Origin of the sequence: Streptomyces sp. col6 (assembly GCF_008042035.1) — a bacterium.
Taxonomy (GTDB): Bacteria; Actinomycetota; Actinomycetes; order Streptomycetales; family Streptomycetaceae; genus Streptomyces.
On sequence record NZ_RDBL01000006.1, the window covers coordinates 769,292 to 826,358 of the forward strand.

Below are 57,067 nucleotides of genomic sequence, written 5' to 3' on the forward strand. Positions count from 1 at the left end.
CCCCCCGTTACGCCCACCTCCTCGCCCCCGTCGTCACCGCGCTGGTCTGTGCCGCGCTCGCGTGGGGCACCGGGACGCGGCCCGAGCTGGCGGTCTGGCTGGTGCTCGCACCGGTCGGCGTGCTCCTCGCGAGCATCGACCACCGCGTCCACCGGCTCCCCGACGCACTGACGCTGCCGGGCGCCGGGGCCGCCGCCGTGCTCCTGGGCCTGGCGGCACTCCTGCCGGAACACGCGGGATCCTGGCTCTCCGCCCTGCTCGGCGGACTCGCCCTGGGCGGCTTCTACTTCCTGCTGTTCCTGATCAACCCGAACGGCATGAGCTTCGGCGACGTCAAACTCGCCCTCTCCCTGGGCACGGTCCTCGGCTGGTACGGCTGGGCCGTCGTCTTCGCCGGGGGCTTCGCGGGCTTCCTCTTCGGGGCGGTGTACGGGGTGGGGCTCGTCGCCCTGCGGCGCGCCGGGCGGAACGCGAGCATCCCGTTCGGCCCGTTCATGCTCGCCGGAACGCTCCTGGGCCTGCTGTTCGGCGGGCTGGGCGCCTGAGCGGCCCCGTCGGCGTAATCCGTTCGCGCCCGGTGACCGGCCCCTGACAGCATGGGCCCATGCCTGCCGCACCCGACGCCACCGCACCCCTGCCCGGAGAGTCCGCCCGGTTCGACGCCCTGGTCGCCGAGGCCGACAGTGTCTCCGTCGACGGCTGGGACTTCTCCTGGCTCGACGGACGGGCCACCGAGCAGCGGCCCTCCTGGGGGTACGCACGGGCCATGGGGGAGCGGATGGGGCGGGCGCGGGCCGCGCTGGACATCCAGACGGGCGGGGGCGAGGTGCTGGCCTCCGTGCCGGAGCTGCCGCCGCTGGCCGTGGCCACCGAGTCCTGGCCGCCGAACATCGCCCGCGCCACCGCGCTGCTGCACCCGCGCGGTGCCGTCGTCGTCGCGGACGAGGACGAGCCGCCGCTGCCCTTCGCCGACGCGGCGTTCGACCTGGTGGTCAGCCGGCATCCGGTGACCACCTGGTGGGACGAGATCGCCCGGGTGCTGGCCCCCGGCGGCACGTACTTCTCCCAGCAGGTGGGCCCCGCCAGCGTCTTCGAGCTCGTCGAGTACTTCCTCGGGCCGCAGCCGCCCGAGGTGCGCGGCGGGCGTGACCCGGAACGGGCGCGGGCGGACGCGGAGGCGGCCGGGCTCGACGTCGTGGACCTCCGGTTCGAGCGGCTGCGCACCGAGTTCCTCGACATCGGCGCCGTCGTCTACTTCCTGCGCAAGGTGATCTGGATGGTGCCCGGCTTCACCGTCGAGCGGTACCGGGACCAACTCGCCGCGCTCCACCACCGGCTGGAGACCGAGGGTCCGTTCGTCGCCCACACCACCCGGTTCCTGATCGAGGCACGCAAACCCGCGTGAGACCGACGCCCCCACCGGGCCCGAAGGATGGCACTCTGTTCGCTGAGCGCTCGGGGAAGGAGCAGGCCATGGTGGACCGCGGCACCGACGGGGAGTCCACCGGCCCGCGCCGGGGCGGCGCCGAGTGGCTCAAGGGGGCCAGGATCGTCGCCGTCCTCGGTATCTTCTACCGCCCCGAGGGCCGCATGGGTGAGCCGGAGGCCGTCTCGTTCGTGCTGGACGACGGCCAGTCGGTCCGTTTCACCTGTACGTCCGACGGCACCCTGCACGTGGGGGCCGGCACCTGGCCGCGGCTGCCCGACTGGTGTGTGCCCGCCGCCCAGTGGGAGTTCGCCGCCCTGGCCGGTCTGCCGCAGCCGCCCGAGGGCGGGTGGACGGTCCTCAGCACCGACGAGCGCCGGGACGAGCGGGGCGAGGTCCACGGGGCCGTGATCCGCTGCGAGGGCGGCCGGTTCGTGATCGTCGGCGGGGACACCGTGGGCGTCCGTTTCACCCGGGGGCACCGGGGCGCCGCCGCCGCGACCTGACGGACCACCACGAACCAACTACCGCCGCCTGCAAACGGGTTCCTGTTCCATACTCGTGCCCATGACCTCTGCGAGACGTACGGCCCCGTTCCGCGCCGGTGCGGCCATGATCCTGCTGGGCGCGGCCCTCACGGGCTGCGGCACGGTACTGGTGTACGGCGACGGTTCCGGCTCCCCGTCCTCCGCCGCCTCCCCGCAGGGCGACGAGGCCCGCGGCGACGCCGTCCCGCGCTACGCGGAGAACCACGCCTTCCAGTCCACCGCCGACCTGTCCGGGGCCGACCGGGTCCGGGGCGAGGCGGAGGTGGAGAAGGTGAAGCGGGGACTGGCCGCGCTCGCGGAGGGACGCAAGTCCACCGAGGCCGGTGTCTTCAAGGTGCTGCACGGCCTGGGATACCCGGACGGGACGGTCACCACCGGCTCCTTCGGGCCGCACCGCACCTCGTTCACCGTGTCCCTCGGCGGCCTGTGCGTGGAGGGGTCGCTGGACGGTGTGGTCAATGGACTCGTCCAGGCCGAGGCGCATGGCCTCTACATGGAGGGAACGGGCTGCGTGAAGCCGCAGGGCGGCCATTGACGAACGGAATGTGGACATCCTGTGGACGTCTCGGGCGTGTTTCCGTTGCCGGTCCGGTGCTCCTGGGTATCTCCGCAGGTCACAGCCTTGTGGAGCCGTCGCAGCAGTGTCCGGAGCGGAGCCCTTCACTCTCGGAGAGTAATTATTTCGCGCCGCGGCACCCACCATCACTTACGAAGGGTTATGGTGGAAACCCCCCCTCGGGCCGGTCCGTAACCCCCCCCACGGACCGGCCCGTTTTTTGTGTCCGGGGTGTTCCCGCCGGGCTTCAGCCCCGGCCGGCCCAGATGTTGGTGCCCTCGGTGTCGACCGCGAAGGTGTCGATCTCCTTCAGCTCGGCCGCCGACAGAGGGGGAGCCGCCAGGGCCGCGACGTTCTCCTCCAACTGGCCCACGCTCGACGCGCCGATCAGCGCCGACGTCATCCGGCTGTCGCGCAGCACCCACGTCAGGGCGAGCTGGGCGAGCGACTGGCCCCGGCGGCTCGCGATGTCGTTCAGCCCGTTCAGCCGGCGCACCACCTCCTGCGACAGCAGGCCCGGGTCGAGCGACTTGCCCTGCGTGGCCCGCGACCCCTCCGGGATGCCCTTCAGGTACTTCCCGGTCAGCAACCCCTGAGCCAGCGGCACGAAGGAGATGCAGCCCATCCCGGCCGCCTCCAGGGTGTCCAGCAGGCCGTCCTCCTCGGTCCAGCGGTTGATCATCGAGTAGCTCGGCTGGTGGATCAGGGCCGGCACCCCCATCTCGCGCAGCAGCCGCGCCGCCTCCGCGGTCTGCGCGGCGTTGTACGAGGACACCCCGACGTACAGCGCCTTGCCCTGCCGCACGGCGGAGGCCAGCGCCCCCATCGTCTCCTCCAGCGGAGTGTCCGGGTCGAAGCGGTGCGAGTAGAAGATGTCGACGTAGTCGAGGCCCATCCGCTTCAGCGAGGCGTCCAGCGACGACAGCAGGTACTTGCGCGAGCCCCACTCCCCGTACGGGCCGGGGTGCATCTCGTACCCCGCCTTGGTCGAGATCAGCAGCTCGTCCCGGTACGGGGCGAAGTCCTGCCGGAAGAGCTTGCCGAAGTTCAGCTCGGCCGAGCCGGGCGGCGGCCCGTAGTTGTTGGCCAGGTCGAAATGGGTCACGCCGAGGTCGAAGGCGCGCCGCAGGATGGCCCGCTGGGAGCCGAGGGAGCGGTCGTCGCCGAAGTTGTGCCAGAGGCCGAGCGAGACGGCCGGGAGCTTGAGGCCGCTGCGTCCGCTGCGCCGGTACTCCATGGAGTCGTAGCGCGAACCGGCGGCCTGGTAGGGGGAGGAGGAATCAGTCACGATTCTCTCCCTATCACGTACTTGTGACAGGCCGGGTTGGGTGGGTGCGGGGCCCGCGCAGTAATGTGGCCTGACGGGACTGCCATGACACGGCGGGGCGATCCGCCCCCTTCCAGTGCGGCGATCCGATCCCCAGGGGACGACCCCGGCCCCCTGGTGAAGGGGCCGGCGGGCCCGCACGGAACCGAGAGGTGGACTCAGTGAACTTGCGCGACCTGGTGTACGGGCTCTACGCGCGCCGGGTGGAGGCCCGCCTCGACCACTCCCAGGTGCCCAAGCACATCGGCGTCATCCTCGACGGGAACCGTCGGTGGGCCAAGGCGTCCGGCGGCACCGCCGCCGAAGGGCACCAGGCCGGAGCCGACAAGATCAAGGAGCTCCTCGGCTGGTGCAGCGAGACCGACGTCGAGGTCGTCACGCTGTGGCTCCTGTCCACCGACAACTTCGACCGCCCCGAGTCCGAGCTGACGCCCCTGCTCGGCATCATCGAGAACACCGTGCGCGGCCTGGCCGCGGACGGCCGCTGGCGCGTCCACCACGTCGGCACGCTCGACCTCCTGCCCGCCCACACCCAGACGGTCCTCAAGGAGGCCGAGCAGGCCACGGTCGGCATCGACGGGATACTCGTCAACGTCGCCGTCGGCTACGGCGGCCGGCAGGAGATCGCCGACGCCGTGCGCTCCCTGCTCCTGGACCACTCCGCCAAGGGCACCTCCTTCGAGGACCTCGCCGAGATCGTCTCCACCGACCTGATCTCCGAGCACCTCTACACCCGCGGCCAGCCCGACCCCGACCTCGTCATCCGCACCAGCGGCGAGCAGCGGCTGTCCGGCTTCATGCTCTGGCAGAGCGCGCATTCGGAGTACTACTTCTGCGAGGTCTTCTGGCCGGCCTTCCGCCGCGTCGACTTCCTCCGGGCGCTGCGCGACTACGCCGCCCGCCACCGCCGCTACGGGGGCTGAGGCGGCCGGGTGCGCGTGATCGCGCACCCCTTCCCCCGGAAGTGGGCCGGTCGGCATGGCCGGCCGTGTAAGAGGGCATATCCCTGACAGGTCGGCGTCCGGTCACCAACCAGGCGGACGCCGTGTCCAAGTGAGCGGCGTCGAGTCCGCTCGCCCGGGAGGCCCTTTGCACACGAAGGACCGTACGTACAGTGCGGCTGACGCGGAGGGCCGGCGCTCGGCCCGCGCAAGGTGGCCGGAGCCCGGTCCGTCCTCTCCCATTGGGATGCTCCGCGACGCCGTCGCACCCCAACCTCTTCCGAGGGGGTACGTCCTTCCGTGGTGACCAGCACTAAGCGCCGCATGCCCGACAGGCGCACCTATGTTCTCGACACCAGCGTCCTGCTGGCCGATCCGAACGCCATGGCCCGCTTCGACGAGCACGAAGTCGTGCTCCCGGTCGTCGTGGTCACGGAACTGGAGGCCAAACGGCACCATCCGGAGCTCGGGTACTTCGCCCGCCAGGCCCTGCGTCTGCTGGACGACTTCCGGGTCCGCTACGGCCGGCTGGACGCGCCGATCCCCCTGGGGGACCTCGGCGGGACGCTCCGCGTCGAACTCAACCACTCCGATCCCGGCGTTCTGCCCGCCGGCTACCGGCTGGGGGACAACGACTCACGCATCCTCGCGGTCGCGCGCAACCTCCAGGCCGAGGGGTACGACGTCACGGTCGTCTCCAAGGACCTGCCGCTGCGCATCAAGGCGTCCTCGGTGGGCCTCCTCGCCGAGGAGTACCGCGCGGAGCTGGCGATCACCGACTCCGGCTGGACGGGCATGGCCGAACTGCCCCTCGCCGCCGACCAGGTCGACCTGCTCTTCGCGGAGGAGCGGCTGTACGTCCCCGAGGCGGCGGACCTGCCCGTGCACACCGGCCTGGTCCTCCAGTCCGAACGGGGCAAGGCGCTCGGCCGGGTGACGCCCGAGGGCCAGGTGCGGCTCGTCCGCGGCGACCGGGAGGCCTTCGGCATCCACGGCCGCAGCGCCGAACAGCGCATCGCCCTGGACCTCCTGCTCGACCAGGAGGTCGGCATCGTCTCGCTGGGCGGCCGGGCCGGCACCGGCAAGTCGGCGCTGGCGCTCTGCGCGGGCCTCGAAGCGGTGCTGGAGAGAGGACAGCACAAGAAGGTGATGGTCTTCCGCCCGCTGTACGCGGTGGGCGGGCAGGAGCTCGGCTATCTCCCCGGCAGCGAGGCCGAGAAGATGAGCCCCTGGGCCCAGGCCGTCTTCGACACCCTCTCGGCCGTCTCCGGGCGCGAGGTCATCGAGGAGGTGCTGGGGCGCGGCATGCTGGAGATCCTGCCGCTCACCCACATCCGGGGCCGTTCCCTGCACGACGCCTTCGTGATCGTCGACGAGGCCCAGTCGCTCGAACGGAACGTCCTGCTGACCGTGTTGTCCAGGATCGGCACGAATTCCCGTGTCGTGCTCACCCATGACGTCGCCCAGCGGGACAACCTCAGGGTCGGCCGGTACGACGGAGTGGTCGCCGTCGTCGAGAAACTGAAGGGGCATCCGCTCTTCGCGCACGTCACACTGACCCGCTCCGAGCGTTCCCGCATCGCCGCCCTGGTGACCGAAATGCTGGAGGAAGGCCAGATCTGACACGGATTGGGAGACCGATGCCGCCCGGCGGGCCAAGCAGCCTAGCCGGGCGGCAGCGTGTTGCGGTGCCTTTTCCGTCATTCGGGTGCTCCAAACGAGGTGTGAGCTTTCACACGCAACGGAGAATTGCTTCCCGTGGTGCCGTTCCGGCAGAGTCTTGCTTCCGTCAGGCCCCGCATACGGCACACCGGCACCTCCAGAGGCGCCACGCACCACACAACTCAACAACCGCCGTCCGTATGCCGCCCGCGAGCACCACGCGGCGCTCCCTCCGGGGAGTCGCCCACCGGGCCCGTGCCTCCCGTGACCCAAGCAGTGGGGAGGCCAGTGTCAAGGGCACGATTGCGCTCGCGAGGTCACCTAAGCGGGCGATGCTGGAAGGACACCATGTGAGCCGGATCTCGGTCCGGGGGTTCGCCGTGGCATCTGCCACCGCGGTCACCACCGTTGGCGCCGTCGTAGGCGTTGCATCGGGCAGCACTCCCGCTGCCGACGACAACAACTTCGAGGCGACCGCAGCCGACACCACGCTGCTCGCAGACATCCCCGCGGGCCAGCAGGCCCAGGTGCAGACCGCTTCGCTGACGCAGCAGGCCGACGCCCAGGCGTCCGCCGCCGACGCCGCCGCGAAGAAGTCCGCGGAGGAGACGGCCCGCGTACAGGCCGCCAAGGACGCCAAGTCCAAGAAGCAGGCCGCCGAGGACAAGCTGGAGCGCGAGCGCCAGGCGAAGAAGGACAAGGAAGCCCAGGAGCGCGCCAGCCGCTCCCAGGTCCGGTCCACCGCCACGTTCGCCGCCCAGGGCTCGTACACGGTGGCCGAGGTCCAGGCCATCGCGCGCCAGATCGTGCCGGCCGACCAGTTCCAGTGCTTCAGCAACATCGTGAACGTCGAGTCGAGCTGGAACTACAAGGCGAGCAACCCCTCTTCGGGTGCCTACGGTCTTGTCCAGGCCCTGCCCGGCTCGAAGATGGCCTCGGCCGGCGCCGACTGGATGACCAACCCGGCCACCCAGATCAAGTGGGGCCTCAGCTACATGAACAGCTCGCGCTACGGCAGCCCGTGCGCGGCCTGGTCCTTCTGGCAGGCCAACCACTGGTACTAGAACCCACAGAGGTTCAGAGCTCAACCTCGTGAAGCCCCCCGCCGTCCTACGGTGAGGGGCTTCACGCGTGTACGGTCGTGCGGAACCGCTCCCGGGGGGCGGTGGGGAGAGCGGACGGGGGTAGAGGAACCGTTATGTCGAAACTGCCGGGGTGGCTCGGACAACTGGGTGCTGAACTGAGCAGGCTGAGTGAGCGCCTTGACGAACGGCGGGCGGAGTCGGAGGCCGACGACCCCCTGCCCGGGGACCCGCCCGGTCCGCAGCCGGCGGCCGCCGGGAAGGACGAGGCGGCCCTCGTCGACCAGGTGCCCGCCCCGCCCACGTACGCGCCCTCCGTGGCCGCGCGGCCCGATCCGGTCGCGGCGATCCCGTGGGGGATGCGGGTCGCGGCCGAGGCGGGCTGGCGGCTGCTGGTGCTCGCGGGGACCCTGTGGGTGCTGATGCGGGTCATCAGCGCGGTGCAACTGGTGGTGCTGGCCTTCGTGGCCGCACTGCTCGTCACCGCGCTGCTCCAGCCGACCGTCGCCCGCCTGCGGCGCCACGGACTGCCGAGGGGACTGGCCACGGCCGTCACCGCGGTCTCCGGCTTCGTCATCATGGGCCTGGTCGGCTGGTTCGTGGTGTGGCAGGTCATGGACAACATCGACACCCTCTCCGACAAGGTGACGAAGGGGATCGACGACCTCAAGAACTGGCTCCTGGACAGCCCGTTCCATGTGACCGACAAGCAGATCAACGACATCGCGAAGAACCTCAGCGACACCGTCGGCACCAACACCGAGGCGATCACCTCCGCCGGGCTCCAGGGCGTCACCGTGGTCGTGGAGTTCATGACCGGCGCGCTGCTGGCGATGTTCTCGACGCTCTTCCTGCTCTACGACGGCGCGCGCATCTGGCAGTGGGTGCTCAAGCTGGTGCCCGCGCAGGCGAGGCCCGGAGTCGCCGGAGCCGGTCCGCGCGCCTGGCGGACGCTGACCGCCTATGTGCGCGGCACGGTCATCGTCGCCCTGATCGACGCGATCTTCATCGGGCTGGGGATCTACTTCCTCAATGTGCCGATGGCGGTGCCGCTGGCCGTCTTCATCTTCCTGTTCGCCTTCATCCCGCTCGTCGGCGCGGTGGTCTCCGGGGCGCTGGCGGTGGTGGTCGCCCTGGTCACCGAGGGCGTGTTCACGGCGCTGATGGTGCTGGCCGTGGTCCTCGCGGTGCAGCAGATCGAGGGCCACGTCCTGCAGCCGTTCATCCTGGGCCGCGCGGTGCGGGTGCACCCGCTGGCCGTGGTGCTCTCGGTCGCCGCGGGCGGCATGATCGCCGGGATCGGCGGCGCGGTCGTGGCGGTGCCGCTGGTCGCCGTGACCAATACGGTGGTCGGCTATCTGCGCTCGTACGGCCAGGAGGAGTCGCGCCGGCACTCGCCGCCGCCCCACGGGTCGACCTCGCTGGACGCGGCGGCGACCCGGGCGCCCGGCGCGCCGCCCGAGAAGAGCGACGCGGAACCGGCGCCGGACGCCTCGTAGCCCGTACGCACGGAAGAAGGGCCCCTCGGACGGTCGGTCGTCCTCGGGGCCCTTCTCGTACTCAGGGTACGGCGCCTACTCGGCGAGTACCGCCTCGGCGTCGAGGGTCACACCCACCGCCTGGATCACCGAGGCGATCTTGACGGCTTCCTGGATGGTCTCGCGGTCCACGCCGGCCTTGCGCAGCACCTGCTCGTGCGAGTCGAGGCACTGACCGCAGCCGTTGATCGCGGAGACGGCCAGCGACCACAGCTCGAAGTCGACCTTCTCCACGCCCGGCTTGCCGATGACGTTCATCCGCAGGCCCGCGCGCAGGTTCCCGTACTCGGGGTCCGAGAGCAGGTGGCGGGTCCGGTAGAAGACGTTGTTCATCGCCATGATGGCGGCGGCCGACTTCGCGGCGGTGTACGCCTCCGCGGAGAGGTTGGCCTTCGCCTCCGGCTCCAGCTCGCGCAGCACCTTCGGCGAGCGCGAGGCGATCGCGCAGGCCAGGACGGTGCCCCAGAGCTGCTGCTGCGGGAGTTCGCTGTTGCCGATGACCGAGCCGAGGTTCAGCTTCAGGTCCTTGGCGAAGTCCGGTATGGCGGACTTCAGTTCGTCGAGTGCCATGGTGGTATCAGCTCACTCGCCCGAGAGGAGCGCGACCGGGTCCAGGGTGTTCTCGCCCTTGGTCCAGTTGCACGGGCACAGCTCGTCGGTCTGCAGGGCGTCGAGGACCCGCAGGACCTCCTTGGGGTTACGGCCCACGGAACCGGCGGTCACCATCGTGAACTGGATCTCGTTGTTCTGGTCGACGATGAAGACGGCGCGCTGCGCGAAGCCGTCCTCGCCCTCGATGCCGAGGTCACGCATGAGCTCGTGCTTCGAGTCGGCCAGCATCGGGAAGGGCAGGTCGGTCAGGTCCGGGTGGTCCTTGCGCCAGGCGTGGTGCACGAACTCGGAGTCGCCGGAGAAGCCGAGGATCTGCGCGTCACGGTCGGCGAACTCGTCGTTCAGCTTGCCGAAGGCGGCGATCTCGGTGGGGCACACGAAGGTGAAGTCCTTCGGCCACGCGAAGACGATCTTCCACTGACCCTCGTAGGTCTTGTGGTTGATCTGCTCGAACTCCTTGCCGCTCTCCAGCGACACGCAAGCGGTCAGGTCGAACTCGGGGAACTTGTCACCGACAGTGAGCACGCGCTCTCCTTGCAGCGTAGGTTCTCCCCTTTTGAGGGAGTTCCTGGGGGTTGGACGATCACCACCATGGCACAGAGTGCATTGATCGCGGAAATAGCTACACTCGGTCGTGATGATCGGAGGTGCCTATCAGTGGCGCAGAGCAATCCGGGCAACCGGCTCAAACAGCCCAGTCTTTCGCAGCTGCGTGCCTTCGCTGCCGTCGCCGAATATCTGCACTTCCGGGACGCCGCGGCCGCAATCGGGATGAGTCAGCCCGCGCTCTCCGGGGCCGTGTCCGCGCTGGAGGAGGCACTGGGTGTCCAGCTCATCGAACGTACGACGCGCAAGGTGCTGCTCTCGCCCGCCGGTGAACGGCTCGCGGTGCGGGCGCGCGTCGTGCTCGAAGCCGTCGGTGAGCTGATGGAGGAGGCCGAGGCGGTCCGCGCGCCGTTCACCGGAGTGCTCCGGCTCGGCGTGATCCCGACCGTCGCCCCGTATCTGCTGCCGACCGTGCTGCGGCTGGTCCACGAGCGCTACCCGGAACTCGACCTCCAGGTGCACGAGGAGCAGACCTCCTCGCTGATCGAGGGGCTGGCCGCAGGACGGCTCGACCTGCTGCTGCTCGCGGTGCCGCTCGGCGTCCCCGGGATCAGCGAACTCCCGCTCTTCGACGAGGACTTCGTCCTGGTGATGGAGCGGAGCCATGGGCTCGGCGGGCGGGCCGACATCCCCCGCGACGCGCTGCGAGAGCTGCCGCTGCTGCTGCTCGACGAGGGGCACTGCCTGCGGGACCAGGCGCTCGACATCTGCCGCGAGGCCGGGCGGACGGAGGGCGCCCCGGTCACCACGACCGCGGCCGGTCTTTCCACGCTGGTGCAGCTGGTGGCCGGCGGGCTCGGTGTGACGCTGCTGCCGCGCACCGCGGTCACCGTCGAGACCGCCCGCAACGAGGCGCTGACCACGGGGTACTTCGCGGACCCGGCCCCGACCCGGCGGGTGGCGCTGGCCATGCGGACCGGGGCCGCGCGCCAGGAGGAGTTCGAGGAGTTCGCGGCGGCGCTGCGCGAGGCGATGCGGGGGCTGCCGGTGCGCGTGACTGCGGGCGGCCGGGCCTGATCCGTACGCGGAAGTACGGAACCGGCCCGGCCGTCCGCCGGTGGGATCGCCCCTGGGGTGCTACTCGGTGCGCAGGCCGTCCGGGCGCATCATGCGCCACAGCGGCGGCAGGGACAGCAGGGTGACCAGCAGGATGAGCGCCCCGCCCGCTCCCGCCAGGGGCAGGAACAGCAGCCAGTCGGACACCTGCTTGTCGACCATCCAGCACAGCGCCGCGCCCAGCGTGAGGCCGCCGGCCACCGCCACCGCGAGCCCGATGACCACGGGGACGGCCGTCTGCCACAGCACCGACCAGCCGAGCGTGCTCCGCCGGGTGCCGAAGGCGACCAGCACCGACAGGAGCCGCTTGCGTTCGCGGAGCTGTTCCAGCTGGGAGACCAGCATGGAGGCGGCGATCAGCAGCAGCGTGACGGTCGCGCCGACCTGGAGGCCGGTCTGGATGCTGGCGTACTGGCGGTCGCGCTCGACGGACGTCATGGTGACCAGGCGCATGCCGGGGTCGATGCGGGCCGCCGTGTTGCGCACGTACTCGGCGGCGTCCGGCACGCTGTCGTCGATGCGGATCTGGGAGACGGTGCTGGCGCCCGGCAGGGTGGTCGCGTCGATCGCTCCGGGCGTGACCATGATGCCCCAGCGGTCCTCGCCGACCGGGTCCTTGCGGCCGACGACGGTCCGCGCGTCGGCCGGCAGCGTCCAGCGCAGCTTCCTGCCGGTGCCGGACTCGAACTCGATCTCCTTGCCCTTGCGGGCGGTCTTGTCCATCCAGCCGGACATCTCCTTGTCGTTCCTGGGGTGCACGACGAAGGTGTCGCCGTCCTCGCAGGAGTCGATGCGGGCGACCTCGCGCAGGGTGGCGCAGTCGCCGATGCTGAAGGAGGTGGTGGGCTGGATGTCGTCCTCGGAGTACTTCCCGGGCTTGCTGGCGTACGCCTCGATCATGCCGATGACCTGGGTGACGCCCTTGGTGGCGCGGAACTCCTTGATGGTCTCGACGGCGGCGTTGCCGCTGACCTGTTCCGACGAGGCGTAGAACTGGGCGCGGCTGGTGTCCTGCCCGGTGGCCTTGTTGAAGTCGGCGTTCATCGCGGCGAACAGCATCTGCACGGCCACCGCACCGGCCACCGCCACCGTCACGCCGCTCACCGCGCGGGAGGCGGTCCCGCTGCTCAGCTGGAGCCTGCGGGTGGCGAGCTGCCAGGGCACCGGGCCGCCGCGCAGCCGGTTCACACAGGCCTCGACCAGCCACGGCAGCAGCAGGGCGAGCCCGACGAGCACCAGGACCGCGCCGGAGGCGATGGCGTACGGGTTGACGACCTCGTACTCGCCGGCCTTGCCGGTGAGCCCGAAGACGCCGAGCCCCGCGAGCGGGAACAGCAGCCGCCACCACAGACGGCGCTTGCGGGCCCGGCTGTTGCGTACGACGCCGAGCGGTTCGATGACCACCGAGCGCATCGCGGTCAGCGTGACGAGCACCGCGGTCAGCGGCACGGCGACCGCGACGAGCAGGCAGAGCCGCAGGTCGGGGGCGAGGTCGGCGGGGAACGCGCTGACGTCCCACACCTCGATGTACCCCACGAAGCGGCGGCCCACCAGGAAGAAGACGAGGCCGATCAGCAGACCGAGCACCGAGCCGAACAGGGCCTCGCCCGCCGCGATCCTGCGGGTCGACCGGATGTCCGTACCGACCAGGCGCAACGCGGCCAGCCGGCGGTCGCGGCGCTCGCCGCCGAAGCGCACGGCGGTGGCGATGAAGATGGCGACGGGCGCGAGCAGCACCACGCAGACCATGATCACCAGCACGATGAGCAGCGGGGCGAGCGGCGGGGTCGGTCCGGGGTCGCCGTAGCCGATGAGCCGGTGGCCGCCCGCGGCCGTGGTCAGGGTGTCACTGCCGGCGTAGAACCAGAGTTCGCCCGGTGAGCGCAGCCCCTCGTCCCCGATCGTGCCGGTCACCTTGTACGGGAAACGCTCCTTGAGCAGGGCGTTGGCCGGGTCGTCCAGCAGGTCCTTCAGAGCGGGGGAGACCACCATCTCGCCGGCCGCCGGCAGGGCGTCGATGCCCGGCGGGAGGATCGGGCGGCTGCCCTCGGCGCGCATCAGATAGCCGGTGATCGTGCGGTCGTGGTACTCGGTGTCCGCCGCGATCCGCAGGACCGAGGTGTCGGACTTCTTCGCCTGCGCGTCGGGGTTCTCGGAGATCTGGGTCTCGCTGCGCGCGTCGGTCCGCTCGGCACGCGCGTCGAGCGCGTGCGGCACGGAGGCGGCGAGGAACAGCAGCGTCACGCCGAGGCCGACGCCGACCGCGGTGAGCAGGGTGCGGGTCCAGCCCTCGCGGCCGCCGCCGGCGGCGAACCGGATGCCGAGGGCGAGGTCGCGCAGCCAGGGCGCGGTACGGGAGGTGCGGGCCGGCGGCGGCGCGGGCAGGGGGGCCGGGGTCCGCTTCTCGTCGAGCAGCGTCATGCGGCGTGCTCCAGGTCGCGGGCGCGGCCGTCGCGCACGGTGACGTCACGGTCGGAGTAGGCGGCGACGCGGGCCTCGTGGGTCACCAGGACCACGGCCACGTTGGCGGAGCGGGCGGCCTCGGTGAGCAGCTGCATGACCCGCTCGCCGTTGAGGGAGTCCAGCGCGCCGGTCGGCTCGTCCGCGAAGATCACCTTCGGGGAGCCGGCGAGCGCGCGGGCCACGGCGACGCGCTGGCCCTGGCCGCCGGAGACCTCGCCGGGGCGCTTGGCGCCGATGTCCTCGACCTCCAGGCGCTCCATCCAGGCGAGGGCGGTGCGCTCGGCGTCCTTGCGGCGGGTGCCGTTCAGCCGGAGCGGAAGGGCCACGTTCTCCACGCAGGTGAGTTCCGGGACGAGCTGGCCGAACTGGAAGACGAAGCCGAAGTCGCTGCGGCGCAGGGCGCTGCGGTCGGCGTCGGACATGGCGGACAGCTCGCGGCCGTCGTAGGTGATGGTGCCGGAGTCCGGGGTGATGATCCCGGCGAGGCAGTGCAGCAGCGTGGACTTGCCGGAGCCGGACGGGCCCATGACGGCGACGACCTCGCCGGGGTGGACGGAGAACGAGGCGCCGTCGAGGGCGGGGGTCGCCCCGTAGGTCTTGCGCAGGTCGTGCGCGGCGAGCAGGGAGCCGGCGGGGGTCACGCGGTCACCACTTTCTGGAGCTGGCCGAGTCGGGCGGCGGTCAGTTCCAGCCAGCGCAGATCGGCTTCGAGATGGAACAGGGCGTGGTCGCAGATCAGCTGGTCCGCGAGGTCGCCGCGCCGCTTGCGGTCGGTGAGGATGCGCATCAGGCGCAGGTGTTCGGAGCGCTGGGCGTCGAGCACGTCCCCGGCCTCGCGGCCGGTGAGCATGGCGAGGACGACCTTGGTGTACAGGGTCGACTGGAGGTACGGCTCGGGCTTCTCGGGCTGCGCGAGCCAGGTGGCGACATCGGTGATGCCGGCATCGGTGATCGCGTAGCGCTTGCGCTCGGGGCCACCCCCGTGCTCCACGCCGTCGACCTCGACGAGGCCGTTCTTCAGGAGCCGGGACATCGTCGAGTAGACCTGCCCGTAGTGCAGGGGGCGGTCGTGCCCGAACTTCTCGTCGAACGTCCGCTTGAGGTCGTAACCGTGGCGTGGGCCGGACTCCAGGAGCCCGAGCAGGGTGTGGCCGATAGACATGACCGGCACTCTACATGGTGTGTATACCTGCCGTGTATACGCGGGGGGTACACCCGAACGGCGCACGTCAGCGGCCTGGGGACACAGGAGCGGCCCGCCCCCTCGTGGGGGCGGGCCGTAGGTGGGTCACTCCTCGCCCGGTGGCTCCTCGGCGGCCTTGGGCGGGCGCCCCCTGCGGGGGATCGGCGCCGCGCCGCCCGGCAGCCGGCCCGCCTCGGCGAGCGCCCGGCGCAGCAGGAATTCGATCTGCGCGTTCGCGCTGCGCAGCTCGTCCGACGCCCAGCGGGCCAGCGCGTCGTGCACGACGGGGTCCAGCCGCAGCAGCATCTGCTTGCGCTGCCGCGGCCGGGCGCGGGGTGCGTCCCCCGGGCTCTGTTCGGTCACTGGTAGAGCGTGCCCGTGTTGAGGACCGGCTGGGCGGCGCGGTCACCGCACAGGACCACCATCAGGTTGCTCACCATGGAGGCCTTGCGCTCCGCGTCCAGCTCCACGATGTCCTGCTCGGCGATCCGGGTCAGCGCCATCTCGACCATGCCGACCGCACCCTCGACGATCTGCTGCCGGGCCGCGACGACCGCGCCGGCCTGCTGGCGCTGGAGCATCGCGGAGGCGATCTCGGGGGCGTACGCGAGGTGGCTGAAACGCGACTCGATGATCCGGACGCCCGCCGCCTGCACCCGGGCGGTCAGCTCGACGGCCAGCTTCTCGGTGATCTCCTCCGCGTTGCCCCGCAGCGAGAGGCCGCCCTCCTCGTGGGCGTCGTACGGGTACTCGATGGCGATGTGCCGGACGGCGGACTCGGTCTGGGTGGCGACGAACTCCAGGAAGTCGTCGACCTCGAAGAGCGCCTGCGCGGTGTCCTCGACCTTCCACACGACGATCGCGGCCAGCTCGATGGGGTTGCCGTAGGCGTCGTTGACCTTGAGGACGGCCGTCTCGTGGTTGCGGACGCGGGTGGAGATCTTCCGGCTGGAGGTCAGCGGGTTCACCCAGCGCAGGCCGTCGGTGCGGATGGTGCCCACGTACCGGCCGAACAGCTGGATGACCCGCGCCTCGCCCGGTGCGACCATCTTCACACCGCCCATGCAGAAGAACGAGGCGATGGCGAGCAGGACGCCCAGGATGCAGACCGGGATGCCCACGGCGTTGTTCCCGTTCGACCCGATGACACCCCCGACGACGGCGAGAGCGATGCCGGCGATCACGCCGAGCACGGTCAGCAGCAGCCCGAGACCGCCCGCGATGCTGTGCGCCTTCGTCTCGCGGACCTGCGGTTCCGGCATCTCCGGGGCGTCCGGGGTGAGGTCGGCGGCCGGCGGGACGGCGATGTTCCGGTCGTGCGGATCGGTCATGGTTTCCCCCGTGATGACGAGCTAGCCGGTCGCTAGCAATGTGATTACACATTAACGGTTCTCGCAACCTTGCGCACCCCTCAGGAGTCGGTTCCCTCGGGGACAGGTGCTGATTCTCACGTCCGTAAAACGTCGGATCGCCTGCTTTTTGGCCTTGCCTACGGTGTTAGCTGGCAGGTCCGAGCTGATCCGGCCGAGCAGAGAAACGGGAGCGACCAAGCGATGGGTCGAGCGGAAGCGCGACGAGCCCAGAAGCGGGCTGCGAAGAGCGGCATACGCAGGCTCTTCACCTGGCGCAAACTTCTGGGCACGGCCTTCGGGGTGATCCTGCTGGGCATGGGCTCGTTCGCCGTGCTCTACATGGTCGTGGACGTGCCGGAGGGCAACCCCAAGATGGAGTTGCAGGCGAACGTCTACAAGTACGCCGACGGCAGCCTGCTCGCCAGGACCGGCGAGGTCAACCGCGAGGTCGTGAGCCTCGCGGAGGTGCCCAAGGAGGTCCAGGACACCTTCGTCGCCGCCGAGAACAAGTCCTTCTACAAGGACCACGGAGTCGACTTCAAGGGCACCGCGCGCGGCCTGCTCAACACCCTCTCCGGGAAGGGCAAGCAGGGCGGCTCGACCATCACCCAGCAGTACGTCAAGAACTACTACCTCGAGCAGGACCAGACGGTCAGCCGGAAGCTCAAGGAGCTGGTCATCTCGTTGAAGCTGGACCAGAAGAAGACCAAGAAGGAAATCCTCGCCGGCTACATCAACACCAGCTACTTCGGCCGCGGCGCCTGGGGCATCCAGGCTGCCGCGCAGGCGTACTACGGCGTGGACGCCAAGGCTCTGGACGTCTCCCAGGGCGCCTACCTCGCCGCGCTGCTCCAGGCGCCGAGCCAGTACGACTGGGCCGTCGCCGGGCCGAACGGCAAGCGCCTCGTCAAGGCGCGCTGGGCGTACACGCTCGACAACATGGTCGAGGAGGGCTGGCTGGACTCCGGCAAGCGCCAGAAGCTCACGTTCCCCACGCCTCACGACCCCAAGCCGGTGAACGGCTCGGCCGGCCAGAAGGGCTACATCGTCGACGCGGCCCGCAAGGCCGTGATCAAGCAGGCGGGCATCACCGAGGACCAGTTCGACCGCGGCGGCTGGACGATCACCGTCAACATCGACAAGAAGAAGCAGAAGCAGCTGGAGAAGTCGGTCGAGAAGCAGCTGCTCGACAAGCTGGACACCAAGAAGCGCAAGCTCGACCAGGACATCCAGGCCGGCGCCGCCTCGGTCGACCCGAAGACCGGTGCGGTGGTCGCGCTGTACGGCGGTCGCGGCCAGAGCGAGCACTGGATCTCCAACGCCTCGCGGCGCGACTACCAGCCCGCCTCCACCTTCAAGCCGGTCATCCTCGCCGCCGCCCTCGACAACGAGTCGAAGACCCAGGACGGCGAGCGGATCACCGCGAACACCCGCTACGACGGCACCAGCAAGCGCCCCGTCGTCGGCGGTGACCGGTACTTCGCCCCGGAGAACGAGGACGACCACAACTACGGGCAGATCACCGTCCAGACCGCGATGAACGCGTCCGTCAACTCCGTCTTCGCGCAGATGGGCGTCGACGTCGGCATGGACAAGGTGATGAAGACCGCCGGCAAGCTCGGCATGAACGTGGACGGGCTGGAAGCCGCGCCCGCGCAGACCCTCGGTTCCATGGGCGCGAGCCCGCTGGAGATGGCCGGGATCTACGCCACGCTCGACAACCACGGCAAGCAGGTCACCCCGCAGATCGTGAAGTCCGCCGTGCACCAGGGCGACTCCCCGGTGAAGCTGCCCGACGCGATCGGCGAGCAGGTGATCTCCCACCAGGCCGCGGACTCCGTGACGTCCGTGCTGACCGGTGTGGTCGACGACGGTACGGCCCGCGGGTCGGTCCGCAACGCGGAGGGGCTCTCCGACAAGGACATCGCGGGCAAGACCGGTACCTCCGACGACAACAAGTCGGCCTGGTTCACCGGCTACACCTCCAACCTGGTCACCTCGGTCGGGCTCTTCGGCGAGGCGGCCTTCGACCGCACCGCCGACGACGGCAAGAAGATCAAGAAGAACGCGCAGGTGACCCTCCAGGGCGCCGGCGGCGGCGGCCGCGTCAACGGCGGCGGCTTCCCGGCCGAGATCTGGGCCGACTACATGGGCCACTCCGTCGGCAAGGCCCGCGAGTTCGACCTGGACACGGACATGGGCGCCGCGGTCAGCCCGCCGCCCGTGTCCCACTCGCCGAGCCCGAGCACCTCGCCCTCCGACAAGCCCTCGCCCTCCACGTCGCCGTCCACCTCGCCGTCCTCCGAGCCGCCGCCGGCCAGCGAGTCCCCGCAGAGCTCCCCGCCCGCCTCGCCCTCCGACGACACCTCGGGCGAGCCGCCCACCAACCCGTCGACCCAGCCGGGACCGGACCCCTCGACGTCCGTGGGGCTGCCGGACCTCTCGGGGGACAAGAAGCCGGACCGCAACGACGACGACAGGTGACCCGCTGAACCGCGACGCCTGACAGTGACGACGGGCGGTGTACGAGGCTCCTCCTCGTACACCGCCCGTTCGCGTGTCTCCGCCGGCGCTACCCGCGCACCGGCATCTCGAACCACACGACCTTGCCGGTCGACAGGCGCGTCGCGCCCCACCGCCGGGCCAGCCGGTTGACCAGGAACAGGCCGCGCCCGTTCTCGTCCATGTCCTTGGCGCGGCGCTGCCGGGGGAGCTGCGGGGAGTCGTCGCCGACCTCGCAGCGCAGGGTGTCGGTGCGCAGCAGGCGCAGGGTCACCGGGCGCTCCGCGTACCGCACGGCGTTGGTGACCACCTCGCTGATCAGGAGCTCCACCGAGTCCGAGAGGTCGTCCAGGCCCCACCGGCCGAGCGCCCTGCGCGCCAGCCTGCGGGCCCGGCCGGGGGCGGACTCGTCCGGCTCCAGGAACCAGTACGCGACGTCGCTCGGCGCGATCCCGTCGAAGCGGGCGGCCAGCAGCGCGATGTCGTCGTCCCGGTCACCCGGGCCGAGCATGTCCAGCACGTCGTCGCACAGGGCCTCCAGCGGCGGCGAGTGGTCCGGACCGGTCAGCCGGGCGGTCGCGGCGAGCCGTTCGCGCAGCATCTCGATGCCCGTCCACACGTCCCGCAGCCGCGACTCGACCAGGCCGTCGGTGTACAGCAGCAGCGTCGCACCGGCCGGCGCGTCCAGCTCGACCGCCTCGAAGTCCACCCCGCCGACACCGATCGGGGCGCCCGGGGGCACCCGCAGCACCTCCGCGCGGCCGCCCAGGTGGAGCAGGACGGGCGGCGGGTGGCCGGCGTTGGCGACGGTGATGCGGTGCGCGACGGGGTCGTACACCGCGTACAGGCAGGTGGCCATGCGGTCGCTGCCGAGGCGCTGCGCCTGTTCGTCGAGGTGGTGCAGCACCTCCTGCGGGGGCAGGTCGAGCCCGGCCAGGGTCTGCGCGGTGGTGCGGAGCTGCCCCATGATCGCGGCGGACGTCATCGAGTGGCCCATCACGTCACCGACGACCAGGGCGACCCGGCTGCCGGGCAGCGGGATCGCGTCGTACCAGTCGCCGCCGACCCGGGCCGTCTCGGCGGCCGGGAGGTAGCGCGAGGCGAGCTTCACGCCGGTCGGCTGGGGGAGCGAGTCGGGGAGCATCGTGCGCTGGAGCTCGTCGGCGATGTACGCCTCGCGCCCGTAGAGCACGGCCTTGTCGATGCCGAGGGCGGTGTGCGTCGCCAGCTGGGCGGCCACCAGCAGGTCGTTGGCCTCGAACGCCGGGCGTTCGGCGCCGCGCAGGAAGACCGCCGCCCCGATGACCCGTCGCCGGCCGCGCAGCGGGGCCAGGATCACCCGGTGTCCGGACGGCACCGGACGGTCCGCGCCGAGCAGTTCGGGCAGCGCGACACGGGCCGCGGCGGAGTCGCCGAAGACCGGCCGCACCCCGCGCAGCACCTCGGCGAGCGCGCTCCCGGCCCGCACCTCGCACAGCTCGGCGGCGGGCATCAGATCGGCCTGCGGGTCGACGGCGGGCAGCCGCAGCCGCTCGGTCTCCGACAGGCTCTCGGTCTCCTCGTCGGTCAGCCGCAGCCGGTCCGAGCGGCGCAGCCGCAGCACGAACGGGTTGACCGGCCGCTCGTCGCCGACAGGCAGCGGGTCGCGGAGGTAGACGAGTATGGCGTCGGAGAACGTCGGCACGCTGGCCCGGCACAGCCCCAGCACGATCTCGTCCAGGTCTATGCCCCGGGCGATCCGCCGGGTCGCGGCCCCCACGAAGCGCAGCCGGTCGCCCTCGCGCCGGGTCGCCGCCTGTGGGTCGGGGGCCGTCGCGCCCGGACCCTTGGCGGGTGCCGGGATCGCGGTGGCGGCAGCGGCGGCCGCCACGGCGGCGTCCCGCTGCCGCGGCCGGGTGCGTTCCTGCGGCCGGGCGGCGAGAGGCTGCCGGCCTTCGTGGGAGGTGGGGTGCTCCGTCACGCGTGGGATTCCGTCCGTCCGGGCCGGTTGTATGAGGCAATCACCTTGTGGGGCGCTACTGTGCCCCGGCAGGAGCGGCAATAACAACGGCTGACATCGCCTTCCCCGCCACGCGGGGCCGAAACCGTATGTCTGCTCGGAATGCCGGTGACAACGTTTCCGAAGGGGCGGCAGCGGACAGCGGCGGCCACGTCTCCACCCCCTCGTAGTGGCTCATGCGATGCGGGCAACTCGTGCGGCTCGTGACGCCGGTGCGGCCCTCGGGCCGCCGTTTGTGCGACGAGACGATGACTTACGGTCAGGTCCTGCGCCCCGCCTGCCGGTTGGGGCCGAGCCGCTCTCCTCGGGACGATCCTACGTTTGCCCCCCTGGGGTGCATCAAGGGTCTCACGACGGCATGGCGGAAGCCGTGCGGTCGGAACCGTCCGGCCGGCGGTCCCAGTCGTCCGGCAGTTCGGGCACCCGCCACGCCGGGTCGGGCCGCCAGTTCTCCCAGCCGTCCCGGAACGGCGCCCCCCAGTCGCGGATCAGCCCGACCGCGGCGCGCCCCGCCTCCCGCACCCGGTGCGCCACGTCCGGCGTGATCAGGCCCACCCGCTGGGCCTGCTCGAACTCGTCCTCGTCGCGCCAGAGCCAGCTGCGGTCCGGGTAGACGGAGATGTCCAGGAAGTGGTCCTCGGAGTCGGTACCGCCCGCCCACCTGGTGCGGGGCTCTTCCAGGTTCACGTACCAGCTGCGGAACTGCCAGCCGCGCTCCCAGAACAGCCAGACGGACCAGGGCTGGCCGGGCCCGGCCAGCTTCAGCACCCCGTTGCCCAGCCACTGCGAACGGGCCGTCGTGCGCGGGGCGGTGTACCGGGTGGCGAGTGGCTCGGCGTGCACGTCGGTGCCGTCGGCCAGGACCGGCTTGACGCACTCGGTGCCGGGCGCCACCCACACCGCGAGCAGGTCCTCGGTGTCCTGGACGACCGTGACGGGGCGGCAGATGTGGAACGCGTGAGCGGCTGAATCCGGCCGTCGGGGGCCGTTCCCGCGGTAGCGCCACAGGATCTGGTCACCCGGCGCCCAGCGCTCGGTCCCTCCGGTACCTGTCATGGAGAGATCCTACGGAGCGTGCCGCCCCCGCGCGGTGGCGCCCGTCACGGACGGGTCATGCGCAGCACGTCCAGGGCCTCGTCGAGCTGCTCCTCGGTCAGGTCTCCGCGCTCCACATAGCCGGATTCGAGGACCACTTCACGGATCGTCCGGCGTTCCGCGAGCGACTTCTTGGCGACCTTGGCCGCCTCCTCGTAGCCGATGTACTTGTTCAGCGGGGTGACGACGGACGGCGAGGACTCGGCGTACTCCCTGGCCCGCTCGGCGTGCGCCGTGATTCCGTCCACCGTGCGGTCCGCGAGCAGCCGGGAGGCGTTGGCCAGCAGCCGTACGGACTCCAGCAGGTTCTTCGCGATGACCGGGAGCATCACGTTCAGCTCGAAGTTTCCCGCGGCGCCCGCGGCGGCGACCGTGGCGTCGTTCCCCGTCACCTGCGCGGCCACCATCAGCACCGCCTCGGGGATGACCGGGTTGACCTTGCCCGGCATGATCGAGGAGCCGGGCTGCAGGTCGGGCAGGGAGATCTCGGCGAGACCGGTGCGCGGGCCGGACGCCATCCAGCGCAGGTCGTTGCAGATCTTGGTGAGCGAGACCCCGATGGTGCGCAGCTGGCCCGAGGTCTCCACCAGGCCGTCCCGCGCGCCCTGTGCCTCGAAGTGGTCGCGCGCCTCGGTGAGCGGCAGCCCGGTGACGCGGGCCACCTCGGCGATCACGGCGGCCGAGAAGCCGGGCGGGGTGTTGATGCCGGTGCCCACGGCCGTGCCGCCGAGGGGGAGTTCGGCGAGGCGGGGGAGCGAGGCGCGCAGCCGCTCGACGCCGTAGCGGATCTGGGCGGCGTACCCCCCGAACTCCTGGCCGAGGGTGACGGGCGTGGCGTCCATGAGGTGGGTGCGCCCGGACTTCACGACCGTCGCGAACTCCTGCGCCTTGCGCTCCAGGGCGGCGGCCAGGTGCTCCAGGGCGGGGATCAGGTCGGCGGTGACCGCGGCGGTCGCGGCGATGTGGATGGAGGACGGGAAGACGTCGTTGGAGGACTGCGATGCGTTGACGTGGTCGTTGGGGTGGACCTCGCGGCCGAGGCGCTCGGTGGCGAGGGTGGCCACGACCTCATTGGTGTTCATGTTCGACGAGGTACCCGAGCCCGTCTGGAAGACGTCGACCGGGAAGTGCGCGTCCCAGCGCCCCTCGGCGACCTCCTCGGCGGCTTCCCGGACGGCCCGCGCGATATCCGGGTCGAGGACCTTCAGCTCGGCGTTGACCTTGGCGGCGGCGGCCTTGATACGGGCCAGGGCCTCGATGTGGGCCCGCTCCAGGCGCTGTCCGGAGACCGGGAAGTTCTCCACGGCCCGCTGCGTCTGGGCCCGCCACTTCGCGTTCGCGGGCACCCTGACCTCGCCCATCGAGTCGTGCTCGACGCGGTAGCCGTCGTGCGTTCCCTGATCCGTCATCGTTCAACCTCTCTGAAGTCACCCAAAAAGATGAGCACTTGTCTTGTTCCATGTATTCCCAAGTCGCCTACCGGCCAGTAAATACCGGGGGTAACAACAACCCGGGGAGGCGCAATGACGCGCACCAGGCACAGAATCCGCTGTACCGTCGCGGCCGCCGCGGCCATCGCGGCGGCGTTCGGCGGGATGACCGCGGCGACGGGCACGGCCGCCGCCGCACAGCCCGGTACCACCAGTACCGCATCGACCCCCCTGCCGCCGGAACTGGAGGCCATCCGCGCCGCCGAGGCCACCCAGCTGTACGGCGACCCGGCCGAGCGGCCGCTCGCACAGCGCAAGACCGGGCTCATCTCGCTCGGCGACAGCGAGATCTCCGGCGAGGGCGTCGGCACGTACGAGGCGGGCACCAACGGCCCCGACAACTGGTGCCACCGCTCGCCCGACTCCGCCATCCACCGCACGGGCATCGCGGCCGACGTCACGTACAACGTCTCGTGCTCCGGCGCGTACACCGGAAACATCGTCATCGGCGGCTCCAAGCAGTACGCCGACGAACTGGTGCAGAGCGACAACCTGGCCGTCAAGGCGCGCAACACCCGCATCAAGATGATCGTGCTGGTGGCGGGTGCCAACGACGACCTCCAGTTCGGGCCCGTCATGACGGACTGCGTCGAGCGCTGGGTCCTCATCCAGGGCCCGTGTCAGTCGAAGTACGAGGGCGGCTGGCAGGCCCGCGTGGACGGGCTCGTCCCCAAGGTCGAGAAGACCGTGCGCGACCTGCGGACGGTGATGACCGGTGCCGGTTACGCGGACAGCGACTACAAGCTCGTCGTCATGGGCTACCCGAGCCCCATCGGCCCGGACTTCTACGACAACCCGAACTTCCCCGGGAAGCTTCCCGGCGGCTGCGCCGGGTACGACTCCGACGCCGCCTGGGGCCGCAACGCCGCCGTTCCCGCCTTCGAGCGCGGCATGCGCAAGGCCGCGGCCGACACCGGGGCCGTCTACCTGGACAACTCCCGGCTCTTCCACGGCCACGAGGTGTGCAGCGAGTCCGCCTGGGCGCGCGGCCTCTACATCGACCTGTCGCACTTCCCGCCGGACTCCAACTCGGTGCGCCAGTCCTTCCACCCGAACGCGTCCGGGCACGGCGCCTTCGCCTCCTGCCTGACCCAGATCTACAACTCCGGCCTGCGCGAGGCGAGCTGCGCCGACCCGGCGAGCACCGGGCAGCCCGTCCTCCAGCCGGTCGCCTGGGACGACGCCTTCAAGCCCCTGCGCGGCGAGGCGACGGCCACCTGCCTGGACGCCCCCGCCTCCGTCACCCGTAACAACACCGGGGTGACCGGCTGGGAGTGCCACGGCGGGCGCAACCAGGGCTGGTGGTACGACTCCGGCACGCAGACCCTGCGCACCGAGCTGAGCCACGACCGCTGCCTGGACGTCCCGGGCGCCGACTACAGGGCCGGCGCCTCGCTCATCCTCTACAACTGCTCCGGCGCCGCCAACCAGCGCTTCGTCCGCCAGTCGGGGACCCTGCGCCCGGCCGCCTCCACGGGCCTGTGCGCGACCCTCGCGGGCGCCCACGACCCGCTGAGGCTCCAGGCCTGCGACGGCGGCGCGAAGCAGCGCTTCGCGTAACCCGCCACCGACGCGGGTACGGGCAGGGGCCGCGCGGCCCTTCCCCGTACCCGCGTCTCTCAGCCGGACGTCACGAACGCCGTCAGGATCGCCGCCAGATGGCCCGGGTCCCGGGCCCCGCACAGCTCGCGTGCCGAGTGCATGGAGAGCCCCGGGACCCCCACGTCGACGGTCGGCACACCCAGCCGGGCCGCCGTGAGCGGGCCGATCGACGTGCCGCACGGCATCGCGTTGTTGGAGACGAACGGCTGCCACGGCGCGCCCGCCCGCTCGCAGGCCTGCGCGAACACCGCGATCCCCGTCGAGTCGGTCGCGTACCGCTGGTTGACGTTGACCTTGACCGTCGGGCCGCAGTTGGGCAGCGGCTGGTGGCCCGGGTCGTGGCGCTCCGCGTAGTTCGGGTGCACCGCGTGCGCCATGTCGGCGGAGACGCAGTAGGCACCGGCCAGCGCCCGCGACCAGTCCTCCGCGCTGCCGCCCCGGGCCGTCACCGACCGGCTCAGCACCCGTTCCAGCATCGGGCTCTGCGCGCCCGTGTCCGAGCCGCTGCCGACCTCCTCGTGGTCGAAGGCCGCCAGCACCGGGATGTACGCCGGCGGCTCGGCGGCCGTCGCCGCGGCCGTCAGCGCGGTCACCCCGGCATGCACCGACACCAGGTTGTCCAGCCGCGCGGACACCAGGAACTCCCGCTCGGCGCCCAGGTATCCGGGCGGCTGCACGTCGTGCAGCATCAGGTCCCAGCCCAGCACGTCGCCCGGCTCCGCCTCGGCCGCCGCCGCGACCCGGCGCAGCAGCGCGCCCTCGTCGGCCGCGCCGAGCGACCAGACGGGGGCGATGTGGCGCTGCCGGTCCAGGGCCAGCCCGTCGTTGACGGCGCGGTCCAGGTGGATCGCCAGCTGCGGCACCCGCAGCAGGGGCTCGTCGATCTGCACGAGCCGGCTCTCGGCCGTGCCGCCCGGCCCCCGCAGCGCGAGACGGCCGGAGATGCCCAGGTCGCGGTCGAGCCAGGTGTTGAGCGGCACCCCGCCGTAGATCTCCACCGCGACCTGCCGCCAGCCCGCCGACGCCGTGTCCGGGGTGGGTTTGACCCGCAGGTTCGGCGAGTCGGTGTGTGTGCCGATGATCCGGAACGGGGTGTGGGCGGGCAGCGACTCGGGAACGTACCAGGCGATCAGCGCGCCCCCCTGGACGACGAAGCCGCCGCCCGTGGTGCCCGTCCAGTCGTCGGTGCCGCGCAGTTCACTGAAGCCCGCCTTCTCCAGCCGCTGGGCGGCGCTCGCCACGGCGTGGTACGGGGAGGGGCTGGCGCTGATGAAGGTGAGCAGGTCGTCGGCGTGGCTGCGGTGGGGGACCGGCGTCATGCGGTGTCCGCCTTTCCGGAGTGGGACGGTGAGGGTGGTGCGGCCGCACGGGTTCGGACGGCCGTACGGCGAGGTCGGCAGGGGCGTCGGCGGGTGCGTGGGGGCGGGCCCGGCGGCCGTCGGTGGCACCGGGCCGGCCGCCCGGCGGTGCGGAGTTCTCCGGCAACGCGGGACAACCCACCGCATTCGTACGGCGCCCCGCAAGTCCGGCGTCCGGCCCGGTGCGCGAAAGCGGCGGTGCGGTGCGGGCGCCCCCGGAGCGCGGGCGGCGGCCGGTGCCCCGGCCCGGTCCGTACCGGGGTCCCGCCGTCCCGGCCGGTGCCGCCGCACGGCCGCCGAGGGGCTTGCACGAGATTGGCCGATTTCCGCTGTACGGGGATGCGCCCCGCGCGCCGCCGTCGCCCCCGTCGGTCATGGCGCCGGCGCGGCCGGACGCGCGCGCCGAGCCCCCGCCGTGCGGACCAGGAACGCCACCGCGAAGGCGAGGGCCGCCCCGTGCGACCAGCCGACGACCGCCAACGGACTGAAGCGCTCCAGGGCCGCCGCCACGGCGATCATGCCGACCCCGAAGCCCAGGTTCTCCACCGTCGCGGACAGCCCGAAGGCGTGCGCGCGCGGCCCGGCCGGCAGGGTCTGGAGGTGCGAGGTGTACGAGACCTCCGTCAGCCCGTCCGCCGCGCCGGCCACCAGGGCGATCACGGCCGTGGCCGCCGTCGGGAACCCCGCGAAGGCCAGGATGAACGCCGCCGACATCACACAGGTGCCGTAGCCGAAGCCGGCCGCGCCCACGGACCGGCCGGTGCGGCGCCCGTAGCGCTGGATCACCTGCTGCGCCACGATGTTGCCGACCGCCCACAGGCACCAGAACGCGCTGACGAACAGGGCCGGGTGCGCGTCGTCCAGCGCCGCGGAGTGCACGGGCAGCGCCGCGTTGTGCGACGAGGAGCCGAGCGCGTCCACCCCGCGCAGCCCGACCATCAGCGTCAGGCCCGGCACCGCGGCGAGCGCGGCGAACGCGACGGGCGTCCGCCGCCGGGGCCGTTCCCCCTCCGGCTCTTCCGTAACCGCCTTGCCCCGACCGCCGCCGGCGACCGGCAGCAGGGCCACCGTCAGCGCGCAGACGGCGAAGGTGGCGAGGTCCACCACGAACGCGGCGGTGTACCCCACCAGCGAGACGACGACACCCGCCGAGGCGAAGCCCGCCACCATCGCCAGCGAACGCCCGGTCACCGACAGCGAGTTCGCCCAGGACCGCCGCTCCTCGCCCACCATCTCCGGCACGGAGCTGCGCAGGGCCACCATGAACAGCGTCCCGCAGGACCCGACCACCACGGAGACCGCGAACAGCGAAGCCGTACGCCAGCCGTCCGGCGCGAGAATCAGCGGCAGCATCACGGCGCCCTGCGCGATATTCGTCCAGAGCATCACGCTCTTCGCCGTGCATCGCGCGAGCAGACCGCCGGCGACGAGACCGGCGAGGAATCCGGCACCCAGCCGCAGGGCCATGAACAGCCCCATCGCGAGCGCCCGCCCCGTCGTTTCGTAGACGAAGAGATTGAGCGCCACCATATTCAGGAACGTGCCGTACGAGGAGACCGCGTACCCGGCCACCAGAAAGCGGAACATGCGCTCACCGCGCGGCGGACCGGACGGTGCGACGGCCGGTTCGCCGACAGGACGGGAGCGGTGGAAGGACACCCGCACATCGTGGTCGAGAGCCCCGGACTCGGGCCTCTCCCGGCCTGTGCACAAAGGTAATCTGCATCATTGTGAAGCACGATCATTCCCGCCCACCGCCGTGTGATTGCCACGAATCGGTGCCCGGGAGCACCGGGCGGGCGGAGCAGCCGTGCGAGCGGGCCCTCGACGCGTACCGGCGCGCGCTGCTGGCGGGCAGCCTGCCGCGCGAGGAGGTGGCCGGCTGCCTGAGCGCCCTTCATCTGATGGTCCCGGACCGCGCGTCACCCGGCTCGATGGTCCCCGTCCCACCGGAGACCGCCTCCCACGCCGCGCTCGCCCCGCTGGAGGAGGCCGTCCTCGAACGGCGCCGCGCCCTGCGGTCCACCCGGGCCGCACTCGCCGCCTTCGAGACCCTGTACGCGGACGTGCACCGGCTCGAACAGCCCGGACTCACCCGGCTGACCGGGGAAGCCGTCATCAGCAGGGCGCTGGAGGCGGCGGTGGCCGGCTGCCGCGAGGAGATCCGCACCGCGCAGCCCGGCGGCGGCCGCCCCGAGCAGGCGCTCCGGGAGGCGCTCGTCCGCGACCTCGGGAACCTGCGGCGCGGCATCCGCCAGCGGACCGTCTACCAGCACACCGTCCGCTCGGACCGGGCCACCCTCGCCTACATCGAGCAGGTGAGCGCGGCAGGGGCGGAGATCAGGACGCTCGCCGAGGTGACCGACCGGGTGATCGTCGTCGACCTCGACCTCGCCTTCGTCCCGTTCTCCGACGCACCGCACGAGGCGCTGTGCGTACGCCACCCGGCGCTGGTGCGCTTCCTGGCCCGCGGCTTCGACGAGGCATGGGCGCGCGCCCTGCCCGTACGGCCCGAACGGGCGCCGCTGCGCACCCCGGTCGTCACCTCCGACCTGCAACGGGCCATCCTCCAGGCCGTGGTGAACGGCGAGACGGACGCCGCGATAGCCCGCCGGATCGGGATGAGCCGGCGCAGCGTCGCCGAGCACATGCGCAAGGTCTCCGAGCAGCTGGGCAGCACCAGCCGCGCCCAGCTCGGCTATCTGGTCGCCACGTCGGGGCTGCTCGACGGCTGACCGCGCGCCGGAGGGACGCCCCTCCGGCGGCGCGGGAATCAGCCCAGGCCGGGGCCGCGCACCGGGATGCTGGTGAACGTCGGGGCCGGGGCGGGCTCGGTGAAGAAGTCGTTGCCCTTGTCGTCGACGACGACGAACGCGGGGAAGTCCTCCACCTCGATCCGCCAGACCGCCTCCATGCCCAGCTCCTCGTACTCGACGACCTCGACCTTCTTGATGCAGTCCTGCGCGAGCCGGGCCGCCGGGCCGCCGATCGAGCCGAGGTAGAAGCCGCCGTGCGCGCCGCACGCGTCGGTGACCTGCTGGGAGCGGTTGCCCTTGGCGAGCATGACCTTGGAGCCGCCCGCCGCCTGGAACTGCGCGACGTAGCTGTCCATCCGGCCGGCCGTCGTGGGGCCGAACGAACCGGAGGCGTACCCCTCGGGGGTCTTCGCCGGACCCGCGTAGTACACGGGGTGGTCCTTCAGGTACTGCGGCATCTCCTCGCCCGCGTCGAGGCGTTCCTTGATCTTGGCGTGCGCGATGTCGCGCGCCACGACCAGCGGACCGGTCAGCGAGAGCCGCGTCTTGACCGGGTACTTGGTCAGCTCCGCCAGGATCTCGTCCATCGGCCGGCTGAGGTCGATCTTCACCACATCGCCGGACTCGTCGAGGTGCTCGTCGGTGGTGTCCGGCAGGAAGCGGGCCGGGTCCTTCTCCAGCTGCTCCAGGAAGACGCCTTCGGCGGTGATCTTCGCGGTGGCCTGGCGGTCCGCCGAGCAGGACACGGCGATCGCGACGGGCAGCGAGGCGCCGTGCCGGGGCAGGCGCACCACGCGTACGTCGTGGCAGAAGTACTTGCCGCCGAACTGCGCGCCGATGCCGATCTTCTGCGTCAGCTCGAAGACCTTCTCCTCCAGCTCCTTGTCGCGGAAGCCGTGCCCGGCGGGGGAGCCCTCGGCGGGCAGCTCGTCCAGGTAGTGCGCGGAGGCGTACTTCGCGGTCTTCAGCGCGAACTCGGCGGACGTGCCGCCGACGACGATCGCCAGGTGGTACGGCGGGCAGGCCGCGGTGCCCAGCGAACGGATCTTCTGCTCCAGGAACTTCATCATGGAGGCCTCGTTGAGGACCGCCTTGGTCTCCTGGAAGAGGAACGACTTGTTGGCCGAGCCGCCGCCCTTGGCCATGAAGAGGAACTTGTACGCGCCGCCGTCGGTGGCGTACAGCTCGATCTGCGCCGGGAGGTTGGAGCCGGTGTTCTTCTCCTCCCACATGTTCAGCGGGGCCATCTGCGAGTAGCGCAGGTTGAGCTTGGTGTACGCGTCGAAGATGCCGCGGGACAGGGCCTCCTCGTCACCGCCCTCGGTCAGCACGTTCTGTCCGCGCTTGCCCATGACGATCGCCGTGCCGGTGTCCTGGCACATGGGCAGGACGCCCGCGGCCGCGATGTTCGCGTTCTTCAGCAGGTCGAGCGCGACGAACTTGTCGTTGGACGAGGCCTCCGGGTCGTCCACGATCCGCCGCAGCTGCGCCAGGTGCGCGGGCCGCAGGTAGTGCGAGATGTCGTGCATGGCCTCGGCGGCCAGGGTGCGCAGCGCCTCCGGCTCGACCTTGAGGAACGTACGTCCGTCGGCCTCGAAGGTGGACACACCCTCGGCGGTGACCAGGCGGTACGGCGTGGTGTCCTCTCCCAGGGGGAGCAGATCGGAGTACGCAAACTCTGGCATTACGGCCATTCCTCACTCGGCAGACAGCGGCTGGCCACCCTTGGACAGCGCACCCACCAGGGTAGGACGCGCCGGGAGCGCCGGGCTTGTGAGGTAGGGCTCACCATCCGGGATCACATCCGGGCCGTCCCGGGGGCTCCCCGGGGCGCACGGCCCGGCGCGCGGCGCGCCGTCCGGCCCCTGTCGCGATCTATCGCGTTTCGGTACGCTGGGGCGGTGGACCTCGAGAAGCAGCCCCAGCAGCCCACCGCACCGGCGGACACCGACGTCATCCGCGCCTCCGACGCGGACCGCGACCGCATCGCGGACATCCTGCGGGAAGCGCTGGCCGAGGGCCGGCTGACCGCCGACGAGCACGCGGAGCGGGTCGATTCCGTCTACCGCGCCAAGACCGTCGGTGAGCTCGAACCGCTCGTCCGGGACCTGCCGGCGCCGGGCGGGGCGTCCAGGGCCGCCGCCGGTGCCTCGTACAACCGCGAGCCCGAGCCGGCGACCGGACCCGCCGACAACCTGGTGGCCATCTTCAGCAGTTCGACCCGCCGGGGCCGCTGGCGGGTGGGTGCCCGTACGAACGCCTTCGCGCTGTTCGGCAGTGTGGAAATCGACCTGACGGAGGCGCTTTTCGGACAGCGTCTCACCGTGATCAACGCGACCTCCGTTTTCGGCAGCGTGGAGATCCGGGTGCCCGAGAACATCTCGCTGCGCGGCAGCGGCACGGGTGTTTTCGGCAGTTTCGAAGTGCGCACGCTGGAATCCGCCGACCCCGAGGCGCCGGTGGTCGTCGTCAACGGATATTCGGTGTTCGGCAGCGTCGAGGCGAAGCCGAAACGGGGCAAGTTCATCGCGGATCTCCAGGACCGGCTGCGCAAGCACCTCGATAAGCACCTCGACCGCTGACGGCGCACGGCCGCGCGTCGCGGCGGGGATTCTTTCCGGCCGAAAAGGGACTCGACCGCAATTGCGTGGAACGGACCTGAGTGCCACTCAGTGCATAGGCGCACGCACAGCGGGTAGGGACTGCTGCATCGTCTCTCGCTCGCGAAGCCGTCGTCAGGAGTGGACCGTGCTGCAACTGCCGCATCAGCCCCTGCAGGTCGCCGCTGTTCCCCCGCAGCGGGTCCCCGCTCGGGAGGACCAGGCCGGCCCCTGGCACTCGGAGGCGGTGTGCCGCCGGGACGAAGCCGGGTTGTTCTTCGCCCCGTCGAAGGAGCCGACCGCTGCCCGGCTCTCGCGCGAGGAGTCCGCGAAGCGGGTCTGCGCGCGCTGCCCCGTGATGGTGGAGTGCCGCGAGCACGCGCTGATGCAGCCCGAGCCGTACGGGGTGTGGGGCGGTCTCACGGCCGCCGAGCGCCGCGTCGCGCTCGCCCGGCGCAGGCGGCGCGAGGCGGAGCTGAAGGCCTCGGGCGCGACCGGCCGGATCGCGGCGGCGGGCTGACCGGCCGCCGGTCCCGTACGCGTACGTACGAAGAGGCGCCCCCACCGCACATGGGGGGCGCCTCTTCGGGCGGAAGCGCGGACGCGGGCCGTGGGTGCGGCCCGGCCGCTACTTCGCGCGGTCGAAGTCGACGGCGCTGTAGGCGCGCAGCTTCGACAGCCGGTGGGTGGAGTTGATCGTCCGGATGGTGCCGGACTTGGACCGCATGACGATGGACTCGGTGGTCGCCGTCTCCGAGCGGTAGCGCACCCCGCGCATCAGCTCGCCGTCGGTGATCCCGGTCGCCACGAAGAACACGTTGTCCCCGCTGACCAGGTCGTCCGTGGACAGCACCCGGTCCAGGTCGTGCCCGGCGTCCAGCGCGCGTCGGCGTTCGGCCTCGTCCTTCGGCCAGAGCTTGCCCTGGATGACGCCGCCGAGGCACTTTATGGCGCAGGCCGAGATGATGCCCTCGGGCGTGCCGCCGATGCCCATGAGCAGGTCGACGCCGGTGCCTTCGCGGGCCGCCATGATCGACCCGGCCACGTCGCCGTCGGAGATGAACTTGATGCGGGCGCCGGTCTCCCGGATCTCCTTGACGATCCCCTCGTGGCGGGGGCGGTCCAGGATGACGACGGTGACGTCCTCGGGCGTGGAGTTCTTCGCCCGCGCGACCCGGCGGATGTTCGCCGAGACGGGGGCGTTGATGTCCACGAAGTCCGCCGCCTCCGGGCCGGTGACCAGCTTGTCCATGTAGAAGACGGCGGACGGGTCGAACATCGCGCCACGGTCGGCGGCGGCCAGGACGGCGATCGCGTTGGGCATGCCCTTGGCGTTGAGGGTCGTGCCGTCGATCGGGTCGACGGCGATGTCGACCTCGGGCCCGGTGCCGTCCCCGACGTGCTCGCCGTTGAACAGCATGGGGGCTTCGTCCTTCTCGCCCTCACCGATGACGACGACGCCGTTCATGGACACGGTGGAGACGAGGGTTCGCATGGCGTTCACGGCGGCACCGTCGGCCCCGATCTTGTCCCCGCGCCCGACCCAGCGCCCGGCGGCCATGGCGGCGGCCTCGGTGACCCGGACCAGCTCCAGGGCGAGGTTGCGGTCGGGGGCCTCCGGGGAGACCTCCAGCTGGGACGGCAGATGATGCTCGGACATCGGAGCGCACCTTTCTGTACGACGACGACCGGATGAGGGTGATCTGACTCTATCGCCAGGTCGATAAAATGAGCAGACCGGGTCACGTTTGAGCGGGGCGGCCCCCGGTTCGGCCGCGCAGGGGCTGATGCGACGATGGACCCGTGGCAAGCAAGCGAGGCAAGCAGACCGTCCGGGACATGATCCTGTCGTTGTTGGCGATCGCCGCCGTGGCGGGTGTCGTCTACATCTTCATCCCGCACGACGACAAGGCCGATCCGATCAAGGCGGTCGACTACCGCGTCGAACTCCTGACCGCGCGGCGTGCGGCCCCGTACCCGGTGGCGGCCCCCGAGGGCCTGCCCGCGGGCTGGAAGCCGACCTCGGTCACGTACAGCCGGGACAAGGGCAACAGCTGGCACCTGGGCTTCCTCGCCCCGGACGGCGGTTACGTCGCGGTGGAGCAGTCCACGTCCCCCTCGAAGCTCTACATCGACCAGGTGAGCCAGCAGGCCGAGAACACCGGGCGCACGCAGGAGGTCGGCGGGCAGACCTGGCAGCGCTGGGAGGGCTCGAAGTACGACGCGCTGGTGCGCGAGGAGAAGGGCGCGACGACGGTCGTGACCGGCTCGGCCCCGGCGAAGCGGCTGGCGGAGATGGCGGCGGCGCTCAGGACGTCCTGACCTCCTGACGCCGCGTACGGACACGGGGAAGGCCCCGGAGCGAGTGCTCCGGGGCCTTCCCCGTGTTCACCGTGCAGAAGGCGGTGGCTCAGACGGTCGTGACGACCTCGTCGTACGCGAGACGCGGCGAGCGCGGGAACCAGGCGTCCTCGCCCGGCTTGCCGATGTTGACGACCATCAGCACGTTGTGGTCGCCGTCCAGGAACTCCTTCTCGATGCCCGCGGCGTCGTAGCCGGTCATCGGGCCGGCGGCCAGGCCGGCGGCGCGGACGCCGATGATGAAGTACGCGGCCTGGAGGGCGGCGTTCAGGGAGGCGGCCGACTCACGGACCGGGCGCTCCGAGAAGAACATGTCCTTGGCCTGCGGGAAGTGCGGCAGCAGGCCCGGCAGCTCCTCGTGGAACTCGTTGTCGGCGGCCAGGATCGCGACCAGCGGGGCGGTCGAGGTCTTCGGCTGGTTGCCCTCGGCCATGTGCTTGACGAGGCGCGCGCGGGCGTCGTCCGAACGCACCAGCACGACGCGCAGCGGCGACTGGTTGAAGGCGGTCGGGCCGAACTTGACCAGGTCGTAGATGGCCTGGACCTGCTCGTCGGTCACCGGCTCGTCGGTGAACGTGTTGGCGGTGCGGGCCTCGCGGAACAGGAGGTCCTGAGCGGCGGCGTCAAGGGCGAGGGACATCGTGGGTATTACCTTCCGGACGTACACGGGGGGATCGGGCCGCGAACACGAAGGACCGGGCCATGACGATCACCGTACGGCGGAAGTGCGTTAACGTTCAACTAAATCGGAAGTGGGGAGACTCACGCCACGGAACCGGAATAAGCCTTACGGCCCCCGCGCCGCGGTTTCTCCCGCCCCCGGCCTCGCTCAGCCCGCGTCCGCCGCCGTGGAACCGGAAGGGCCTTCGCCGTCCGCCGGGCCCGCCAGCGCCGCGTCCAGCCGGGCGCGGGCACCCTCCAGCCAGTGCCGGCACACCTTCGCCAGCTCCTCGCCGCGCTCCCAGAGCGCGAGGGAGTCCTCCAGCGAGGTGCCGCCCGCCTCCAGCCGGCGTACGACCTCGATCAGCTCGTCGCGCGCCTGCTCGTAGCCGAGCGTGCCCGTCGCGGCGGCGCCCGCCGTCCCCTCGTCCGTCATGTGTTCCACCCTAGGTAGAGGTATCCGTATCGGTATGTGCCGGGCCCGTACGCCCCGGGGCTCCGCCCCTACTCCGCGACCCGCACCGCGAACTCGCCCCCGGACACCCGGGCCCGCAGCGTCTCCCCGGCCGCGCCCGCGTCCGCGGGGTCCCGGACCACGTGCCCGTCGGCGCGCTGGAGCACCGCGTAGCCGCGCTCCAGGGTCGCCGCCGGGGACAGCGCGAGGACCCGGGCCCTGGTGTGGGCCAGCTCCGAGTCCGCCCGGTCCAGCAGATGGCCCAGCACCCGGCGGGCGCGCCCGGCCAGCGCGTCGACGTCCGCCTCGCGCTCGTCCACCATCCGCTGCGGGTGCTCCATGCAGGGTCGCCCCAGCGCGTGGGCCAGGCCCCGCTCCTCCCGGTCGAGCAGCCCCCGTACCGTCCGAAGGGAGCGGTCGCGCAGCTGCCGCACCCGGTCCAGCTCCTCGCCCACGTCGGGCACGACCTTCTTCGCCGCGTCCGTCGGCGTGGAGGCCCGTACGTCCGCGACCAGGTCGAGCAGCGGGGAGTCCGGCTCGTGCCCGATCGCCGAGACCACCGGCGTACGGCAGGCCGCGACCGTACGGATCAGCTCCTCGTCCGAGAACGGCAGCAGGTCCTCGACGCTGCCGCCGCCGCGCGCCACGACGATCACGTCGACCTCCGGGATGCCGTCCAGCTCCTTGACCGCCCGCACGACCTGGTTGACCGCGTGCACCCCCTGTACGGCGGTGTTGCGGACCTCGAAGCGGACGGCGGGCCACCGGCGGCGGGCGTTCTCCAGCACATCGCGCTCGGCCGCCGACGCCCGGCCGCAGACCAGGCCGATCAGCTGCGGCAGGAAGGGCAGCGGCTTCTTCCGGTCGAGGGCGAACAGACCCTCGGACGCCAGGGACTTCTTCAGCTGCTCCAGGCGCACCAGCAGCTCGCCGATGCCGACCGGCCGTATCTCCGTCGCCCGCAGCGAGAGCTGCCCCCGCGGCGCGTACCACTCCGGCTTGGCGAGCACCACGACCCGCGCGCCCTCCGAGACGACGTCCGCGATCCGGTCGAAGACCTGCCGGAAGCACGTCACGCTCACCGAGATGTCGTGCGACGGGTCGCGCAGCGTCAGGAACACCACACCGGCACCCGGCCGCCGCGACAGCTGGGTGATCTGGCCCTCGACCCAGACCGCACCGAGCCGGTCGATCCAGCCGCCGATGAGCCGCGACACGTCACCGACGGGCAGCGGGGCTTCCGGAGAAGTGTTCAGAGCCATGCGAGCGAGCGTAACGGCCGGGACGGACAACAGGGCCCGTCCCGGGTCACGGGGCCACGCCCCGCCGCCCCCGCTGCTGGACCAGCACCACCACGAGCCCCACCGCCAGCCAGCAGGCGCCCACCACCTGGGCGCTCCCCGTCGCCTCCACGATCACCGCGACCAGCACCCCGGCGCCCACCACCGGCACCACCAGATGCCGCCACCAGCTCGGTTCGCCCTCCATCCGCCGCACCACGAACCAGCCCACCACCGACGCGTGCAGCAGCACGAACGCCGTCAGCGCCCCGATGTCCACCACCGAGACGAGATGGTCGAGCCCATCGTCGCGCCGGGCCGCCCACACCGCCGCCACCATCGTCACCACGGCGGCCAGCAGGATCGCCACCCTCGGCACCCCGGACCGCGGATCGACCCGGGACAGCAGCCCCGGCAGCCTCCGCTCACGGGCCATCGCGAACAGCAGCCGCCCCGCCGCCGCCTGCCCCGCCAGCGCCGCGAACGCCGCCCCGATCGCCTTGCTGACCGCCACCAGATCGTGCAGCCAGGTGCCCACCGCGGCGTCCACCGTGTCGTAGAACGCCGAGCCCTGCGCCCCCGGATCCGCGGTCAGCTCCGCCGAGGTCATCGGCTCCAGCAGGGCGGCGAGATACGCCTGCGCCACGAACAGCGCGCCCGCGAGCACCAGGCAGAACAGCACCGCCCGCGCCACCTGCGCCGAGCCGCCCGTCACCTCCTCCGCGAACGAGGCGATGGCGTCGAACCCCAGGTACGAGAGCACCGCCACGGACACCGCGCCCAGCACCGCCGTCGCGGAGAACCCGGAATCCCCGGTGAGCGGGGTCAGCCAGCCGCGCTGCGCCCCGTCCCGTACGAGCACCACCACGGCCGACACCACGAACACCAGCAGCACCACGATCTCCATCGCCAGCACCGCGAAGCCGACCCGGGCGGCGGCGCGCACACCCCACAGGTTGAGCAGCGTCGTCAGGACGACCGCGAGCGCCGTCCACACCCACCGCGAGACCTCCGGCACCAGCGAGTTCATCGCGATCCCGGAGAAGAGGTACGCCACGGCCGGGATCAGCAGGTAGTCGAGCATCGCCATCCACCCGGCGATGAACCCGGGCCCCTCTCCGAGCCCCTTGCGGGCGTACGCGAACACGGAACCGGCCATCGGGGCGACCCGCACCATCTGGGCGTAACTGAACGCGGTGAACGCCATCACGACGGTCGCCGCGACGTACACCAGCGCGACCGCGCCGTCCGACTTCGCGTCGAGCGTCCCGAACACGCCGACGGGCGCCATCGGGGCGATGAACAGCAGCCCGTAGACCACCAGGTCCCGGAAGCCGAGGGTCCGCCGCAGCCGGGCCCTCTCCGTGGAGCCGGAATCCGTAGTGCTGTCGGCCATGAGCCCTCCGTCGGTCGCGTCAAGATCAGTCTCCCGACCCGCCGCTCCCTCCGCCCGTTCGGTACGGCCTTACGATGGGACGCATGACTGCTACGACCCCCCGACGCGTCCTCCTCGCCGCTCCCCGTGGCTACTGCGCGGGCGTGGACCGTGCCGTGATCGCCGTGGAGAAGGCCCTGGAGCAGTACGGCTCCCCGGTCTACGTGCGCCACGAGATCGTCCACAACAAGTACGTCGTACAGACCCTGGAGAAGAAGGGCGCGATCTTCGTCGAGGAGACGGCGGAGGTCCCCGAGGGCTCGATCGTCATGTTCTCCGCGCACGGCGTCGCCCCGACCGTGCACCAGGAGGCGGCCGAGCGGAAGCTCGCCACGATCGACGCGACCTGCCCGCTCGTCACCAAGGTCCACAAGGAGGCCGTCCGCTTCGCGCAGGACGACTTCGACATCCTCCTCATCGGCCACGAGGGCCACGAGGAGGTCATCGGCACCTCCGGCGAGGCACCCGACCACATCACCCTGGTCGACGGCCCCGAGGACGTCGGGAACGTCGAGGTGCGCGACCCCTCCAAGGTCGTCTGGCTCTCCCAGACCACACTCTCGGTCGACGAGACCATGGAGACGGTCGGCGCGCTCAAGGAGAAGTTCCCGCTGCTGATCTCGCCGCCGAGCGACGACATCTGCTACGCCACGCAGAACCGCCAGATCGCCGTGAAGCAGATGGGCGCCGACGCCGACCTGGTGATCGTCGTCGGCTCGAAGAACTCCTCCAACTCCGTCCGCCTGGTCGAGGTCGCCCTCGGCGCGGGCGCCGGCGCCTCCCACCTGGTCGACGGCGCCGACGAGATCGACGAGGCCTGGCTCGACGGCGTCTCCACGGTCGGCGTCACCTCCGGCGCCTCCGTGCCCGAGGTGCTGGTCGACGGCGTGCTGGCGTGGCTGGCCGAGCGGGGTTTCGAGGACGTCGAGATCGTGAAGGCGGCCGAGGAGTCGATCGTCTTCTCGCTCCCCAAGGAGCTGCGCCGCGACCTGCGCGCGGAGGCGGCGGCCCTGAAGGGCGAGTAGCGGACACCTTCGGGTGCCGTTCCGGGAGTGAGCGCGCGCCGGTGCCCGTACCGTGGATCACATGGAGATCTTCGGCGTGGACATCGGCGGATCCGGGATCAAGGGTGCTCCCGTGGACCTGGACCGCGGAGACCTGGCGCAGGAGCGCCACAAGGTACTGACACCGCACCCTGCGACGCCCGCGGACGTGGCCGGGTGCGTGGCCGAGGTCGTCGGCCACTTCGACTGGAAGGGCCCGGTGGGGATCACCTTCCCGGGCGTCGTCACGGACGGGCTCACCCGCACCGCGGCCAACGTCGACAAGGGCTGGATCGACCAGGACGCCCGCACCCTGCTCGGCGACAAGCTGGGCCTCCCGGTCACCGTGCTCAACGACGCGGACGCGGCGGGCATCGCCGAGATGACGTTCGGCGCGGGCCGGGGCCGCAAGGGCACCGTGATCATGCTGACGCTCGGTACGGGGATCGGCAGCGCCCTCTTCGTCGACGGCACGCTCGTACCGAACACGGAGCTCGGCCACCTGGAGCTGAACGGTCACGACGCGGAGAAACACGCGTCCACCAAGGCCAAGGAGGACGAGGACCTGGGCTGGCACCACTGGGCCCGCCGGGTGCAGAAGTACCTGGCCCATGTGGAGATGCTGTTCTCGCCCGAGCTGTTCATCATCGGCGGCGGCATCAGCCGCAAGGCCGACAAGTTCCTGCCGCTGATCGAGCACGTACGGGCCGAGATGGTCCCGGCGGAGCTGCAGAACAACGCGGGGATCGTGGGCGCGGCGATGGCCGCGAAGGCGGCGGCCTCGGACTGACGGCTCAGCGCTGGGACGTCCGGCGGGCGGCCCGTCCGGCCGGGCGGGCCGCCGCCGCCGACGGTCCGCCGGCGGCCGGCCGCGCGGTGTGCGCGGCCAGCATCATGCGCCGCTGCCGGGCCCGCATCAGCCGCACCTTGCGTACGGAGGCGATGAGGCCGGCGACAAGGGTGCCGCCGTACAGCCAGCCGGCGTGCACGGCGAGCGCGGTGACCACGGCCATCGTCCGGCCGCCGAGGCCGCCGGTGCCGCCCGCGATCGGGGCGATGCCGACCGCGAAGGCGATGGGCACGCTGATCGGCGCGGTCACCAGGTCCGCCGGCCGCACCCAGAGCGCGGTCAGCGCGCTGACCGGCAGGAACAGCACGCCGAACACGACGGCGGAGTCGTCGAACAGCACCCCGTCCACACACCCGATCAGGAACATCGCGGCGGCCGCGAACAGCCCGGCGCCGATGCCGGTGAGCCGCGGGTTGGGCAGCCGGCGCAGGGCGAGCACCGCGGGCGACGCCGGCCGCCCGGCGGGCGCGCTCATCACCCGGTAACCGAGGGCCCCCGTGCCATCGGCCTTCCTGGCTCCCTCGGCCGCCCCCAGCGGGGACAGCGGGGTCTGCCGGGTCTGCCTGCGCTGCGGGGGACGTGTCCTGTGCTGCTCCACCGGGACAACGTAGGTCGCCGGGGGCCGGGAAGCGGGTGCGGGACACGCGCTTTGGCCGAGCTTGGCGATGAGTTCGATGCCACACGGCGCAACGGGAACCGGATCGGGGCGGCCGCTTAGACTCGCTCGTATGGTCCGGTCGTCGTCCCGTGGTGAGGTGAACCCGGGGCTGTGGCGGCGCGAGCCGGGCACGGTGATGCGGCGGGCCGGGGCGCTCCCGGAGCGGGCGACGGCCTCCGGTGCCGTCGTCGCGGAGTTCCGGATCGTCCCCGCCCCCACGGAGTGGGCGCAGCACGCGCACCGGCTGCACGAGCTGGTCTGGGTGCGCGGCGGGACGCTGACGTCGCGGGTGGGCGACCGCGTCTTCACGGTGTGCGAGGGCCACGGGCTGTGGATGCCCGCCGAGGTGGTGCACGCGGGCCGGGCGACGGAGGGCGCGCGCTTCCACAGCGCCTTCTTCGCGCCCGACCGCACACCGTTCGCGTTCGGGGAGCCGAAGGCCATCGCGATGACCCCGTTGCTCGTATCGCTGCTGACCCATCTGTCGCGCACCGATCTCGACGAGGCGGCCCGGCTGCGGGCCGAGGCCGTCGTGTTCGACGTGATCGAGCCCTCGGAGCACGAGCTGGCGCTGCGGCTGCCCGGTGACCCCCGGATCGACGCCATCGCCGAGGCCCTGCTGGACGATCCCGCCGACTCCCGCTCGCTGGAGGAGTGGGCGCGGTGGCTGGGGATCAGCGACCGTACGGTCACGCGCGCGTTCCGTCAGGCGACGGGGCTCTCCTTCGCGCAGTGGCGGCAGATGCTGCGGGTGCACCGGGCGCTGATGCTCCTGTCCGACGGATTCGATGTGATGTCCGTCTCCGAGTGCCTCGGTTACGCGCAGCCCAGCTCCTTCATCGCCGCCTTCCGGCGCGTCATGGGTACCACGCCCGGCGCGTTCTTCGGGGCGGCCGACGCCGTCCCCGGGGATGTCCGGAATCCCGTATCGGGTGGCGAGAACGCCGGATTGTCTGCATGACAAGCGGAATATAGTCTTCTTCGAGTTAGGTAACCCTTAGTTGTTGCTCGCCGTGCACGGTGCTGCCCGCGTGCGGGAGAGCGTGCGGCCCGGCCGATGAAGACCGGGCGGGGTGCCGCACTCCGCACCCCTCCGATCACCCGGACCTCCTCATGTTCACAAGCCCCTTTCGCCGTGCCGGAAGAGTCCCGGACGGCCCCGCCGGCCAGGTGGCCGCGCTCCACGGGCGCGACCTGGTGCTGCGCTACGGCGGCGAGCCGGTCGTGCACGGCGTCTCGGTCACCCTGGAACCCGGCCGCGCGACCGCCCTCGTGGGGCCGAACGGCAGCGGGAAGTCCACACTGCTGCGCGCGCTCTCCCGGCTGCACCCGGTGGACGGCGGCCGGGTGACCCTCGGCGCCCCCGGGGGCGAGGACGAGCGGGACGCGGCCCTGCTCAGCCCCCGTGGGTTCGCCCGCGAGGTCACCCTGTTCTCCCAGTCGCGGCCGGCGCCCCAGGGGCTGACGGTCGCGGAGGTCGTGGCGTTCGGCCGCCACCCCTACCGGCGCGGTTTCGCCGGACCGACGCCCGAGGACGGTGCCGCCGTCGACCGCGCCATGGGCGTCACCGGCGTACGGGACATGGCGGAGCGGCAGGTGGGGGAGCTCTCCGGCGGGGAGATGCAGCGCGTCTGGCTCGCGGCCTGCCTCGCCCAGGACACCGGCGTCGTGCTGCTCGACGAGCCGACCAACCACCTGGACCTGCGGTACCAGTTCGAGACGCTCGACCTGGTCCGGGACCTCGTGGAGCGGCACGGCCTCGCCGTCGGGATCGTGCTGCACGACCTCGACCAGGCGTCCCGGGTCGCGGACACGCTGGTCCTCATGCGGGCCGGCCGTATCCACGCGGCGGGCGCACCCGCCGACGTGCTCACCGCCGAGAACATCGGCGAGGTCTACGACATCCGGGTCGACGTCGGCGTCGACCCGCGCACCGGCCGGCTGCGCATCGACCCCCTCGGGCGCCACCTCTCCTGACGAGGCCGCCACCCCTTCCGGAGCAGCCGTGCGGCGCTCCAGCGCAACGTTCGAAGATTTGAGAAAGAGGACCCTCCATGAACCGCGCCAGCCGCCTCACGGCCGCAGCCACGACCGGGCTCGCCCTGTTCGCCCTCGCCGCCTGCGGTACGACCGACGCCGACGACGTCACGGCCAGGAGCAGCGCCAGTGCCGCCCCCGCGTCCAAGAGCTGCGCCGACGACACCACGACCACGTCGACGAAGCCGGTCTCCCTCACGGACGGTGTCGGTCGGCAGGTGAAGCTCGACAAGCCCGCCCAGCGCATCGCCGTCCTGGAGTGGCAGCAGGTCGAGGACGCGCTGACCCTGTGTATCACCCCCGCCGCCGTCTCCGACGCGAAGGGGTACAGCACCTGGGTCAGCGCGGAGAAGCTGCCCAGCGGTGTGACGGACATCGGCACCCGTGAGGAGCCCGACCTCGACACCCTGTACGCGGCCATGCCCGATCTCATCGTCGTGGAGGCGTTCGACGCCAAGGACGAGACGATCAAGAAGCTGGAGAAGAGGGGTGTCCCCGTGCTCGCCACGCGCGGCGCCAACCCGAAGGACCCGATCGGCAACATGCGCCAGGTCTTCAGCATGATCGGCGAGGCCACGGGCCGCACCGAGCGCGCCGACCAGGTCCTCAAGGAGTTCGACGCCCACCTCGCGAAGGCGAAGCAGCAGGTCACCGACGCCGACCTGCCGACGAAGGACTTCGTGTTCTTCGACGGCTGGCTGGAGGGCGGCAACCTCACCGTCCGCCCCTACAGCGACGGCGCCCTCTTCACCGAACTGGGCAAGGAACTCGGCCTGAAGCCCGCGTGGACCAGCAGCGTCAACAAGAAGCACGGTGACGGCGGGGTCGACCCCGCCTACGGCCTCGCGCAGACCGACGTCGAGGGACTTGTCGCGGTGGGCGACGCCAACCTCTTCTACGCCAACGACGAGGGCGCCGGCGGCTACGTCGCCGCGATCCGGAAGAACCCGATCTGGAAGAAGCTCCCGGCCGTCAAGGAAGGCCGCGCCCACGCGTTCCCGGCGCGCGTGTGGGGCGCGGGCGGTCCGCGCTCCAACGAGCAGGCGATCGACGCCTACGTCGACGTACTCGACCAGAAGTGAGCGCCGTACCCGCTGAGGGAGCGCCGCCGCGTCCATTCAAGGAACGCGGTGGCGGCCCCGCCGGGGTGGCCGTCCTGGCGGCCCTCCTCGCCGCGACCGTCCTGGTGGGCCTGTGGCACCTGACCCAGGGCACCTCGGGCGTCGGCGTCGGCGACCTGGTGCGCCACCTCGCCGGACAGAAGGACAGCGCCGACGGCGCGCCGGTCGGCGAGATCCTCACCGGCTCCCGCCTGCCCCGCCTCTTCGCGGGCGTGGCGGTGGGCTTCGCCCTCGGCTGCGCCGGCACGCTGCTCCAGTCCGTCACGCACAACGCGCTGGCCTCGCCCGACACCCTCGCGGTCTCGGCCGGGTCCTACTTCGCCGTCTCGCTCGTCGCCGCCCTCGGCCTCACCGTCCCGCTGTGGGCCTCGGGCGTCGTCGCTTTCGCCGGCGGCCTGGCCGCGGCGGCGCTCGTGCTGCTCCTCGCGGGCCGGGCGGCAGGCACCTCGGGCACCCGCCTCATCCTCGCCGGATCGGCGATGGCGATGGCCCTGGACTCCGCGACCGGGATGCTCCTCATCCTGTTCAAGCAGAACACCACCGGCCTCTACGCCTGGGGGAGCGGCTCGCTCTCGCAGCTCGACATCGACGCCTCGCTGCGCGCCGTCCCCCTCGTCGTCCTGGCACTCTGCGCCGCCCTGGCGCTGTCCCGGCGGCTGGACGTGATGAACCTGGGCGACGACACCGCCGCCACCCTCGGCGTCCCGATCCGGAGCACCCGGGTGTTCGCCGTGGTCTGCGCCGTCCTCCTGACCAGCACCTCGGTCACCCTCGCGGGTCCGCTGGCATTCGTCGGCCTCGGTGCCCCCGTCCTCGCCCGCCTGCTCGCCGGGCGAGTCCGCGCGCTGCGCCGCCACCTGCTCCTGATCCCCGCCGCCGGGCTGCTCGGCGCGCTGCTCATCCTGCTCGCGGACGCGGTCCTGCGCGCGGTGCAGGGGGCGGACGGGGCCGCCTACATCCCGACCGGGGTGCCGACCACGCTGCTCGGCTCCGTCGTGATCGTGGTCCTCGCGCTGCGGCTGCGCGACACGGGCCGGATCCAGCAGCCGCCACGGGCCCGGGTCGCCGCACGGTCCCGGCGCGCCTACCTCCTCGTGGTGACCGGCGCCGCGGTCCTGCTGGTCGCGGCGGCTGTCGTCGGCACCCTGGCGGGGAGCCTCTGGCTGAAGACCGGGGACGTCGCGCTCTGGATCCAGGGCACCGCCCCCGACCTGATCGGGGCGGCCCTCGACGACCGGGTGCCCCGGGTCACCGCGGCGATCGTCGCCGGCATGGCGCTCGGACTCGCCGGATGCGTCGTGCAGGGCACCGTACGCAACCCGCTCGCGGAGCCGGGGGTGCTCGGCATCACCGCGGGCGCCGGTCTCGGCGCGGCGGGCGTCGTCACCTCGGGGCTCGGCGGCGGACAGACGGTGCTCGTCGTGGTCGCCGTCGCGGCCGGGCTCGCCACCTTCGCGGTGATCGCCCTGCTGGCCTGGCGCGGGGGCTTCCTGCCCGACCGCTTCGTCCTCATCGGCATCGGCGTGGGGTACGGCCTCAGCTCGGTGACCACGTTCCTCCTGCTGCACGCCGACCCGTACAACACACCCCGCATCTTCACCTGGCTCTCCGGCACGACCTACGGCCGTACGTTCCCCGACGTCGTCCCCGTCGCCGTGGCCCTGGCGCTCGCGTTCCCCGTACTGCTCTCCATGCGCGAGCGGCTCGACCTGCTCGCCGTCGACGAGGACACCCCGCGCATCGTCGGCGTCAGGGTGGAGCGCACCCGCTTCGCCGCCCTGGCGATCGCCGCGGTGCTCGCCGCGCTCAGCGTGGTCGCCGTCGGGGTCGTCGGCTTCGTGGGACTGGTCGCCCCGCACCTCGCCCGTTCGCTGGTGGGCGCCCGGCAGGCGCGGGCGATCCCGGTCGCGATGCTGCTCGGCGGGCTGCTGGTGTGCGTGGCGGACGCGCTGGGCCGCACCGTCGCGGCCCCTTCCCAGGTGCCGGCGGGGCTGATGATCGCGCTGGTCGGCGCGCCGTACTTCGTCTGGGTGCTCAAGCGGTCCCGCGCCTGAATTCTCTGTCCCGTATCCCCTCGCCCCCGCAAGGAGCAGCCGTCATGTCGTCCCAGCAGCAAGGGTCCGTCAACGGCGTCGTCGTGCCGTACGAGCCCGGCACCGCGCCGTCCCGGCTCGCAGACCCCGAGGTGGCGGAGCGCTGGCGTGCGGTCGACCGCACCGCCCACGCCCCGCACCTCGTGGCCGTCCCCGGTGACGGCGGGGACGGGGCGGGCGCCGCGCTCGTGACCGCCCGTCCGGACACGGCGTATCTGAAGATCGTCGACGCCGTCGGCGACGTACCGGCCGTCGTGGCGGCCGTCGTCGCCCACGCGCGCGCACGGGGGCTCGTCCAGCTGAAATGGGAAGGCTGGACGGTCACGCCCGAGGAGGCCGCCGCGGCGGGCTTCACCGCCCTGGAGCCTCCGCTCTCGGAGTCGGAGGGCGCGGCCGGACCGGCGACCGGTTACGTCCGCTGGCTGAACGACGGCGGGGCGACGGCGTCTGGGTACGACGGGGCGACGGCGTATCCGTACAACGGGGTGACGGCGCATCCGTACGACGGGGCGACGGCGTATCCGTACGACGCGGTGACCGCGCCCCCGTACTACGGGCAGACCACCCACTTCAGCTGCGGCGCCGTCACCGCCCTCGTCGCCCAGGTGCACGCGGGCGTCCTGCCGCGCGAGGCGCTGGACCGCCGGGCCGAGCTGACGCTGTGGCGCGACGCGACCAACTTCATGGCGTGCGATCCCGTCGGCCTGGGCGTCGCCCTGCGCCGGTCCCGGCCGTCGTCCGGGGTCACGGTCCACCTCGACACGGACCGGCCGGTCATGCTCGACCACCTGCCCCCGGGCGACCAGGAGTGGCGCGCGCTGCTCCAGCAGGTGTCCCGTACGGACGCCGAACGCGTCGGCGTCCCGGTCGACCCGGGCCACCTCCCGCTGAGCGCGGTCCGGGACGCGATCGGCCGGCGGGAGCACGTGCTCCTGCTGCTCTCGCTCGCCGCGATGCAGGGCTTCGACGTACCGCACTGGGTGCTCTGCCACGGCCTGGTGCCGGGCGCGGTGGTCATCGACGACCCCTGGGCGAACGGGGCGACGGGGGACACCTGGGTCGACGCCCACCTCCTGCCGGTGCCGGACGCGTCGCTGGACGCGATGTCGACGATGGAGCCGGGCGGTTTCCGCGGGGCCGTGACGATGCGGTCCGCCCACGAGTAATCCGGTGCGTCCGGCGCGGGGCCGCCCGTACGCCGGCCCCCTTCCCAAACCCCTAGGAGAAACGGCAGTGATGGAGATCCGTCCCACGACCGATGCGGACCTGGAGGTCTTCGTCGAGACCGTCCACACGGCCTTCGGGCAGTTCCCGGAGACCCCGGTCGGGGACGGCGGACGCTGGTGGTCGGCGCTGGAGATGGACCGGGGCCTGCTCGCCGTCGCACCGGACGGAAAGCCGGTGGGCACGGCTGCCGCGTACAGCTTCGACCTCACCCTGCCCGGCGGGACGACGGTCCCGGTCGCCGGAGTGACCGCCGTCGGCGTCGTGCCCTCGCACCGGCGTCGCGGCGTGCTCAGCGCGATGATGCGGCACCAGCTCGCGGAGGTGCGGGAGCGGGGCGAGTTCCTCTCCGTACTGCTGGCCTCGGAGGCGCAGATCTACGGCAGGTTCGGCTACGGCCCCGCGACCTCCACGGCCCGTCTGACGGTGCCCCGCCACCGGGCGGCCTTCGCGGCTCCCCGGGCGGGCGGGGAGCACACCGACCGCGGGTCGGTCGAGGTGCTGCGGCGGGCCGAGTGCGGCGAGATCCTCGAAGCGGTCTACGACCGGTACCGCCGCGCGCAGCCCGGCGCGCTGTCCCGGCCGCACCGCTGGTGGGACCTGGGCGCGGGCCAGCCGCCGGTCTCCAGGACCCCTCGCTACGTGGCCGTCCACCGGGACGCGGACGGCACGCCGGACGGGTACGCGAGCTACTCGACCGAGTCCGGCACCCTGACGGTGGATGAGACCATCGCTGTCGACGACGCGGCCTTCACGGCCCTGGCCCGCTACGCCCTCGGCCACGACCTGGTCTCCCAGGTCGTGTTCCGGCACGTCCTGCCCGAGCACCCGCTGCGCCGGCAGCTCGCGGACGTCCGGGCCGGCGAGGTCGGCGGCGTCACCGACTGGCTCTGGGTGCGCCTGCTCGACGTACCGCGTGCGCTGGCGGCGCGCGGCTGGTCCACGGACGGCGAACTGGTGCTGGACGTGGACGACCCCTTCCTGGGCGAGCGCGGCCGCTACCTGCTGACGGCTCGCGACGGCAGGGCGGAGTGCGTCACCACGGACCGCCGCCCCGACCTGTCGCTGGACGTACGGGACCTGGGGTCGCTCTACCTCGGCGGCACCCGCCCGAGCACCCTCGTACGGGCCGGACACATCCGGGCGCACGACCCGGCCGCCGCCGGCCGCGCGGACGCGCTGTTCGCGAGCGACCTCTCGCCGCACTGCCTGCACTGGTTCTGACCGAGGAGATCTCCTCGCCCCTGTCCCTGTACCGTGATACGCGCACGTGGACGATGGCACGCCTGGGCTGCCGTCGCGGCCGACCCCACCCTTCTTGATCCTGAGCGGACGTTTGTGGCATGAGTACTAGTATCGGAATCGTCGGACTGCCGAATGTCGGCAAGTCGACCCTGTTCAACGCCCTGACCAAGAACGACGTGCTGGCGGCCAACTACCCGTTCGCCACGATCGAGCCGAACGTCGGCGTGGTCGGCGTCCCGGACCGCCGTCTGGACGCCCTGGCGAAGATCTTCGGCTCCCAGAAGATCCTCCCGGCGACGGTGGACTTCGTGGACATCGCGGGCATCGTGCGCGGCGCGAGCGAGGGCGAGGGCCTGGGCAACAAGTTCCTCGCGAACATCCGCGAGTCGGACGCGATCTGCCAGGTCATCCGCGCGTTCAAGGACGAGAACGTCGTGCACGTCGACGGCAAGGTCTCACCCAAGGACGACATCGAGACGATCAACACGGAGCTGATCCTCGCGGATCTCCAGTCCGTCGAGAAGGCGGTCCCGCGCCTCCAGAAGGAATCCCGCCTCCAGAAGGAGAAGGTCGCGGTCCTCGCGGCGGTCGAGGAGGCCCAGAAGATCCTCGAAGCCGGCGACACCCTCTTCCACGCGGGCATCACGGCCTCCACGGAGAAGGGCCGCCTCCTCCACGAGCTGCACCTCCTCACCACCAAGCCCTTCATCTACGTGTTCAACGTGGACGAGGACGAGCTGGTCGACGAGGACTTCAAGAACGCACAGCGCGCCCTGGTCGCCCCCGCCGAGGCGATCTTCCTGAACGCCAAGATCGAGTCCGAGCTGATCGAGCTGGACGACGACGAGGCCCTGGAACTCCTCCAGTCCATGGGCCAGGAGGAACCCGGCCTCGCCACCCTGGGCCGCGTCGGCTTCGACACCCTGGGCCTCCAGACGTACCTGACGGCCGGCCCGAAGGAAACCCGCGCCTGGACCATCAAGAAGGGCGCCACGGCCCCCGAGGCGGCCGGTGTCATCCACACCGACTTCCAGAAGGGCTTCATCAAGGCGGAGATCATCTCCTTCGACGACCTGATCGAAACCGGCTCGGTAACCGAAGCCCGCGCAGCCGGCAAGGCCCGCATGGAGGGCAAGGAATACGTGATGCAGGACGGCGACGTGGTGGAGTTCCGCTTCAACGTGTAGTGGGCGACTTACCACCACGTCGCTGATCTGGCAAACGTGCAGCTCAGAGAGGGTCCGACTCTTCGGAGTCGGGCCCTTTATTTTTTCCCGTGCTGGGATGGTGCTGGGATAGCTGACCCCTCGTCACCTGTCATCACCTCTGCTCATCCCTACCGTGCTGGGATCGTGCTGGGATGGGATGGGGGTGCCCGTGCTGGGATTTGCGTGAGCGGGGCGCTGACCGAGCTTTGAAGGTAGTGCAGACGTGGCGCTTTTCCTACTCGTTTGACACAATCGGGGGTATGGCTGAGGCGACGTACAGCATCGGGGAAGGGCCAGCGACGCGGGTGAGCTTGTCGCTGCCGGAGGGGACCGCGGAGGCGATCCGGGCTCGCGTGGGCAAGCGGGAGTTCTCCGCGTTCATCGCCGAGGCGGTCGAGCGTGAGCTGCGCGGGCAGGTCCTGGACGAGTACCTGGCGGACTACGAGAGCCGCAAGGGGCCCGTCTCCGAGCCGGCTCGTCAGCGGGCGCGGCAGGTCTTCGACGAGGTGTTCGCCGAGGAGGCCGAGTGGCCCGCCGCAGGCTGAGTCACGAGGGGACGCTCGTCCTCGACAGCGAGGGACTCTCGAAGCTGCTCGCTGACGAAGAACAGGTGGTGGCTCTGATCGCTGAGGCGCGCTCGCGTGGCATGGAGGTCGTGATCAGTGCGCTCACCATCATCGAGGCCGTCCACGCCCGTACGAACAAGTCACGCCTGAACTGGGTGCTTTCCGGGCTGCGGGTCGTCCCGGTCGGTGACGAGGAGGCGAGGGCTGCCTCGAAGTTGCTGATGAATGCCGGATTGCACGGACACAAGTACGCGATCGATGCGGCCGTCGCCGAGGCCGCGCTGCGACAGCACCGCCCCGTGGTCATGCTGACTTCCGATATTGACGACATGGCCAAGCTGTGCGGCGAGCGGGTCCGGCTCGTGGCGGTGTGATGTCCCTTGGTCCGGCTCAGTAGGAGCGGGGTCCGTAGGGGCTCCAGTGACCGAGGAAGGGCTTGAGGTCGTCGCCGCTGAGTTTCGGCGGCGTGGGCAGTTTCGGCGCTGAGGCCGATTCGGCGAGGCTTTGGAGGTGTGCGTCCGCAACGCGAGCCACGCCTCGACCTCGGTACGCTCCTGCCCAGGCGGCTATGCAGCCTCGTTGATCATGGCGGACTGGGGCGACTCGCTTTCGACGCCGATGACTTCGACAGTCACGCCGCGAGCGGCGAGGGCCTTCGCGGTCTGGGCCAGGGTGATGGCGGAGAACGGGAAGAGGGAGTCCGGCGTGAGCTTGGCTCCGTCCTTCAAAAGGATCGCGAAGACGACGTGCCGCGGGGTGAAGTCCTCGGGGATGCTGCGGGCCGGATCGCTGTTGACCTGTACGGACCGGGCGAACTCCGCGCGTACGGACGCGTTCTCGAAGAGGAGCTCAACGGAGACGCGCGCCTGGCTGAACAGGTGACTCAGCGGGCTAGAGGAGTGCGCGGGCTTCACGAGGACAAGAGTGTCGTCCTCGGTGAACAGGTCGCAGATCTCGACGGAGTTGCTTGCCCGAAAGGGGTTGTGGACATTCTTCTTGTCCAGGCAGACCCAGCCGCGACGGGCCTGGGCGGCCAGCTTGTTGTAGTCGCCTTCGTCTACGGGACGCATCACGCGCATACCCTTCTTGTTGAGCTTCTCGACGAGCGGCCAGCGGGGGAGATCGACAGAGGGCGCGTCGGGGAACAAGGGAGCCACGGTCTCGTTGACGTTGCGCAGGTAGCCCGCCCCGAGCTCGTACCACTCACCGTCGAGCAGACAGAACGTGCGGGAGCCGAGGGAGAAAGTGGCCTCGATCCACTTCATGGCGGTTTCCTTGGACAGGGCTTCCAGGGAGGCGGTGCGCGGGGCGAGCGCGGTCCGTGCGGAAAGCGTGTCACGAAACAGTTCGACGGTGCCCTGCCGGAGCGCCGTGACGCGGGCGCCTGCCTTGATTACACGGGCCCGCTCCAGGACGTAGTCGAGACTGAACTCATCCCGGAGGTGGGGCGGGCAGGACCCGATCTTGATGGTGCAGGCGGTGGACCGGGGCAGGTCGGTGCTCTGGGAGAAGGGGACGGCGGTGATGATCCGGCCGTCTGCGGGACGGCCGAGCGTGGCGTCCAGTTCCGCAACGAGCGCGTCGATGAGGGAAGGGTCCTTGACCGCGGTGATGTGCTCGACGAAGGCCAGGTCGGGGTGGGGAACGACGTGCTCGCAGATCGCGGCGATGGCGCGGATGTCCTTGATCAGTGTGGCGGGGGTGGTGCCGAGTTTGATACGGAGACCGATGCCGCCCTCCGCGGTCATGGCCCCGTTCCTGGTGCCGCTCCCTGCTGTGAGGTCGACTTCGTCGAGGTAGCCGCCGAGGTGGCGGATGATCCGCCCGTGGTCCCGGAGCCCGAGTGCCGGTACGGAGGCGCCGGCAGGGATCAGGGAACTGTCGATGCGTGCCTGGCCGAGGACGCTGGCGGTGAAGTCCCGCACCTGCCGCGGGTTGATGGCGCGGATACCGAAGGACAGACCGAAGTGCGCGTCCTTGAGCTGGGCGGGGAGAAGCCGGTAGCCCTGGTCGAAGCCGATCGCGTACACCACGTCGTCGACGGCGAGCACGAGCAGTGCGCCGGTTCGCTGCTCGCTCTGCAGCAGGTCCGATTCGGCGGCGAGCCGGAGGACATCCTTGCTCCAGGCGGCTTCCTCCTTCGCTACGGCGAAAGACACCGCGAGGGCGGGAACTCCCATGTGATCGCTGACGTCGCGCACGACCGCGTCCAGGGTGTCGAGGGCGCTGACGTCGAGGGCTTCGAGCATCGACTCAGGGGTCGCCTTGACGTGGGTCAGGCGGTACAGGGTGCGCTTCGACGCTGTGCTGGACACGGAGGTCTCCTGGGGCGAGGTTGCGGTGCGGTTCGGTAACACGAGCGGCCTTACGGGACGGGTGGTGTCGAGGCGGACAGGGGTGAGTGCCCGGCAAGGGAGCGGAGGTGCGGCGATGAGGACGCCGGTGCGGTCGGGCTCGTATGGGGCCGGCGTCCCGGCGGGTGGTGCCGGGGTGATGGTGACGAAGGTGCCAGAAGATTGGAGGTGAAATTGTTCGAGAACCTGATAACCCTGGTTATCAAGCGCTGGCGTAGCTGAGAGCTCGACCGGCTGTAGCGTGTGAGGTGCCCTGGGAGAAACGTTCTCGACCGAGAGCACGAGGCAGTCGTCACGAAGGGAGCGGAACCGCATGGCTGGCACACGTGAAGCAACCGCTCCCATCCTGCCGGAGGAGACCTCCTGGCGGATCAGTTACGCCGAAATCGGGGCCTTGGCCCAGGTCCAACGTCCTGTCGTCACCACCTGGGCCCGCCGGCACGCGGATTTCCCCGAGCCCGTCGCTTACGAGGGGGCCAGCCCGCTCTTCGACGGGCGCGAAGTCGCCGAATGGCTTCTGTCCACCGGCCGCGGCAACGCTGACGCCGGCCAGATCCGGGCGGAGCTGGTGCTGTACACCCTGTCCGCCTGGCGGCGCGCGATCCCCGCCCGCACGCTGGTCGACACGGTGACCGCACTGCTCTGCCTGCGCCAGCTCCTGGACGAACCGCTCTCCGACCTGCCCTGGCAGACGATCCTGGAGCGTGCCGCCGAGACCGACTTCGACGACACCTTCCTCCAAAGAGAGCTGCGCGACCTGCCGGACGCCGAACTACAGGGCCCCCTGCTCGCCGTGCTCGCCGACCAGCTCACCGAGGCCGCCTACACCCCGGCCGAAGCGCTCGAACGGGTCATGGACGCGCGCCGCCGCCTGGGCTGCGACGACCTCGCCGCTGATGAACCGATTCCGCTGGTGAGCCGGACGATGGCCCGCTTGACCGGCCTCGCGCGACTGAACGAGCGTGAGGAGGGGGCGACGGCCGCCGTCCTGCATCCCCGGAGCGGTGATCTGCTTGTCGCCCTGCGCGAATCCGTGTCCGACGCCGAGGACTCACCCTTCTTCCTCTCCGCGGACCCGATGCCGGACCTGGCCCGGCTCGCCCGCCGCCGCCTCATGGCACAGGGCGTCCAGGAATTCGAGATGGACCTTGCCGACGGCGAGGAACTGGCCACGGAAGACTGGGGAAACCCGCACGTCATCGCCTGCTGCCTCCCTTACGAGGCAGCCGAGACCCGCAGCCCGCTCGCTGTCCTGCAGAGCCTGCAGGACCTCACCGACCTCCTCGCCGAGGACCGCACGGCCGTCGTCCTGGGCCCTGCCGACGCGCTCGTCAGGCCCCTGCCCGCACGCGGGGAAGCGGACCGCCTGCGCCGGGATTTCCTGGAACAGCACCTCCTCAAGGCCGCGATCAGCCTCCCCGAAGGCGTACTTCCTTTCCGCCCGGCCCACCGCACCGCGATCTGGATCCTGCACCGCACCCCAGAAGGCAAGCGCACCGGCCAGGCCCTCCTCGCCGACCTCTCCTCACGCACCCTCACCCCACAGGCCCTGGACGCGCTGGCCGAGGACATCGACATCTTCCGCGAGGCCGGCTGGCGAGCGGACAGCCGCCACGAACCGCGCAATGCCGCCGTAGTCCCGGCCACCGCGCTGACCGGCGCACCCGGTGCCGCGTTCACCCCGCAGCACCGCCCGCACGCCGACCGCTACACCCGCACCGTCGTCGAACGCCCGGCCCGCATCTCCGAGACCGAACTCCGCCTCCAGCAGCTGATCGACGCCACCCGTAGCGCCCTCGACCAAGCGCCCACTATCCGCGCCAACGCCGTTCTGCGCCCCGACGACCAGCCAGCCCGCCGTACCACCGTGGCTCGCCTGCTCAAGGATCGCCGCCTGCGCCGACTGCCCGGCCACCGCATCGCCGCCGAACACCTCCTCACCGGAGGCGAGGGCCACTACACCGTCCTCACCGCGGCCGAGATCACGGGCAGCGCGCCAGTCGACAGTCACCGCATAGACCGCGCCGTACTGCTCAACACCTACGAGCACGCCTACTTCACCGAACCCGGCGACATCGTCGTCACCGCCACCCCGAGCTTCGGCGCGTACGTCGACGACGAGGGCCTGTCCGTGGTCGCCTTCCCTGCCCGCGTCCTGCGCGTACGAGCCGATGCTGAGCATCCCGTACGGCCCCGTGTCCTGGCAGCGCTCCTGCGCTCGGCGGCGGCCGAACACCGACGGGTGAGTGGCGCGGTCCGCTCCGCCCGCCGCATAGAGGACCTCCTCATCCCCGACCTCCCCGGCGACGAGGTCGAGCGGTACGACGCGCTCCTGGCCGACATCGCCCGCCGTACGGCCCTGCTGCGCCAGCACGCGGCAGCCCTCGACGACCTGACTTCCCTGACCGCCGCCGGCCTCGTCGACGGCACGCTGACCCTCACCGAACCCCCTCTCGTCTGATCTCTCGTCCGACTCTTGAAGGAGACCCGAGCGCCCATGCCTCCCCGGAAGAAGAAGCCCGCCGACCAGGCGGAGTTGTTCACCGCCTCCACGCCCAAGGAGATCCAGGCCATCCTCTGGAAGGCCGCCGACAAGCTGCGCGGCTCCATGGACGCCAACCAGTACAAGGAATTCGTCCTCGGACTGATCTTCCTCAAGTACGTCTCCGACGCCTTCGAGGAGCGCCGCGAGCAGCTCGCCAAGGAGCTTGCGGAGGAGGGCATCGCGGAAGACCGTCTGGAGGAGTTCCTGGAGGATCAGGACGAGTACACCGGGCATCACGTCTTCTGGGTCCCCGAGGGCGCCCGCTGGTCCTCGATCTCTGCCAACGCCAAGAGCGGCAACGTCGGCGAGGTCCTCGACCAGGCGATGGACGCCATCATGAAGGCCAACCCTTCACTGACCGGCGTCCTCCCCAAGATCTTCAACAAGGACAACGTCGACAAGAAGCGCCTGGCCGAACTCGTCGATCTCATCACCGACGCCCGCTTCGGCGGCAGCGACGACAAGCCTGCCCAGGATGTCCTCGGTGAGGTCTACGAGTACTTCCTCGGCAACTTCGCGCGGGCGGAGGGCAAGCGGGGCGGCGAGTTCTACACCCCGAGCAGTGTCGTCCGCCTGCTGGTGGAGGTCCTGGAGCCGTACGAGGGCCGTGTGTACGACCCGGCCTGCGGCTCGGGCGGCATGTTCGTCCAGGCCGCCAAGTTCATCGAGGCCCACCGTGGCCGCGGCCACAAGGCTGACATCTCCGTCTACGGCCAGGAGCTCAACGAACGCACCTGGCGCCTGGCCAAGATGAACCTCGCCATCCACGGCATCGACGGCAACCTCGCCGCCCGCTGGGGCGACACCTTCGCCGACGACAAGCACCCGGACCTCAAGGCCGACTACGTCATGGCCAACCCACCCTTCAACATCAAGGACTGGGCGCGCAACGAGTCGGACGCGCGGTGGAAGTACGGCGTCCCGCCGAGGGGTAACGCCAACTACGCCTGGCTCCAGCACATGATCAGCAAACTGGGGGAGCGGGGGACGGCGGGTGTCGTCCTCGCCAACGGCTCGATGAGCAGCCAGCAGAGTGGCGAGGGCGAGATCCGGCAGGCGCTGGTGGACGGGGACATGGTGGCGTGCATGGTCGCGCTGCCGGCGCAGCTGTTCCGGACGACGGCGATCCCGGCTTGTTTGTGGTTCCTGGCGAAGGACAAGTCGCCGGAGGGTGTGAAGGGGCAGAGGACAGCGGCTGCGGATCGTCGGGGCGAGATTCTGTTCATTGACGCCCGGGACATGGGCGAGATGGTCGACCGCACCGAGCGCATTCTGACGGAGGACGACCTCAAGAAGATCGCGGGGACCTACCACGCGTGGCGCGGGACGACGAGCGCGAAGGGCGCGGGGGAGACGTACACGGACGTACCGGGGTTCTGCGCGAGTGCGGATCTCAAGACGGTCCGGGAACACGGGTACGTGCTGACACCGGGGCGGTATGTCGGGGCGGCCGAGGCGGAGGAAGAGGACGCCGAGGTGGTCGGGGAGAAGATCGCGCGGCTGGCTGGGGAGCTGTACGAGCTGTTCGACAAGTCGGACGAGCTGGCGAAGTCTGTGCGCGAGCAGCTGGAGAAGATCGGTGGCTGAGTGGCCCACGGTGAGGTTCGAAGAAATCGCGGCTCCCGAAAAGAGTGCATTCTCAAAGCCCTACGGTTCTGCGTACACGAGGAATGATTATGTACCGAGCGGGATTCCGCTGGTGCGCGGCGTGAACTTGGGTGCAGGTCCGTTTCATGACGACGATTTTGTGTTCATCTCTTCGGAGAAAGCTGACACGCTTCCTGGTGCAAATCTGAAACCGGGCGATCTGGTGATTACTCACCGTGGGACGATCGGTCAAGTTTCGATGATCCCTCGAAATCCGCGACATGACCGCTATGTGTTGTCTACGAGCCAGGTGAAGGCTCGGCTTGATCGCGATAAAGCAGTTCCTGAGTTCTATTACTATTGGCTGCTTTCGCCGGTGGGGCAGAAGGAAATCCTGCAACACGTTTCCACGGTCGGAGTCCCGGGGCTTGTTCAGCCAGTTGCAACTGTTAAATCATTCAAGGTGCCAGTTCCGAGCCTGGATGAGCAGCGGACTGTGGTTGCTGTCCTTGGGGCGCTGGACGACAAGATCGCCGTCAATGAGCGCATCGCGAACACAGCGGATCAGCTAGCGGACGCGGTCTTCGGCCGT

At 71.1% G+C, this 57,067-nt stretch carries 50 protein-coding genes (1 of these 50 only partly in view); 29 read left to right on the forward strand and 21 right to left on the reverse strand.

Annotated features, from left to right (window positions below; all coding sequences use genetic code 11):
* From EAO73_RS07620 to EAO73_RS07635, 4 genes are all read left to right on the forward strand, one after another.
* Window positions 1-545 (forward strand): prepilin peptidase (locus EAO73_RS07620; protein ID WP_147971444.1); only part of this gene is annotated, 545 nt, incomplete at its 5' end.
* 59 nt (window positions 546-604) lie between these two features.
* A complete protein-coding gene (locus tag EAO73_RS07625) occupies window positions 605-1,405 on the forward strand; it encodes a class I SAM-dependent methyltransferase (protein ID WP_147970646.1) in 801 nt (266 codons plus the stop codon).
* A gap of 68 nt (window positions 1,406-1,473) precedes the next feature.
* Window positions 1,474-1,932, forward strand: a complete 459-nt coding sequence (locus EAO73_RS07630; RefSeq protein ID WP_412074567.1) for a hypothetical protein — start codon at window positions 1,474-1,476, stop codon at window positions 1,930-1,932.
* A 61-nt stretch (window positions 1,933-1,993) separates the two neighbouring features.
* The gene (locus EAO73_RS07635) at window positions 1,994-2,509 is read left to right on the forward strand and encodes a hypothetical protein (RefSeq protein ID WP_224756201.1); all 516 of its coding nucleotides are present in this window, start codon (window positions 1,994-1,996) and stop codon (window positions 2,507-2,509) included.
* Window positions 2,510-2,777: 268 nt separating this feature from the next.
* On the opposite strand, the gene mgrA is transcribed toward EAO73_RS07635, so the two are convergent.
* The gene (gene mgrA, locus EAO73_RS07640) at window positions 2,778-3,818 is read right to left on the reverse strand and encodes an L-glyceraldehyde 3-phosphate reductase (RefSeq protein WP_147970647.1); all 1,041 of its coding nucleotides are present in this window, start codon (window positions 3,816-3,818) and stop codon (window positions 2,778-2,780) included.
* Between the two features lie 200 nt (window positions 3,819-4,018).
* Here mgrA and EAO73_RS07645 point away from each other — a divergent pair, with 200 nt between their 5' ends.
* From EAO73_RS07645 to EAO73_RS07660, 4 genes are all read left to right on the forward strand, one after another.
* Window positions 4,019-4,780: an isoprenyl transferase gene (locus EAO73_RS07645; RefSeq protein ID WP_147970648.1), complete on the forward strand. Its 762-nt coding sequence runs from the start codon at window positions 4,019-4,021 to the stop codon at window positions 4,778-4,780.
* A 318-nt stretch (window positions 4,781-5,098) separates the two neighbouring features.
* Window positions 5,099-6,421, forward strand: a complete 1,323-nt coding sequence (locus EAO73_RS07650; RefSeq protein WP_147970649.1) for a PhoH family protein — start codon at window positions 5,099-5,101, stop codon at window positions 6,419-6,421.
* Between the two features lie 389 nt (window positions 6,422-6,810).
* Window positions 6,811-7,524 carry a transglycosylase SLT domain-containing protein gene (locus tag EAO73_RS07655; RefSeq protein WP_147970650.1) on the forward strand — a complete coding sequence of 238 codons (714 nt, stop codon included), beginning with the start codon at window positions 6,811-6,813 and terminating at the stop codon, window positions 7,522-7,524.
* Between the two features lie 134 nt (window positions 7,525-7,658).
* Window positions 7,659-9,041 (forward strand): AI-2E family transporter, encoded by a 1,383-nt coding sequence (locus EAO73_RS07660; RefSeq protein ID WP_147970651.1) that lies wholly within the window; start codon window positions 7,659-7,661, stop codon window positions 9,039-9,041.
* Window positions 9,042-9,116: 75 nt separating this feature from the next.
* Here EAO73_RS07660 and EAO73_RS07665 read toward each other — a convergent pair whose 3' ends face one another.
* Window positions 9,117-9,650: an alkyl hydroperoxide reductase gene (locus tag EAO73_RS07665; protein WP_093706689.1), complete on the reverse strand. Its 534-nt coding sequence runs from the start codon at window positions 9,648-9,650 to the stop codon at window positions 9,117-9,119.
* A gap of 12 nt (window positions 9,651-9,662) precedes the next feature.
* Complete coding sequence (locus EAO73_RS07670; protein ID WP_018100933.1) at window positions 9,663-10,217, reverse strand: peroxiredoxin; 555 nt, start codon at window positions 10,215-10,217, stop codon at window positions 9,663-9,665.
* A gap of 132 nt (window positions 10,218-10,349) precedes the next feature.
* Here EAO73_RS07670 and EAO73_RS07675 point away from each other — a divergent pair, with 132 nt between their 5' ends.
* Window positions 10,350-11,315, forward strand: coding sequence for a hydrogen peroxide-inducible genes activator (locus tag EAO73_RS07675; RefSeq protein WP_147970652.1), 966 nt, complete (start codon window positions 10,350-10,352; stop codon window positions 11,313-11,315).
* Window positions 11,316-11,375: 60 nt separating this feature from the next.
* Here the strand turns inward: EAO73_RS07675 and EAO73_RS07680 are convergent, their stop codons facing one another.
* The 5 genes from EAO73_RS07680 to EAO73_RS07700 form a co-directional block, all read right to left on the reverse strand.
* Entirely contained in the window at window positions 11,376-13,775 is a 2,400-nt protein-coding gene (locus EAO73_RS07680) for an FtsX-like permease family protein (protein ID WP_147970653.1), read from the reverse strand.
* Entirely contained in the window at window positions 13,772-14,458 is a 687-nt protein-coding gene (locus EAO73_RS07685; protein ID WP_147970654.1) for an ABC transporter ATP-binding protein, read from the reverse strand. The genes EAO73_RS07680 and EAO73_RS07685 overlap by 4 nt, the downstream gene beginning before the upstream one ends.
* Complete coding sequence (locus EAO73_RS07690) at window positions 14,455-14,979, reverse strand: PadR family transcriptional regulator (RefSeq protein ID WP_147970655.1); 525 nt, start codon at window positions 14,977-14,979, stop codon at window positions 14,455-14,457. The genes EAO73_RS07685 and EAO73_RS07690 overlap by 4 nt, the downstream gene beginning before the upstream one ends.
* Window positions 14,980-15,105: 126 nt before the next feature.
* Window positions 15,106-15,363, reverse strand: a complete 258-nt coding sequence (locus EAO73_RS07695; RefSeq protein WP_147970656.1) for a hypothetical protein — start codon at window positions 15,361-15,363, stop codon at window positions 15,106-15,108.
* Window positions 15,360-16,331: an SPFH domain-containing protein gene (locus EAO73_RS07700; RefSeq protein ID WP_147970657.1), complete on the reverse strand. Its 972-nt coding sequence runs from the start codon at window positions 16,329-16,331 to the stop codon at window positions 15,360-15,362. Before EAO73_RS07700 ends, EAO73_RS07695 begins: the two co-directional genes overlap by 4 nt.
* Window positions 16,332-16,553: 222 nt before the next feature.
* Here EAO73_RS07700 and EAO73_RS07705 point away from each other — a divergent pair, with 222 nt between their 5' ends.
* Window positions 16,554-18,836 carry a transglycosylase domain-containing protein gene (locus EAO73_RS07705; RefSeq protein ID WP_147970658.1) on the forward strand — a complete coding sequence of 761 codons (2,283 nt, stop codon included), beginning with the start codon at window positions 16,554-16,556 and terminating at the stop codon, window positions 18,834-18,836.
* A gap of 88 nt (window positions 18,837-18,924) precedes the next feature.
* Here EAO73_RS07705 and EAO73_RS07710 read toward each other — a convergent pair whose 3' ends face one another.
* The 3 genes from EAO73_RS07710 to EAO73_RS07720 all read right to left on the reverse strand — a co-directional run bounded on the left by EAO73_RS07710 (window position 18,925) and on the right by EAO73_RS07720 (window position 23,357).
* Window positions 18,925-20,814: an ATP-binding SpoIIE family protein phosphatase gene (locus tag EAO73_RS07710; protein ID WP_147970659.1), complete on the reverse strand. Its 1,890-nt coding sequence runs from the start codon at window positions 20,812-20,814 to the stop codon at window positions 18,925-18,927.
* A 387-nt stretch (window positions 20,815-21,201) separates the two neighbouring features.
* Entirely contained in the window at window positions 21,202-21,909 is a 708-nt protein-coding gene (locus tag EAO73_RS07715) for a DUF402 domain-containing protein (protein ID WP_147970660.1), read from the reverse strand.
* Window positions 21,910-21,953: 44 nt separating this feature from the next.
* Entirely contained in the window at window positions 21,954-23,357 is a 1,404-nt protein-coding gene (locus EAO73_RS07720) for a class II fumarate hydratase (RefSeq protein ID WP_147970661.1), read from the reverse strand.
* 114 nt (window positions 23,358-23,471) lie between these two features.
* Between EAO73_RS07720 and EAO73_RS07725 the strand changes: the two genes are divergently transcribed.
* On the forward strand, window positions 23,472-24,998 hold the full coding sequence (locus EAO73_RS07725) for a ricin-type beta-trefoil lectin domain protein (RefSeq protein WP_147970662.1): 1,527 nt from the start codon (window positions 23,472-23,474) through the stop codon (window positions 24,996-24,998).
* A gap of 59 nt (window positions 24,999-25,057) precedes the next feature.
* On the opposite strand, the gene EAO73_RS07730 is transcribed toward EAO73_RS07725, so the two are convergent.
* Together EAO73_RS07730 and EAO73_RS07735 are read right to left on the reverse strand one after the other, a co-directional pair.
* Window positions 25,058-26,359, reverse strand: a complete 1,302-nt coding sequence (locus EAO73_RS07730; protein WP_147970663.1) for a M18 family aminopeptidase — start codon at window positions 26,357-26,359, stop codon at window positions 25,058-25,060.
* A 411-nt stretch (window positions 26,360-26,770) separates the two neighbouring features.
* Window positions 26,771-27,970 carry an MFS transporter gene (locus EAO73_RS07735; protein ID WP_147971447.1) on the reverse strand — a complete coding sequence of 400 codons (1,200 nt, stop codon included), beginning with the start codon at window positions 27,968-27,970 and terminating at the stop codon, window positions 26,771-26,773.
* Window positions 27,971-28,128: 158 nt separating this feature from the next.
* Between EAO73_RS07735 and EAO73_RS07740 the strand changes: the two genes are divergently transcribed.
* Complete coding sequence (locus tag EAO73_RS07740) at window positions 28,129-29,133, forward strand: LuxR C-terminal-related transcriptional regulator (RefSeq protein ID WP_147970664.1); 1,005 nt, start codon at window positions 28,129-28,131, stop codon at window positions 29,131-29,133.
* Between the two features lie 38 nt (window positions 29,134-29,171).
* Here the strand turns inward: EAO73_RS07740 and EAO73_RS07745 are convergent, their stop codons facing one another.
* Window positions 29,172-30,839, reverse strand: coding sequence for a fumarate hydratase (locus tag EAO73_RS07745; RefSeq protein ID WP_147970665.1), 1,668 nt, complete (start codon window positions 30,837-30,839; stop codon window positions 29,172-29,174).
* A 216-nt stretch (window positions 30,840-31,055) separates the two neighbouring features.
* On the opposite strand from EAO73_RS07745, the gene EAO73_RS07750 reads away from it, so the two are divergent.
* Together EAO73_RS07750 and EAO73_RS07755 are read left to right on the forward strand one after the other, a co-directional pair.
* A complete protein-coding gene (locus EAO73_RS07750) occupies window positions 31,056-31,736 on the forward strand; it encodes a DUF1707 domain-containing protein (protein ID WP_147970666.1) in 681 nt (226 codons plus the stop codon).
* 166 nt (window positions 31,737-31,902) lie between these two features.
* Window positions 31,903-32,274, forward strand: coding sequence for a WhiB family transcriptional regulator (locus EAO73_RS07755; protein ID WP_147970667.1), 372 nt, complete (start codon window positions 31,903-31,905; stop codon window positions 32,272-32,274).
* 108 nt (window positions 32,275-32,382) lie between these two features.
* Here the strand turns inward: EAO73_RS07755 and glpX are convergent, their stop codons facing one another.
* Window positions 32,383-33,414, reverse strand: a complete 1,032-nt coding sequence (gene glpX, locus EAO73_RS07760) for a class II fructose-bisphosphatase (RefSeq protein ID WP_147970668.1) — start codon at window positions 33,412-33,414, stop codon at window positions 32,383-32,385.
* Between the two features lie 143 nt (window positions 33,415-33,557).
* On the opposite strand from glpX, the gene EAO73_RS07765 reads away from it, so the two are divergent.
* Entirely contained in the window at window positions 33,558-34,076 is a 519-nt protein-coding gene (locus EAO73_RS07765; protein WP_147970669.1) for a DUF4245 domain-containing protein, read from the forward strand.
* A gap of 88 nt (window positions 34,077-34,164) precedes the next feature.
* Here the strand turns inward: EAO73_RS07765 and EAO73_RS07770 are convergent, their stop codons facing one another.
* From EAO73_RS07770 to EAO73_RS07785, 4 genes are all read right to left on the reverse strand, one after another.
* The gene (locus EAO73_RS07770; RefSeq protein WP_147970670.1) at window positions 34,165-34,755 is read right to left on the reverse strand and encodes a malonic semialdehyde reductase; all 591 of its coding nucleotides are present in this window, start codon (window positions 34,753-34,755) and stop codon (window positions 34,165-34,167) included.
* Between the two features lie 189 nt (window positions 34,756-34,944).
* The gene (locus tag EAO73_RS07775) at window positions 34,945-35,211 is read right to left on the reverse strand and encodes an exodeoxyribonuclease VII small subunit (protein ID WP_147970671.1); all 267 of its coding nucleotides are present in this window, start codon (window positions 35,209-35,211) and stop codon (window positions 34,945-34,947) included.
* Between the two features lie 68 nt (window positions 35,212-35,279).
* On the reverse strand, window positions 35,280-36,491 hold the full coding sequence (xseA, locus tag EAO73_RS07780; RefSeq protein WP_147970672.1) for an exodeoxyribonuclease VII large subunit: 1,212 nt from the start codon (window positions 36,489-36,491) through the stop codon (window positions 35,280-35,282).
* A gap of 46 nt (window positions 36,492-36,537) precedes the next feature.
* Entirely contained in the window at window positions 36,538-37,905 is a 1,368-nt protein-coding gene (locus EAO73_RS07785; protein WP_147970673.1) for an APC family permease, read from the reverse strand.
* A 74-nt stretch (window positions 37,906-37,979) separates the two neighbouring features.
* Between EAO73_RS07785 and EAO73_RS07790 the strand changes: the two genes are divergently transcribed.
* Window positions 37,980-38,969: a 4-hydroxy-3-methylbut-2-enyl diphosphate reductase gene (locus tag EAO73_RS07790; RefSeq protein ID WP_376550919.1), complete on the forward strand. Its 990-nt coding sequence runs from the start codon at window positions 37,980-37,982 to the stop codon at window positions 38,967-38,969.
* 61 nt (window positions 38,970-39,030) lie between these two features.
* The gene (gene ppgK / locus EAO73_RS07795) at window positions 39,031-39,777 is read left to right on the forward strand and encodes a polyphosphate--glucose phosphotransferase (RefSeq protein WP_147970675.1); all 747 of its coding nucleotides are present in this window, start codon (window positions 39,031-39,033) and stop codon (window positions 39,775-39,777) included.
* Window positions 39,778-39,781: 4 nt separating this feature from the next.
* Here the strand turns inward: ppgK and EAO73_RS07800 are convergent, their stop codons facing one another.
* A complete protein-coding gene (locus EAO73_RS07800) occupies window positions 39,782-40,312 on the reverse strand; it encodes a DUF6542 domain-containing protein (RefSeq protein ID WP_147971448.1) in 531 nt (176 codons plus the stop codon).
* 253 nt (window positions 40,313-40,565) lie between these two features.
* Between EAO73_RS07800 and EAO73_RS07805 the strand changes: the two genes are divergently transcribed.
* The 9 genes from EAO73_RS07805 to EAO73_RS07845 all read left to right on the forward strand — a co-directional run bounded on the left by EAO73_RS07805 (window position 40,566) and on the right by EAO73_RS07845 (window position 50,363).
* Complete coding sequence (locus EAO73_RS07805; protein ID WP_147970676.1) at window positions 40,566-41,456, forward strand: helix-turn-helix domain-containing protein; 891 nt, start codon at window positions 40,566-40,568, stop codon at window positions 41,454-41,456.
* Window positions 41,457-41,608: 152 nt separating this feature from the next.
* Window positions 41,609-42,472: an ABC transporter ATP-binding protein gene (locus tag EAO73_RS07810; RefSeq protein ID WP_147970677.1), complete on the forward strand. Its 864-nt coding sequence runs from the start codon at window positions 41,609-41,611 to the stop codon at window positions 42,470-42,472.
* A 77-nt stretch (window positions 42,473-42,549) separates the two neighbouring features.
* Window positions 42,550-43,614, forward strand: coding sequence for an iron-siderophore ABC transporter substrate-binding protein (locus EAO73_RS07815; RefSeq protein ID WP_147970678.1), 1,065 nt, complete (start codon window positions 42,550-42,552; stop codon window positions 43,612-43,614).
* Window positions 43,611-45,707: an iron ABC transporter permease gene (locus tag EAO73_RS07820; protein WP_147970679.1), complete on the forward strand. Its 2,097-nt coding sequence runs from the start codon at window positions 43,611-43,613 to the stop codon at window positions 45,705-45,707. Before EAO73_RS07815 ends, EAO73_RS07820 begins: the two co-directional genes overlap by 4 nt.
* A 44-nt stretch (window positions 45,708-45,751) precedes the next feature.
* Complete coding sequence (locus tag EAO73_RS07825; RefSeq protein ID WP_147970680.1) at window positions 45,752-46,912, forward strand: peptidase C39 family protein; 1,161 nt, start codon at window positions 45,752-45,754, stop codon at window positions 46,910-46,912.
* Window positions 46,913-46,982: 70 nt separating this feature from the next.
* The gene (locus EAO73_RS07830) at window positions 46,983-48,194 is read left to right on the forward strand and encodes a GNAT family N-acetyltransferase (RefSeq protein WP_147970681.1); all 1,212 of its coding nucleotides are present in this window, start codon (window positions 46,983-46,985) and stop codon (window positions 48,192-48,194) included.
* 119 nt (window positions 48,195-48,313) lie between these two features.
* A complete protein-coding gene (gene ychF / locus EAO73_RS07835; protein ID WP_147970682.1) occupies window positions 48,314-49,402 on the forward strand; it encodes a redox-regulated ATPase YchF in 1,089 nt (362 codons plus the stop codon).
* A gap of 281 nt (window positions 49,403-49,683) precedes the next feature.
* Window positions 49,684-49,968 (forward strand): hypothetical protein, encoded by a 285-nt coding sequence (locus tag EAO73_RS07840; protein WP_028438980.1) that lies wholly within the window; start codon window positions 49,684-49,686, stop codon window positions 49,966-49,968.
* Window positions 49,950-50,363: a PIN domain-containing protein gene (locus EAO73_RS07845; protein ID WP_037661709.1), complete on the forward strand. Its 414-nt coding sequence runs from the start codon at window positions 49,950-49,952 to the stop codon at window positions 50,361-50,363. The genes EAO73_RS07840 and EAO73_RS07845 overlap by 19 nt, the downstream gene beginning before the upstream one ends.
* A 192-nt stretch (window positions 50,364-50,555) precedes the next feature.
* Here the strand turns inward: EAO73_RS07845 and EAO73_RS07850 are convergent, their stop codons facing one another.
* Window positions 50,556-52,304, reverse strand: a complete 1,749-nt coding sequence (locus EAO73_RS07850) for a DUF6119 family protein (protein WP_147970683.1) — start codon at window positions 52,302-52,304, stop codon at window positions 50,556-50,558.
* Window positions 52,305-52,656: 352 nt separating this feature from the next.
* On the opposite strand from EAO73_RS07850, the gene EAO73_RS07855 reads away from it, so the two are divergent.
* The 3 genes in view from EAO73_RS07855 to EAO73_RS07865 are tightly spaced (at most 36 nt apart) and all read left to right on the forward strand, a layout consistent with a single transcriptional unit that may run on beyond the window.
* Window positions 52,657-54,804, forward strand: a complete 2,148-nt coding sequence (locus EAO73_RS07855; RefSeq protein WP_147970684.1) for a hypothetical protein — start codon at window positions 52,657-52,659, stop codon at window positions 54,802-54,804.
* Window positions 54,805-54,840: 36 nt separating this feature from the next.
* Entirely contained in the window at window positions 54,841-56,475 is a 1,635-nt protein-coding gene (locus tag EAO73_RS07860) for a type I restriction-modification system subunit M (protein ID WP_147970685.1), read from the forward strand.
* Window positions 56,468-57,067: the 5' portion of a restriction endonuclease subunit S gene (locus EAO73_RS07865; RefSeq protein ID WP_191133964.1), read on the forward strand. 621 nt of this gene lie beyond the right edge of the window; only the first 600 of its 1,221 coding nucleotides appear in the window; the start codon lies at window positions 56,468-56,470; the stop codon falls past the right edge of the window. Before EAO73_RS07860 ends, EAO73_RS07865 begins: the two co-directional genes overlap by 8 nt.

Excerpts from the sequence above, each read along its gene's own strand:
- EAO73_RS07815 (WP_147970678.1), top strand. The coding sequence starts at position 42,550 with ATGAACCGCGCCAGCCGCCTCACGGCCGCAGCCACGACCGGGCTCGCC.
- ychF (WP_147970682.1), top strand. The coding sequence starts at position 48,314 with ATGAGTACTAGTATCGGAATCGTCGGACTGCCGAATGTCGGCAAGTCG.
- ppgK (WP_147970675.1), top strand. The coding sequence starts at position 39,031 with ATGGAGATCTTCGGCGTGGACATCGGCGGATCCGGGATCAAGGGTGCT.
- EAO73_RS07785 (WP_147970673.1), bottom strand. The coding sequence starts at position 37,905 with ATGGCCGACAGCACTACGGATTCCGGCTCCACGGAGAGGGCCCGGCTG.
- EAO73_RS07665 (WP_093706689.1), bottom strand. The coding sequence starts at position 9,650 with ATGGCACTCGACGAACTGAAGTCCGCCATACCGGACTTCGCCAAGGAC.
- EAO73_RS07725 (WP_147970662.1), top strand. The coding sequence starts at position 23,472 with ATGACGCGCACCAGGCACAGAATCCGCTGTACCGTCGCGGCCGCCGCG.
- EAO73_RS07630 (WP_412074567.1), top strand. The coding sequence starts at position 1,474 with ATGGTGGACCGCGGCACCGACGGGGAGTCCACCGGCCCGCGCCGGGGC.
- EAO73_RS07635 (WP_224756201.1), top strand. The coding sequence starts at position 1,994 with ATGACCTCTGCGAGACGTACGGCCCCGTTCCGCGCCGGTGCGGCCATG.
- EAO73_RS07745 (WP_147970665.1), bottom strand. The coding sequence starts at position 30,839 with ATGCCAGAGTTTGCGTACTCCGATCTGCTCCCCCTGGGAGAGGACACC.
- xseA (WP_147970672.1), bottom strand. The coding sequence starts at position 36,491 with ATGGCTCTGAACACTTCTCCGGAAGCCCCGCTGCCCGTCGGTGACGTG.
- EAO73_RS07715 (WP_147970660.1), bottom strand. The coding sequence starts at position 21,909 with ATGACAGGTACCGGAGGGACCGAGCGCTGGGCGCCGGGTGACCAGATC.
- EAO73_RS07680 (WP_147970653.1), bottom strand. The coding sequence starts at position 13,775 with ATGACGCTGCTCGACGAGAAGCGGACCCCGGCCCCCCTGCCCGCGCCG.
- EAO73_RS07705 (WP_147970658.1), top strand. The coding sequence starts at position 16,554 with ATGGGTCGAGCGGAAGCGCGACGAGCCCAGAAGCGGGCTGCGAAGAGC.
- EAO73_RS07840 (WP_028438980.1), top strand. The coding sequence starts at position 49,684 with ATGGCTGAGGCGACGTACAGCATCGGGGAAGGGCCAGCGACGCGGGTG.
- EAO73_RS07625 (WP_147970646.1), top strand. The coding sequence starts at position 605 with ATGCCTGCCGCACCCGACGCCACCGCACCCCTGCCCGGAGAGTCCGCC.
- EAO73_RS07800 (WP_147971448.1), bottom strand. The coding sequence starts at position 40,312 with ATGAGCGCGCCCGCCGGGCGGCCGGCGTCGCCCGCGGTGCTCGCCCTG.
- EAO73_RS07830 (WP_147970681.1), top strand. The coding sequence starts at position 46,983 with ATGGAGATCCGTCCCACGACCGATGCGGACCTGGAGGTCTTCGTCGAG.
- EAO73_RS07730 (WP_147970663.1), bottom strand. The coding sequence starts at position 26,359 with ATGACGCCGGTCCCCCACCGCAGCCACGCCGACGACCTGCTCACCTTC.
- EAO73_RS07790 (WP_376550919.1), top strand. The coding sequence starts at position 37,980 with ATGGGACGCATGACTGCTACGACCCCCCGACGCGTCCTCCTCGCCGCT.
- EAO73_RS07810 (WP_147970677.1), top strand. The coding sequence starts at position 41,609 with ATGTTCACAAGCCCCTTTCGCCGTGCCGGAAGAGTCCCGGACGGCCCC.
- EAO73_RS07720 (WP_147970661.1), bottom strand. The coding sequence starts at position 23,357 with ATGACGGATCAGGGAACGCACGACGGCTACCGCGTCGAGCACGACTCG.
- EAO73_RS07805 (WP_147970676.1), top strand. The coding sequence starts at position 40,566 with ATGGTCCGGTCGTCGTCCCGTGGTGAGGTGAACCCGGGGCTGTGGCGG.
- EAO73_RS07855 (WP_147970684.1), top strand. The coding sequence starts at position 52,657 with ATGGCTGGCACACGTGAAGCAACCGCTCCCATCCTGCCGGAGGAGACC.
- EAO73_RS07660 (WP_147970651.1), top strand. The coding sequence starts at position 7,659 with ATGTCGAAACTGCCGGGGTGGCTCGGACAACTGGGTGCTGAACTGAGC.
- EAO73_RS07860 (WP_147970685.1), top strand. The coding sequence starts at position 54,841 with ATGCCTCCCCGGAAGAAGAAGCCCGCCGACCAGGCGGAGTTGTTCACC.
- glpX (WP_147970668.1), bottom strand. The coding sequence starts at position 33,414 with ATGTCCGAGCATCATCTGCCGTCCCAGCTGGAGGTCTCCCCGGAGGCC.
- EAO73_RS07690 (WP_147970655.1), bottom strand. The coding sequence starts at position 14,979 with ATGTCTATCGGCCACACCCTGCTCGGGCTCCTGGAGTCCGGCCCACGC.
- EAO73_RS07775 (WP_147970671.1), bottom strand. The coding sequence starts at position 35,211 with ATGACGGACGAGGGGACGGCGGGCGCCGCCGCGACGGGCACGCTCGGC.
- EAO73_RS07700 (WP_147970657.1), bottom strand. The coding sequence starts at position 16,331 with ATGACCGATCCGCACGACCGGAACATCGCCGTCCCGCCGGCCGCCGAC.
- EAO73_RS07770 (WP_147970670.1), bottom strand. The coding sequence starts at position 34,755 with ATGTCCCTCGCCCTTGACGCCGCCGCTCAGGACCTCCTGTTCCGCGAG.
- EAO73_RS07825 (WP_147970680.1), top strand. The coding sequence starts at position 45,752 with ATGTCGTCCCAGCAGCAAGGGTCCGTCAACGGCGTCGTCGTGCCGTAC.